The 55,900-nt window shown below is 69.2% G+C and carries 48 protein-coding genes; 27 read left to right on the plus strand and 21 right to left on the minus strand.

Annotation, left to right across the window (positions count from 1 at the left end; genetic code table 11):
* Positions 1-75 precede the first annotated feature (75 nt).
* From CBM2588_RS20020 to CBM2588_RS20030, 3 genes are all read left to right on the plus strand, one after another.
* Positions 76-1,170, plus strand: coding sequence for a putative 2-aminoethylphosphonate ABC transporter ATP-binding protein (locus CBM2588_RS20020; RefSeq protein ID WP_115683666.1), 1,095 nt, complete (start codon positions 76-78; stop codon positions 1,168-1,170).
* Positions 1,167-2,903 (plus strand): putative 2-aminoethylphosphonate ABC transporter permease subunit, encoded by a 1,737-nt coding sequence (locus CBM2588_RS20025; RefSeq protein WP_115682142.1) that lies wholly within the window; start codon positions 1,167-1,169, stop codon positions 2,901-2,903. Before CBM2588_RS20020 ends, CBM2588_RS20025 begins: the two co-directional genes overlap by 4 nt.
* 66 nt (positions 2,904-2,969) lie before the next feature.
* Positions 2,970-4,004, plus strand: a complete 1,035-nt coding sequence (locus tag CBM2588_RS20030) for a putative 2-aminoethylphosphonate ABC transporter substrate-binding protein (RefSeq protein ID WP_115682143.1) — start codon at positions 2,970-2,972, stop codon at positions 4,002-4,004.
* A 91-nt stretch (positions 4,005-4,095) separates the two neighbouring features.
* Here CBM2588_RS20030 and CBM2588_RS20035 read toward each other — a convergent pair whose 3' ends face one another.
* A complete protein-coding gene (locus CBM2588_RS20035) occupies positions 4,096-4,419 on the minus strand; it encodes a PadR family transcriptional regulator (RefSeq protein ID WP_115682144.1) in 324 nt (107 codons plus the stop codon).
* Between the two features lie 505 nt (positions 4,420-4,924).
* Here CBM2588_RS20035 and CBM2588_RS20040 point away from each other — a divergent pair.
* Together CBM2588_RS20040 and CBM2588_RS20045 are read left to right on the plus strand one after the other, a co-directional pair.
* A complete protein-coding gene (locus tag CBM2588_RS20040) occupies positions 4,925-5,854 on the plus strand; it encodes a DMT family transporter (protein WP_115682145.1) in 930 nt (309 codons plus the stop codon).
* A 91-nt stretch (positions 5,855-5,945) separates the two neighbouring features.
* On the plus strand, positions 5,946-6,275 hold the full coding sequence (locus tag CBM2588_RS20045; protein WP_115682146.1) for a helix-turn-helix domain-containing protein: 330 nt from the start codon (positions 5,946-5,948) through the stop codon (positions 6,273-6,275).
* 14 nt (positions 6,276-6,289) lie between these two features.
* Here CBM2588_RS20045 and CBM2588_RS20050 read toward each other — a convergent pair whose 3' ends face one another.
* The 4 genes from CBM2588_RS20050 to CBM2588_RS20065 all read right to left on the minus strand — a co-directional run bounded on the left by CBM2588_RS20050 (position 6,290) and on the right by CBM2588_RS20065 (position 10,216).
* Entirely contained in the window at positions 6,290-6,547 is a 258-nt protein-coding gene (locus CBM2588_RS20050) for a hypothetical protein (protein ID WP_062804044.1), read from the minus strand.
* Positions 6,548-6,584: 37 nt separating this feature from the next.
* Positions 6,585-7,073, minus strand: coding sequence for a ferric iron uptake transcriptional regulator (fur, locus tag CBM2588_RS20055; RefSeq protein ID WP_115682147.1), 489 nt, complete (start codon positions 7,071-7,073; stop codon positions 6,585-6,587).
* 508 nt (positions 7,074-7,581) lie between these two features.
* Positions 7,582-9,189, minus strand: a complete 1,608-nt coding sequence (ggt, locus tag CBM2588_RS20060; RefSeq protein ID WP_116380999.1) for a gamma-glutamyltransferase — start codon at positions 9,187-9,189, stop codon at positions 7,582-7,584.
* A 43-nt stretch (positions 9,190-9,232) separates the two neighbouring features.
* Complete coding sequence (locus tag CBM2588_RS20065; RefSeq protein WP_115682149.1) at positions 9,233-10,216, minus strand: Bug family tripartite tricarboxylate transporter substrate binding protein; 984 nt, start codon at positions 10,214-10,216, stop codon at positions 9,233-9,235.
* A 121-nt stretch (positions 10,217-10,337) separates the two neighbouring features.
* Here CBM2588_RS20065 and CBM2588_RS20070 point away from each other — a divergent pair, with 121 nt between their 5' ends.
* The 3 genes from CBM2588_RS20070 to CBM2588_RS20080 all read left to right on the plus strand — a co-directional run bounded on the left by CBM2588_RS20070 (position 10,338) and on the right by CBM2588_RS20080 (position 12,346).
* Complete coding sequence (locus CBM2588_RS20070; RefSeq protein ID WP_231942216.1) at positions 10,338-11,303, plus strand: LysR family transcriptional regulator; 966 nt, start codon at positions 10,338-10,340, stop codon at positions 11,301-11,303.
* Between the two features lie 209 nt (positions 11,304-11,512).
* Positions 11,513-11,863: a hydroxyquinol 1,2-dioxygenase gene (locus CBM2588_RS20075; protein WP_115682150.1), complete on the plus strand. Its 351-nt coding sequence runs from the start codon at positions 11,513-11,515 to the stop codon at positions 11,861-11,863.
* A gap of 63 nt (positions 11,864-11,926) precedes the next feature.
* On the plus strand, positions 11,927-12,346 hold the full coding sequence (locus tag CBM2588_RS20080) for an organic hydroperoxide resistance protein (protein WP_115683668.1): 420 nt from the start codon (positions 11,927-11,929) through the stop codon (positions 12,344-12,346).
* 89 nt (positions 12,347-12,435) lie between these two features.
* On the opposite strand, the gene CBM2588_RS20085 is transcribed toward CBM2588_RS20080, so the two are convergent.
* On the minus strand, positions 12,436-13,146 hold the full coding sequence (locus CBM2588_RS20085; protein ID WP_115682151.1) for an SDR family NAD(P)-dependent oxidoreductase: 711 nt from the start codon (positions 13,144-13,146) through the stop codon (positions 12,436-12,438).
* Between the two features lie 230 nt (positions 13,147-13,376).
* On the opposite strand from CBM2588_RS20085, the gene CBM2588_RS20090 reads away from it, so the two are divergent.
* Entirely contained in the window at positions 13,377-14,288 is a 912-nt protein-coding gene (locus tag CBM2588_RS20090; protein WP_115682152.1) for a LysR family transcriptional regulator, read from the plus strand.
* An 8-nt stretch (positions 14,289-14,296) separates the two neighbouring features.
* On the opposite strand, the gene CBM2588_RS20095 is transcribed toward CBM2588_RS20090, so the two are convergent.
* From CBM2588_RS20095 to CBM2588_RS20105, 3 genes are all read right to left on the minus strand, one after another.
* Positions 14,297-14,761 carry a RidA family protein gene (locus tag CBM2588_RS20095; protein WP_115682153.1) on the minus strand — a complete coding sequence of 155 codons (465 nt, stop codon included), beginning with the start codon at positions 14,759-14,761 and terminating at the stop codon, positions 14,297-14,299.
* 146 nt (positions 14,762-14,907) lie between these two features.
* Positions 14,908-15,657 (minus strand): creatininase family protein, encoded by a 750-nt coding sequence (locus CBM2588_RS20100; protein ID WP_115682154.1) that lies wholly within the window; start codon positions 15,655-15,657, stop codon positions 14,908-14,910.
* Positions 15,658-15,707: 50 nt separating this feature from the next.
* Positions 15,708-16,994 (minus strand): MFS transporter, encoded by a 1,287-nt coding sequence (locus tag CBM2588_RS20105; RefSeq protein WP_115682155.1) that lies wholly within the window; start codon positions 16,992-16,994, stop codon positions 15,708-15,710.
* A 235-nt stretch (positions 16,995-17,229) separates the two neighbouring features.
* Between CBM2588_RS20105 and CBM2588_RS20110 the strand changes: the two genes are divergently transcribed.
* Complete coding sequence (locus tag CBM2588_RS20110) at positions 17,230-18,147, plus strand: LysR family transcriptional regulator (protein WP_115682156.1); 918 nt, start codon at positions 17,230-17,232, stop codon at positions 18,145-18,147.
* Between the two features lie 187 nt (positions 18,148-18,334).
* On the opposite strand, the gene CBM2588_RS20115 is transcribed toward CBM2588_RS20110, so the two are convergent.
* Positions 18,335-19,033, minus strand: coding sequence for a hydrolase (locus CBM2588_RS20115; protein ID WP_115682157.1), 699 nt, complete (start codon positions 19,031-19,033; stop codon positions 18,335-18,337).
* 341 nt (positions 19,034-19,374) lie between these two features.
* Here CBM2588_RS20115 and CBM2588_RS20120 point away from each other — a divergent pair, with 341 nt between their 5' ends.
* Genes CBM2588_RS20120 through CBM2588_RS20130 form a run of 3 tightly spaced genes read left to right on the plus strand, consistent with a single transcriptional unit; the run spans position 19,375 to position 21,652 of the window.
* Positions 19,375-19,671 carry a DUF3649 domain-containing protein gene (locus tag CBM2588_RS20120; RefSeq protein WP_231942217.1) on the plus strand — a complete coding sequence of 99 codons (297 nt, stop codon included), beginning with the start codon at positions 19,375-19,377 and terminating at the stop codon, positions 19,669-19,671.
* On the plus strand, positions 19,671-21,311 hold the full coding sequence (locus tag CBM2588_RS20125; RefSeq protein WP_115682158.1) for a PepSY-associated TM helix domain-containing protein: 1,641 nt from the start codon (positions 19,671-19,673) through the stop codon (positions 21,309-21,311). The genes CBM2588_RS20120 and CBM2588_RS20125 overlap by 1 nt, the downstream gene beginning before the upstream one ends.
* Entirely contained in the window at positions 21,308-21,652 is a 345-nt protein-coding gene (locus tag CBM2588_RS20130) for a DUF3325 domain-containing protein (protein ID WP_115682159.1), read from the plus strand. The genes CBM2588_RS20125 and CBM2588_RS20130 overlap by 4 nt, the downstream gene beginning before the upstream one ends.
* A 33-nt stretch (positions 21,653-21,685) precedes the next feature.
* Here the strand turns inward: CBM2588_RS20130 and CBM2588_RS20135 are convergent, their stop codons facing one another.
* The 4 genes from CBM2588_RS20135 to fusA all read right to left on the minus strand — a co-directional run bounded on the left by CBM2588_RS20135 (position 21,686) and on the right by fusA (position 30,725).
* Positions 21,686-26,149, minus strand: a complete 4,464-nt coding sequence (locus tag CBM2588_RS20135) for a response regulator (RefSeq protein ID WP_439897454.1) — start codon at positions 26,147-26,149, stop codon at positions 21,686-21,688.
* A 199-nt stretch (positions 26,150-26,348) separates the two neighbouring features.
* Positions 26,349-26,774 (minus strand): PRC-barrel domain-containing protein, encoded by a 426-nt coding sequence (locus CBM2588_RS20140; RefSeq protein WP_062804057.1) that lies wholly within the window; start codon positions 26,772-26,774, stop codon positions 26,349-26,351.
* 191 nt (positions 26,775-26,965) lie between these two features.
* Positions 26,966-28,087, minus strand: a complete 1,122-nt coding sequence (locus CBM2588_RS20145) for a porin (protein ID WP_115682161.1) — start codon at positions 28,085-28,087, stop codon at positions 26,966-26,968.
* Between the two features lie 529 nt (positions 28,088-28,616).
* Positions 28,617-30,725 (minus strand): elongation factor G, encoded by a 2,109-nt coding sequence (fusA, locus tag CBM2588_RS20150; RefSeq protein ID WP_115682162.1) that lies wholly within the window; start codon positions 30,723-30,725, stop codon positions 28,617-28,619.
* A gap of 293 nt (positions 30,726-31,018) precedes the next feature.
* Between fusA and CBM2588_RS20155 the strand changes: the two genes are divergently transcribed.
* Complete coding sequence (locus CBM2588_RS20155) at positions 31,019-31,648, plus strand: response regulator transcription factor (RefSeq protein WP_026164172.1); 630 nt, start codon at positions 31,019-31,021, stop codon at positions 31,646-31,648.
* Positions 31,649-31,724: 76 nt separating this feature from the next.
* On the opposite strand, the gene CBM2588_RS20160 is transcribed toward CBM2588_RS20155, so the two are convergent.
* The gene (locus tag CBM2588_RS20160) at positions 31,725-32,492 is read right to left on the minus strand and encodes a FadR/GntR family transcriptional regulator (protein WP_115682163.1); all 768 of its coding nucleotides are present in this window, start codon (positions 32,490-32,492) and stop codon (positions 31,725-31,727) included.
* 167 nt (positions 32,493-32,659) lie between these two features.
* Here CBM2588_RS20160 and gudD point away from each other — a divergent pair, with 167 nt between their 5' ends.
* The 3 genes from gudD to CBM2588_RS20175 all read left to right on the plus strand — a co-directional run bounded on the left by gudD (position 32,660) and on the right by CBM2588_RS20175 (position 36,223).
* Positions 32,660-34,015: a glucarate dehydratase gene (gudD, locus tag CBM2588_RS20165; RefSeq protein ID WP_115682164.1), complete on the plus strand. Its 1,356-nt coding sequence runs from the start codon at positions 32,660-32,662 to the stop codon at positions 34,013-34,015.
* 91 nt (positions 34,016-34,106) lie between these two features.
* On the plus strand, positions 34,107-35,129 hold the full coding sequence (locus CBM2588_RS20170) for a Bug family tripartite tricarboxylate transporter substrate binding protein (protein ID WP_115682165.1): 1,023 nt from the start codon (positions 34,107-34,109) through the stop codon (positions 35,127-35,129).
* Between the two features lie 98 nt (positions 35,130-35,227).
* The gene (locus CBM2588_RS20175; protein ID WP_115682166.1) at positions 35,228-36,223 is read left to right on the plus strand and encodes a Bug family tripartite tricarboxylate transporter substrate binding protein; all 996 of its coding nucleotides are present in this window, start codon (positions 35,228-35,230) and stop codon (positions 36,221-36,223) included.
* Positions 36,224-36,350: 127 nt separating this feature from the next.
* On the opposite strand, the gene CBM2588_RS20180 is transcribed toward CBM2588_RS20175, so the two are convergent.
* Together CBM2588_RS20180 and kdgD are read right to left on the minus strand one after the other, a co-directional pair.
* Positions 36,351-37,877, minus strand: a complete 1,527-nt coding sequence (locus tag CBM2588_RS20180; protein WP_115682167.1) for an aldehyde dehydrogenase (NADP(+)) — start codon at positions 37,875-37,877, stop codon at positions 36,351-36,353.
* Positions 37,878-37,991: 114 nt separating this feature from the next.
* On the minus strand, positions 37,992-38,906 hold the full coding sequence (kdgD, locus tag CBM2588_RS20185; RefSeq protein ID WP_111520918.1) for a 5-dehydro-4-deoxyglucarate dehydratase: 915 nt from the start codon (positions 38,904-38,906) through the stop codon (positions 37,992-37,994).
* 413 nt (positions 38,907-39,319) lie between these two features.
* Between kdgD and CBM2588_RS20190 the strand changes: the two genes are divergently transcribed.
* Positions 39,320-40,300, plus strand: a complete 981-nt coding sequence (locus tag CBM2588_RS20190) for a DedA family protein/thiosulfate sulfurtransferase GlpE (RefSeq protein WP_115682168.1) — start codon at positions 39,320-39,322, stop codon at positions 40,298-40,300.
* Positions 40,301-40,377: 77 nt separating this feature from the next.
* Positions 40,378-43,161, plus strand: a complete 2,784-nt coding sequence (locus CBM2588_RS20195; RefSeq protein ID WP_115682169.1) for a hypothetical protein — start codon at positions 40,378-40,380, stop codon at positions 43,159-43,161.
* 18 nt (positions 43,162-43,179) lie between these two features.
* On the opposite strand, the gene CBM2588_RS20200 is transcribed toward CBM2588_RS20195, so the two are convergent.
* Positions 43,180-43,935 (minus strand): IclR family transcriptional regulator, encoded by a 756-nt coding sequence (locus tag CBM2588_RS20200; protein WP_115682170.1) that lies wholly within the window; start codon positions 43,933-43,935, stop codon positions 43,180-43,182.
* 212 nt (positions 43,936-44,147) lie between these two features.
* On the opposite strand from CBM2588_RS20200, the gene CBM2588_RS20205 reads away from it, so the two are divergent.
* From CBM2588_RS20205 to CBM2588_RS20240, 8 genes are all read left to right on the plus strand, one after another.
* A complete protein-coding gene (locus CBM2588_RS20205; RefSeq protein ID WP_115682171.1) occupies positions 44,148-45,188 on the plus strand; it encodes an LLM class flavin-dependent oxidoreductase in 1,041 nt (346 codons plus the stop codon).
* 223 nt (positions 45,189-45,411) lie between these two features.
* A complete protein-coding gene (locus CBM2588_RS20210) occupies positions 45,412-47,418 on the plus strand; it encodes a sigma-54-dependent Fis family transcriptional regulator (protein WP_115682172.1) in 2,007 nt (668 codons plus the stop codon).
* A 362-nt stretch (positions 47,419-47,780) separates the two neighbouring features.
* Positions 47,781-48,848, plus strand: coding sequence for an ATP-NAD kinase family protein (locus CBM2588_RS20215; RefSeq protein ID WP_115682173.1), 1,068 nt, complete (start codon positions 47,781-47,783; stop codon positions 48,846-48,848).
* 65 nt (positions 48,849-48,913) lie between these two features.
* Positions 48,914-49,927, plus strand: a complete 1,014-nt coding sequence (locus CBM2588_RS20220) for a thiamine pyrophosphate-dependent dehydrogenase E1 component subunit alpha (RefSeq protein ID WP_115682174.1) — start codon at positions 48,914-48,916, stop codon at positions 49,925-49,927.
* Positions 49,928-49,962: 35 nt separating this feature from the next.
* Positions 49,963-50,979: an alpha-ketoacid dehydrogenase subunit beta gene (locus tag CBM2588_RS20225; RefSeq protein ID WP_115682175.1), complete on the plus strand. Its 1,017-nt coding sequence runs from the start codon at positions 49,963-49,965 to the stop codon at positions 50,977-50,979.
* Positions 50,979-52,094, plus strand: coding sequence for an acetoin dehydrogenase dihydrolipoyllysine-residue acetyltransferase subunit (locus tag CBM2588_RS20230; protein ID WP_115682176.1), 1,116 nt, complete (start codon positions 50,979-50,981; stop codon positions 52,092-52,094). Before CBM2588_RS20225 ends, CBM2588_RS20230 begins: the two co-directional genes overlap by 1 nt.
* Positions 52,095-52,168: 74 nt before the next feature.
* Complete coding sequence (locus CBM2588_RS20235; RefSeq protein ID WP_115682177.1) at positions 52,169-52,510, plus strand: carboxymuconolactone decarboxylase family protein; 342 nt, start codon at positions 52,169-52,171, stop codon at positions 52,508-52,510.
* A gap of 47 nt (positions 52,511-52,557) precedes the next feature.
* The gene (locus CBM2588_RS20240) at positions 52,558-53,319 is read left to right on the plus strand and encodes a lipoyl protein ligase domain-containing protein (protein ID WP_115682178.1); all 762 of its coding nucleotides are present in this window, start codon (positions 52,558-52,560) and stop codon (positions 53,317-53,319) included.
* Here CBM2588_RS20240 and CBM2588_RS20245 read toward each other — a convergent pair.
* The 3 genes from CBM2588_RS20245 to CBM2588_RS20255 all read right to left on the minus strand — a co-directional run bounded on the left by CBM2588_RS20245 (position 53,316) and on the right by CBM2588_RS20255 (position 55,859).
* Positions 53,316-54,065, minus strand: a complete 750-nt coding sequence (locus tag CBM2588_RS20245) for a DUF3047 domain-containing protein (RefSeq protein WP_172583640.1) — start codon at positions 54,063-54,065, stop codon at positions 53,316-53,318. The two genes, CBM2588_RS20240 and CBM2588_RS20245, sit on opposite strands and share 4 nt — an antisense overlap.
* 229 nt (positions 54,066-54,294) lie before the next feature.
* Positions 54,295-55,116, minus strand: coding sequence for a hypothetical protein (locus CBM2588_RS20250; protein ID WP_115682179.1), 822 nt, complete (start codon positions 55,114-55,116; stop codon positions 54,295-54,297).
* Positions 55,117-55,469: 353 nt separating this feature from the next.
* On the minus strand, positions 55,470-55,859 hold the full coding sequence (locus CBM2588_RS20255) for an OsmC family protein (RefSeq protein WP_115682180.1): 390 nt from the start codon (positions 55,857-55,859) through the stop codon (positions 55,470-55,472).
* Positions 55,860-55,900: the final 41 nt, after the last annotated feature.

A 55,900-nucleotide genomic window follows, 5' to 3' on the forward strand; every position in this document is an offset into this window, starting at 1 on the left:
CGATCTGCCATATGGTTGGCATCTGCGCTGCCTATGCTGGCGGCCAATTCGATCGAGATGCAGGGAGATTCGGTGATGCAGGCAGGCAAGCCAACGCAGGGCAGGGCATTCCTGGCCGTGGAGCAGGTCAGCAAGCGCTTCGGCAGTTTCGTCGCTCTGGATGGCGTGTCGCTGTCGGTGGGGCAGGGCGAGCTGCTGTGCCTGCTGGGCCCGTCCGGCTGCGGCAAGACCACGCTGCTGCGCATCATCGCCGGCCTGGAGCGCGAGGACGCCGGCCGCATCCACGCCGGCGCGCGCGAACTGACCGGGCTGCCGCCGCAGGCGCGCGACTACGGCATCCTGTTCCAGTCCTACGCGCTGTTCCCCAACCTGACCGTGGCGCAGAACGTTGCCTACGGCCTGCACGGGCGCGGCATGGGACGCGCGCACCGCGACGCGCGCGTGGCCGAGATGCTCGACCTGGTCGGCCTGGCCGGCAGCGAACGCAAGTTTCCGGGGCAGCTTTCCGGCGGCCAGCAGCAGCGGGTAGCGATGGCCCGCGCGCTGGCGCCGGCGCCGTCGCTGCTGTTGCTGGATGAGCCGATGTCGGCGCTCGACGCGCGCGTGCGCGAGCACCTGCGCGTGGAGCTGCGCCAGCTGCAGCGCCGCCTGAACATCACCACCGTGATGGTCACGCACGACCAGGAAGAGGCCATGACCATGGCCGACCGCATCGCCGTGATGGATGGCGGACGCATCGTGCAGGCGGGCACGCCCGCCGAGATCTACGAGCAGCCGGCGTCGGCCTTCGTCGCCGGCTTTGTCGGTCAGGCCAACTGGCTGCCCGGGCACGGCGCGCCGGCCGGGCGCTTCACCATCGGCGAGGGCAGCCAGGCGGTCGAGTTGCAGGTCGACGCACCGCAGCCGCTGGCGGGCGCCGGCCGGCTGTGCTGCCGCCCGGAGGCGGTGCGACTGGACCCGGACCCCGCCGAGCCCAACCGGCTGCTGGCGCGCGTGGTCGACCAGACCTACCTGGGCAACCGCTATCGTCTGGCGCTGGAAGCCGACCGCCTGCCCGGCCTGACGCTGTTTGCCGACGTGGCGCGCGAGGCGCGGCACCGGCTGCCGGAGGCGGGCGGCCACAAGTTCTGGATTGCCTTGCCGGCGCCGGCGCTGCGGGTGTTCGCATGACGCGCGCCGTCACCGCCGCCACGGTCGCACCTCCGGCGCAAGCACCGGCGTCCCATCGGCGCGGCACCGGCCTGGCCGCGCGGCTGGCGCACGGCGCGCCTGCCGCAATGAAGTGGCTGTGGCTGGCCGGGCTTGCCGTGGGCCTGCTGCTGCCGTTGCTGGCGCTGTTCCGCCAGGCCTGGTTCGATGGCGCGGGCCAGTGGGTGCTGGGCGCGCGCATGGCCGCGCTGGTATCCGGCCCCAACTTCCTGCCGATGCTGGGGCGCAGCGTGGCGGTGTCGCTGACGGTGGTGGCGCTGGTGGTGCCGCTGGCGTTCGGCTTTGCCTACGCGCTGCAGCGTTCCTGCATCGCGCTGCGGCCGCTGTGGCGCGGCATTGCGCTGCTGCCGCTGTTCGCCCCGTCGCTGCTGCCGGCGATCGCGCTGGTCTATCTGTTCGGCAACCAGGGCATCTTCCGCGACGTGTTCGGCCCGGGCGGCATCTACGGCTTCTGGGGCATCGTGCTGGGCGAGGCCTTCTACACCTTCCCGCATGCGCTGATGGTGCTGGTGGCGACGCTGTCGCTGGCCGATGCGCGCCTCTATGAAGCGGCACGCGCCATGGGCGCCGGCCCGTGGCGCACCTTCCGCACCGTGACGCTGCCGGGCGCGCGCCAGGGCCTGTTCGCCGCGGCGTGCCTGGTGCTGACGCTGGTGATCACGGACTTCGGCGTGCCCAAGGTGGTGGGCGGCGGCTACCCGGTGCTGGCGCTCGAGGCGTACAAGGCCGTGGTGGGGCAGCAGCAGTTCGACCGCGGCGCGCTGATCGGCATGCTGCTGCTGGCGCCCGCGCTGCTGACCTTTGCCGTCGACATGGCGCTGCAGCGGCGCCAGCGCACGCAGCTGGGCAGCCGCGCGCAGGTGTATGTGCCGGCGCCCGAGCGCGGCCGCGACAGCGCCTGCCTGCTGCTGGTGCTGGCCATCAGCGCCGCGCTGCTGGCGGTGGTCGCCACCGCGGTGGGAGCGTCGCTGGTCAAGCTGTGGCCGTACAACCTGAGCCTGACGCTGGCGCACTACGACTTCGACAACATGGATGGCGGCGGCTGGCTGGCCTACCGCAACAGCCTGAAGCTGTCGGTACTGACCGCGCTGGCCGGCACCGTGGCGATCTTCCTCGGTGCCTGGCTGACGCTGCGCACACGCGGACCCGCATGGCTGCATGGCGTGCTGCGCGCCGGCTTCCTGCTGCCGATGGCGGTGCCGGGCCTGGTGCTGGGGCTGGGCTATGTGTTTTTCTTCAATGCGCCCGGCAATCCGCTGCATGCGCTGTACGGGACCATGGCGCTGCTGGTGCTGTGCAATGTCGCGCACTGCTACACCACCGGCCACCTGACCGCGGCCGCGGCACTGCGCCAGCTCGACCACGAGTTCGAGGCCGCCGCGCTGTCGCTGGGCGTGGCGCCGCTGCTGACGTGCTGGCGCGTGACCGTGCCGGTGTGCCTGCCGGCGCTGCTCGACATCTTCCGCTACCTGTTCGTGTCGTCGATGACGACGGTGTCGGCGGTGATCTTCCTGTACAGCCCCGACACCGTGCTGGCCGCGATCTCGGTGCTGAACATGGACGATGCCGGCGATACCGCGCCCGCCGCGGCGATGTCGACGCTGATCCTGCTCACCGCCGTGCTGGCCGCGCTGTTGCTGCACGCGCTGTCGGCCGGCTGGCTGCGCCGCGCGCAACGCTGGCGCGCCGGCTGAAACTTCCGGCTTTGTCATCCCGCTGCGCTGCGCATTACACACTGACCGATTCCAAAGGAGGAAACCATGTCCCGCATCACCCGCCTTTCCGCGGCCATTGCAACCGTGGCCGCCGCCACGCTGCCGCTGCTGGCCGGCCACGCCGCCGCTGCCACCGTGCTGACCGTCTACACCGCGCTCGAAGCCGACCAGATCGCCGCCTACAAGGCCGCGTTCGAGAAGATGCATCCCGATATCGAGATCAAGTGGGTGCGCGACTCCACTGGCATCGTCACGGCCAAGCTGCTGGCGGAAAAGGCCGCACCGCGCGCCGACGCGGTGTGGGGCCTGGCCGGCTCCAGCCTGGCGATCCTGGACAAGGAAGGCATGCTCGAGCCGTACGCGCCGAAAAACCTGGCCGCGATCGATGCCAGGTACCGCAGCCCGGCCAACCCGCCGGCATGGGTCGGCATGGACGTGTGGGGCGCGGCGATCTGCTTCAACACGGTCGAGGCGCAGAAGCAGGGCCTGCCCAGGCCCACCTCGTGGGCCGACCTGACCAAGCCGGTCTATGCCGGCAAGGTGGTGATGCCGCATCCGGCCTCGTCGGGCACGGGCTTCCTCGACGTCAGCGCATGGCTGCAGATGATGGGCGAGCAGAAGGGCTGGCAGTACATGGACGCCCTGCACAAGAACATCGGCCTGTACACGCACTCGGGTTCCAAGCCGTGCAAGATGGCCGCGCAGGGCGAGTTCCCGATCGGCATCGCGTTCGAGTACCGCGCCATGAAGTCGAAGAAGGAAGGCGCGCCGATCGATATCGTGCTGCCCAGCGAAGGCCTGGGCTGGGACATCGAGGCCACCGCCATCGTCAAGGGCACCAGGCAGCTCGATGCGGCACGCAAGCTGGCCGACTTCTCGGCGTCGCGCGAGGCCATGGCGCTGTATGAAAAGAACTTCGCGGTGCTGGCCGTGCCTGGCATCGCCAAGCCCGACGCGCTGCTGCCGGCGGACTACGAGAAGCGCCTGATCAGGAACGACTTCCGCTGGGCCAGCGATAACCGCGACCGCATCCTGGCCGAATGGAGCAAGCGCTACGAAGGGAAGGCGGAGAAGAAGTAAGACGGTTGGGCCGGGTGCCGCTGCAGCGCCAAAGCTGCCCGCAGAAACGGGTACGCTGTCGGCGCCGCGGCCGCCCGTCCCGGCCCCCGTTTCAGGCCCGGCGTTGCGCGTCGTCGGTCGCGGGCAGGCCGGCGTGCAGGCGGCGGTAGAGTTCGTCGATGCGCTGGCGGCTGGCCTGCAGTTCTTCGCGGCCGCGTTCGGTCAGCAGGTAGACCCGGCCGATGCCGTCGCGCAGCACGCTTTCCAGGTAGCCTTCCATTTGCAGCGCCCGCAGCAGCGGACGCACCGAGCCGATATCGACCTGGAAGCCGTATTCCAGCAGCATGTCGGCCAGCATGGCCACGGTTGCGGGGACTTCCAGCGCGAATTGCAGGACGTAGACGCGGGCCAGCAGGCCCAGGAACTGTCGTTTCATGTGGATTGGCAACGCGGCTGACGCCGCGCCGGTTGACGCAGGATGCGGGCATTGGGATGCCGGCAGCGCCGCGGGACGGGGCCAATGGGGATGTCGCCGGCCGGTGCGCCGGGCAACGCGCATCTTACCGGAACAAAAAAAGAAGCCGCCAGGAGGCCTGGCGGCTTGTCGGGAATGCGTCGGAGGGGTCAATTAACTCTGGCGCAGACCAGATTTTAATTTAATCGAATGCGGATTGTCACGCGTCGGCGACGCGTCCCCTCCTGCGGGGGGAGCGGATGAAAGCTCCCGGTAAGGAAGTGACGTATTTGCGTGACATTGTGGCGTAAAAGGCTCTCAATTGTCGCGTAAATCCGCGAACGTGCCGCGCATCCCATGGCCCGGTAGGTGCTCCGCTCGGCGCCTGCCGGATCACAGGTCCGAATCCGGCTTGTGGGCGGCCCCGCACCGGCGTCCAATGCGGCATCCCTGATGCTGCCGGCGGGGGGCGCCCCTCGCCCGACCGATGAAACCCCTCGACCTGCTTCGCTTGCTGGCCCTGGCCGCCCTCTGGGGCGGCAGCTTCCTCTTCATCCGCATTGGCGCGCCGGTGCTGGGGCCGCTGCCGACGGCCTTCGTGCGCGTGCTGATCGGCGCGCTGACGCTGGCGGCGTGCCTGCCGCTACTGGGCCTGCGCTGGGACATGCAGGGCAAATGGCCGGCAGTGCTGGCGCTGGGCGTGGTCAACTCGGGCATTCCGTTCGCGATGTACGCCGTGGCGGCACTGTGGCTGCCGGCCGGTTACTCGGCGGTGTTCAACGCCATGACCCCGCTGATGGGCGTGGCGATCGGCGCGCTGGCCTTTGCGGAACCGCTGACGCGGGCGAAGGCCTTGGGGGTGGTGCTGGGCGTCGCGGGGGTGGGAGTGCTGACGCGTACCGGGCCGGTGGCCTTTTCCACGGAGGTCCTGCTGGGCGCGCTGGCTTGCCTGTTCGCCACGGCGTGCTACGGCCTGGCCGGCTTTCTCGCGCGGCGCTGGATCACGCAACGCGGCGGGCTGGACAGCCGGCTGGTCGCGGCCGGCAGCCTGGTCGGCGCGGGCGCCTTTCTGCTTCCCTTCTGCGTCGTGGCACTGTGGCGCCACAACACGCTGCCCGATGCCGGCGCCGGCGTGTGGGCGGCGATGGTCGGCCTCGGCACGCTGTGCACGGCACTGGCCTACATCCTGTATTACCGGCTGATCGCCGACCTGGGCCCGGTGCGCTCGCTGACCGTCACCTTCCTGATCCCGCCGTTCGGCATGGTCTGGGGCGCGCTGTTCCTGGGCGAGACGCTGTCGTGGGCGCATGCCGCCGGCGGCGCGCTGATCGGCATGGCGGTGTGGCTCGTGTTGCGGCCCGGGACGGCAGTACGGACCGGAACCCGACAGGCCCCCGGCGCTGCCGCCGAACGGTGAGCTGGGCCGCGTGAGGAGAAACTCATAATTTGGCCGGAAGGTGCTGACGGTACGATACGAATCGTGGAAATTCAGGAAGTGAAGAAACGGGATGAAGGTACCTACTAACATCCAGACGATCGTTGGGACGGACGGCAAGCCGGCCTTTGTCGTGATCCCGTACGAGGATTACCTCACGCAATTTGCCCAAGCCGCGGACCTGATCCCGCATGCCGTGGTCCGGCGCGTGCTAATCGATGACGTACCTTCGCTGCGCGCCTGGCGCGAACATCTTGGCCTGACGCAGGCGGAAGTCGCCGCCCGGCTCGGCATTTCGCAGCCTGCCTACGCGCAGCAGGAAAACAGCGAGCGGCTGCGCAAGACCTCGCGTGAGCGGATTGCCGCAGCGCTCGGCATCACGGCAGCACAGCTCGATATCTGACCGCGGCCGCCGGTTCAGGCCTGCGCCGCGGTGCCCACGTTGTACTGCTCGCGCACCATCATCACCACGCGGCGGGCCTGGCGCCAGTGGCGCACGGCGTCGGCTTCGCTGCGTTCGGGGAAATCGACCTCGGCGCTCCAGTTGCAGCCGGTGTGGTCAGGGCGGTGCACGCACACCGCGCGCAGCTGGCAGTCCTGGCAGCCAGGTTCCTGGCGCAGGCACAGGTTGATCAGGTGCTTCAGTTCGGACAGGGGTTTGGTCAGGCGCTCCATGGATGGCTCCGTCAGGCGCGCAACATGCGGCGGGGGATCAGGCGCTGGCCGGCAGTTCCGGCACGCGCGCTTCGTCGGCGGCGCCGGCGCGGCATTGCGGGCACACGCCATACAGCACCAGCATATGCTCGCGCAGCTCAAAGGCATTGTCGGCGGCGACCTGGCGCTGGCGCTGCTCGATGCGCTCGTCGCGGAACTCCTCCACGCGGCCGCACGCCACGCAGATCAGGTGGTCGTGGTGACCGCCTTCGTTCAGTTCAAATACGGCGTGATCCGACTCGAAGCTGTGGCGCAGCAGGATATCTGCCTGCACCAGCTGGTTGAGCACGCGATAGACCGTCGACAGCCCGGCATCCTCGTCCTGCGTCAGCAGGATGCGGTAGACATCTTCCGCGCTCAGGTGGCGCCTGGCGCTGGTGCGGAACACTTCGAGGATGCGCATCCGCGGCGACGTCGCCTTCAGGCCGGCGCGCTTGAGATGGATCGGGCTGGTGCTCTCGGATGACATGGCGGATGGCATAGGCATGCTGCGGCTGGCGCCCCGCAGTCAGGGCGGCGCCCGGCCTGGCGCCGCACGGGGCACGGCGTCGGTGGCTTGGCGGAATTTCAGGCGGGAAGCGCCAGGGCCGGCCGGGCGCTGGCGCCCTCGTCCCTGGCGGCGCGACGTGCCTGCACGGCGCGCGGAATAAAAAGGTGGCCTGGCTTGCCGCCGGAAGACGCGATCGGGAAAGCGGGGTCTGGTTGCTTTCCCGATCTTCCGGAGACTGGCTACTACCAAACGCTCCGCGTGACGGAGCGGTCCCCACAAAAGTCGGTATCGAAGGCCGCAGGGGCGGCATCCGGAAATCTGTCGTGCCTGCCAGCGCTGGGTGCCGACGCGTGCCGCGCGGTGCCAGCCTGGCCGGTCTGCCCGCGCCGTCCGGTGCTTGCTTCGGTGCACCGTGCGTCAGGCAGTGATCGAATAGTAAATGGGAATCGATCTCATTACAAGGAAAATTTTTCGGCAGGCGTGATTACCGTTCTGCGACACCCGCTCAGGCGATCGCCGTCTCCAGCGCCACCCCGTCGCGCCCCGGGTCCGCGCCGCCATCGAGCTCGCCGTTCACCAGCCGGATCGCGTGCACCCAGGCAATGGTGTAGTTGTACGGATTGCGAATCACCTCATAGCCTTGCGCTTCCAGTTCCGCGGTGAGATAGCGCGGAATCCGGTTGCAGACGTCGATGGCATTGCTGGTCGACGAGAAGCGTGGCGCCGACACGGCGGACTGCATCGCCATGCCGAAGTCCACCACGTTCAGGATGGCCTGCAGCACGCCCATCGCGATCTGGGTGCCGCCCGGTGCGCCAAGCACGATCTCCGGTTTGCCGTCGCGGAACACGATCGAAGGGCACGACGAGGTGAAGCGCCGCTTGCCCGGCGCGATGCTGCCCGCGCGGCCCGGGCGCGGATCGAACACGCCCATGCAGCCGTTGTGCAGGAAGCCGAGGCCCGGCGTCATGACCCCCGACGGCATCGCCAGCGAATGCGTCAGCGCAATGCAGTTGCCCTCGCCATCGACCACCGACAGATGCGTGGTATCGCGCGGCACCACATGGCCGGGATTGACGCGGGCAATGTCGATCCTGTCGCCGGCAACGATGCCCGCGGCGAGCTCGCGGGCATAGCCCTTGTCGAGCAGGCGCGCCAGCGGCACCTCGACAAAGGCCGGATCGCCGACGTGCAGATCCTTGTCGCGCGTGGCCGCCTTCATCGCCTCGCAGACAATGCGCAGGTATTCCGCGGTGTTGTGGCCGATCCGGGCCAGGTCGAAGCGCTCGAGGATGTTCAGCATCTCGATCAGCATCACGCCGCCGCCCGGCGGCTGGTTGGTGGTGATGGTGCGATCGCGATAGGTGCCGGCCAGCGGCGCGGTGCGCTCGACCCGGTAGCCCGCCAGGTCCGCGCGCGACAGCAGCCCGCCGTTGGCCTCCATGTCGGCGACGATGCGCCCGGCGATATCGTGCAGATAGAACGCGTCCGCGCCCTCGCGCGCGATCTGCTCGAGCGTGTCGCCGAAATCTGGATTGTGCAGCGGCGTGCCGATGGTCTTGGGCGAGCCGTCTTCACGGCAATAGAGGCGCCGGCCATCGGCGCTGTACGCCAGGCGTTCGCGGTTGCTGGCGCGGCCGAGCGTGCCCTCGTCGATCCAGAACGCATACATCCCCGGCCGCACGAAATAGCCCTGGCGCGCCCAGCGGATCGCCGGCGCGATGACTTCCCGCCACGGCAGCCTGCCGTAGCCGCGGTGAATCGCCTCCAGGCCGCGCAGCGTGCCCGGCGTGGCGACCGACTGGTAGCCGATGTCGTTGAGCCGGTCCTTGACGAAGAAGCCGAAGCCGTCGCGAGCCTCGCCTTCCAGCTTGTCGGCCCACATGTCCGGGGTGGCGCGCGCCGGCGCGGTGGCGTGGAAGTCGATGTACTCGTGCGCCTGGTGCGACGGCATATACACCGCGGCCGTGCCGAACCCGGCGATGCCGCACATCAGCGGATCGACCACGGCCTGGGCAAACGCGCAGGCGACCGCGGCGTCCGCCGCATTGCCGCCGGCCCGCAGGATTTCGATGCCTGCTTCCGCCGCCTCGGGCTGCGGGCAGACGACCATGCCTTTTTTCATTGTTACCTCGGGATCTGGTGTCGGGTGCGCTTCAGTTGGCGCGCAGGTTCAGGTCGCCGATGGCGTCCTTCCACTTGACCGTGTCGCGCGCGGTCAGCTCGGCCAGCTTGCCGACCGGGCCTGGCATCGGCGTGACCTGCATCGCGCGGAGCTTGTCGACCACCGTGGGATCCGAGAGGAATTTCTGCGTGGCCGCATGCATGCGCCGGATCGGTTCCGCGGGCGTGCCGGCCTTGGCGGCGATGCCCGACCAGCCGATGTCCTCGAAGCCCTTCAGCCCGATTTCCGGCGCTGCCGGCACGTCGGGCAGGTCCGGCACGCGTTTGGCGGCGAACACCACCAGCGGCACCAGCTTGCCGGCGCGAATCTGCGGCAAGGCGGTGCTGAGCACCGGCGCCATCACCTGCGTTTCACCCGAGACCGTGGCGATCACACCGTCGGGCTCGCCCTTGTAGGGGACGTGGGTCATGCGCAGGCCGCGCTGCTTGAGCAGCATCTCGACCACGAGGTGGGTCGAATTGCCAAGTCCCGACGAGGCGAAATTGATCGCACCGGGTTTGGCGCGCGCCGCTTCGCTGAGGTTGTCCAGCGTGCGCAGCCCGCTCTGCGGATTGGCCACCAGCACGAACGGCACGTTGGTCAGCGTCGCCACCGGTGTGAAATCCTTCTCGGGCGAGTAGGCCAGCGGCGCGTAGGCGAACTTGTTCAGCACCATCTGCGACACGCCCGCCAGGAACAGCGTGCAGCCGTCCGCCGGTTGCGCCAGCACCGACTTGGCGGCAATGACGCCGCCGGCGCCGGGCTTGTTCTCCACCACCACCGTGGTGCCGAGTTCCTTGCCCGCATGCTCGGCCCACATGCGCGCGATGGTGTCGGTGCTGCCGCCGGCTTGCTGGGATACCACCAGGCGGATGGGCCGGTTCGAGCCCGCCTCGCCGCAGCTCCAGGCGGGCAGAGCCAGGCCCAGGGCGATCGCCGCCACGGCCAGGTGCGAAACAACTGAGAGTTTCTTCATAGGTATAAAGCCTGAGAACAATGTGAGGAAGCTGAGAAGGCCCGGGAACTCCTGCGCATTATTGAATTGGCTTACCATGAGCGCCAGTGAATTGTTCCGATAGATATATGAGTAAAAACTCATGACTGATCCTGCGGATAGCGTGGCCTGGGCGCGCCGGCTGCGCATGCGGCATCTCGAATCCTTCCTGATCCTGCTGGACGCCGGGACGCTGTCCGCGGCGGCGCAGCGGCTGCACATGACGCAATCGGCGATGTCGCACTGGCTGGGCGAGATGGAAGCGCTAGCCGGCGCGCGGCTGCTGGTGCGCGGGCGGCGCCTGCAGCTCACGCCCGCCGGCGAGGCGGTGCGCAAGCTGGCGGTCCGCGTGCTGGGCGAGGTGTCGCGCGCACATGAAGAACTGGGCTCGATTGCCAAGGGCGCGGTGGCGCGGCTGCATGTGGGCAGCGTTTTTGCCGGCGTGGCGCACCTGGTGCCGCGCGCCATCGTCAGCTTCCAGCAGGCGCAGCCCAACGTGCAGATCGCGGTCACGGAAGGCGTCTTCAATACCTTGCTGGAGCGGCTCGAGCGGCGCGACTACGACGTCATCGTCGGCTCCATCGACGCGCGTGCCTATGGCTCCCACCTGGCGCACGAGGTGCTGTTCGAGGATGGCATCGGCGTGGTGGTGGCACGGCATCATCCGCTGGCCGGACGCCAGCGCATCGCCTGGCGCGATCTGTTCGATTTTCCGTGGGCGATGCCGCCGCGCGAAACGCTGATGCGGACCCGGCTCGACACCGTGCTGCTGGAACGCGGCGCTGCCGGGCTGCAGCCGCGCGTGGAAACCGGTTCCGTGCTGACGCTGGAGTCGGTGCTGCGCGGCACCGATTACATCGGGGTCTGTTCCGGCGCGATGGCGCGCCACCTCGAAGCGCTGGGTCTGCTGTGCGTGCTGCCGGTGGCCGACGCCGAATCGTTCGGGCCGGTGGGCGCGGTATGGCGCCAGGGCGGGGCGGGCGAGGTCGTGCACGCGTTTGTGCGCGCGCTGCGCGAGGAGGCAGGGCGCCTCGGCCTGGGTGCCGGGCAAGGCGCGGCAGCCAGTTAGCCGCGGCGACGGTCGCGCACCAAGCCGTCACTTTGTACCGCTTTGTATCCCGCCTCCGCTGCGACACGGCGGCTGACAAAGGCAGCCCGCATTGGCTACATGGCCGATACACCGGTCACCTTAAATACGTTCCGTGGCCGCGGCGTCGGATACCCCGAAAGCGAAAGCCGGCCCGCTCAACCCTCAACGTGTACTTAAGGAAGCCGATCATGACTACCCAAATCGCCCGCCGCTTTGTCCTCGCCCTCGCCCTCGCTGCCGCCGCTGCCGGCGCCCAGGCCGCCAGCTTCTCTGCCGCCGGCGCACGCGACCCGTTCACCGACGGTGCCCGCAGCGCGGTGGATGCCCGCGACCCGTACAGCGAGGGCGCGCGCTCGGTGCAGGAGCCGCGCAGCCCGTACAGCGATGGCGCCCGCAGCGTCGATCCGTTCAGCGACGGTGCGCGCAACGTCGATCCCTACACCGACGGCGCCCGCTCCGTGGCCGGGCTCGACCGCAGCGGCGTGTCGGCGGACCCGGCGCGCAGCGTCGATCCGTATCTCGACGGCGCCTACGCCTGAGCCGTGCGGGCCGGCGCGCCGGCCTGCTTCATCACCACCAACACCATCCAACAGGAACCAGACATGACCCGTATCGAGAAAGTGCTGTACACCGGCAAGGTCCATATCACCGCGGGCGGCCGCGACGGCGAGGCGCGCAGCGACGACGGCCGCCTGAACCTGCAGCTGTCCTCGCCAGGCTCGCGCGGCGCGGGCACCAACCCGGAGCAATTGCTGGCAGCGGGCTGGTCGGCGTGCTTTATCGGCGCGATCGGGCTGGCCGCCGGCAAGCGGCAGGTCAAGCTGCCGTCGGACCTGTCGGTCGACGCCGAGGTCGACCTGGGCACGGCGGGCGACGCCTACCTGCTGCAGGCCCGACTCCATGTCAGCATTCCCGGCATCGAGCGCGAGCTGGCGCAGGCACTGGTCGATACCGCGCACCAGACCTGCCCGTACTCCAAGGCGCTGGGCGGCAACATCCACGTCGAGACCCGGCTGGTCTGAAGCAAGGGGCTGCCTCATCGCGAGGCAGCCCCCATCCTGCATGTCATGACCGCGGCAGCCCTGGGCTGCCGCGGTCGCATGCCGCGTGGTCAATGGCCGGCGCTCTGCCCGCCGTCGACGTGCAGGATCTCGCCGGTCACGAACGGCGCAGAATCCAGGTACAGCACGGCGTCGACGATATCGCGCATCTCGCCCATATGGCCCATCGGGTGCAGCGCGCCCAGGGCCGCGTGGGTCTCGGCCGGGTGCATCGGCGACTTGATGATGCCGGGCGAGACGGCGTTGGCGCGGATGCCGGTGCGGGCGTATTCGATCGCCAGCGACCGGGTGGCCGCGTTCAGGCCGCCCTTGGTCAGTGACGCCAGTACCGATGGCACCCCGCTGAGGGCATGGTCGACCAGGCTGGTGGTGATGCTGACCACGTGGCCGCTGCGCTGTTTCTCCATCTCGGCGACGGCCAGCTGCGTGATATGGAAAAAGCCGGCCAGGTTGATGCCGGTGACCGCGGCGTAGTCCGCGCCGGTATAGCTGGTGAACGGCCTGGCGACGAAGATGCCGGCGTTGTTGACGAGCGTATCGATCCGGCCGAATCTGGCCACGCCCTCGGCGATGACGCGGCGCGCGGTGGCCGGGTCGGCCAGGTCTCCGGCGACGGCCAGCAGGTCTTGGTCTTCGGACGGCCGGATGCTGCGCGCCGTGGCGACGACGCGATCGCCGCGTTCGCGGAAGGCCTTGACCAGTTCCGCGCCGATGCCCTGCGATGCGCCTGTGATGACGACGACTTTCTGTGCTGCACTCATGTTTTCACCTCGATGTAGGTTGGTCCGGCTAGCGTGCCGATCGGGCCCGCGGCGCCGATGGGTTCCAATCTAGAGGCTCGGGTCGGGCTTTCGAAGGCACCGGCCGGACAAACAGTTATGCGCGGCGCGTACTAATGCACGGGCGCGTCAGTCGACTTCGTCGGGGCGCGAACCTATGATGGCGACTGCCCCGGATACCGGGCGAGGTCCGTCACCAGCAGGGGGAAGCCATGAAACGCCAATTCGATGACCTCCAGCTCGGCAGCATCGAACTGTTTTGCCTGGCCGCGGAACTGGGCAGCTTTACCGCGGCCGCGGTCGCCGCCGGCGTGACGCCGCCCGCAGTCAGCCGTACCGTGCAGCGATTGGAGGAGAGGCTGGGCGTGCGGCTGTTCGTGCGCACCACGCGGCAGATCCGCCTGACCGACGAAGGCCGCCTGTACTTCGAGCAGAGCCACGCCGCGCTGGCGCAGCTGGTCGATGCCGAGCGGCAGATCGGCGGCCAGCATGCGACGCCGGCCGGGCGGCTGCGCATCAGCCTGCCGACGCCGTATGCCCACTATCGCGTGTTGCCGGTGCTGCCGGCATTCCGGGCCCGGTACCCGGAGGTCCAGATCGACGTGCACATCAGCAACCGCAATGTGGATTTCGCCGATGACACCTATGACCTATGCGTCCGCGGACGCGCGCCGGACGACTCGAACCTGATCGCGCGCAAGCTCGAGGACGCCGAGCTAGTGGTGGTGGCGGCGCCCGCGTACCTGCGGCAGGCCGGCACGCCGCAAACGCCGGAAGATCTGCTGCGGCATGAGTGCATCCAGTTCGAGCGCCCCAGCAGCGGACGCAGGATTCCCTGGACCCTCCAGGTCGACGGCGCGGAAACCGATATCGTCACGACCGGCTCGTACACGGCGTCGGAGGATATCCTTGGCGGCGCCACGCTGGTGCGCGCCGGCGCCGGCCTGTTCCAGACCTATCGCTTCGTGGTGGAACAGGACCTGCGCGACGGCACGCTGGTGGAAGTGCTGCGCGACTACGGCGGCAGCGCGCGCCCGTTCGTGCTGCTATACCCGTCCGCGCGCCATGTCACGCGCCGGGTCCGGGTCTTCGTTGACTTCCTGCTCGAAAAATTCTCGGCGTAGCAGTCGGCTCATGCCGGCCGGACCTGGGCGATGACCACCAGGATCACGGCCGCGTTGCCCGGCTGCTGGAGGTGCGAAGAGATCGTGCGCGCGTGCCCGGCCTTGTCGCCCAGCACGTCGCGGAACAGGTCCGACGCCGCGTCGAGCACGGCCGGCTGCGCGAACCATCCGGGCGCGCTGGCAATGTGGCCGTCGACCCGCACGAGGTGATCGAGCCGCGCAAAGCCGCCCAGGTGCGCGTCGATCTGCGCCAGCACGTTGAGCGCGGCCAGTTCGGCGGCACGCCTGCCTTCGTCGACGCTCAGGTCCTTGCCGACCTGGCCCTGCCAGATCACCTTGCCGTCCTGCAGCGGCAGCTGCCCGGAAATGAACAGCAGGTCGCCGGCCTGGCTGACCGCGGTATAGCTGCCCAAAGGTTGAGGTGGTTGCGGCAGTGCCAGGCCGCGCGCAGCGAGTCGTTGCTGGACAGACATGGTGGCTCCCAATCCAAAGGTGTCATGGCTCACACGGCAGACTCTAGGGGCTCGCCGGCACGCGATAAAGCCATCGGCGGGAACAGGACTTGATACATGACGTAACCAGTCCCGGCCCGCAGCCCCCCATACGCCTGCCCGCGACCTCAGTCCGGCATCGGTTCGCGGCCGAACGCGTCCAGTTCCCGGACCAGGCTCTGCGCCGCCAGCCGGACCAGAGCAGCGCCTTTCTCGGCCGTTGCCAGTCCGGGGTCCGAGCCGATGCGGCCGTCCGGATAGCGCGCGCGGAAGTCCAGCGCCTCGCGTATCGGGCCGCTGGGCGCGATCCGTGGTGCATAGTCGGCATGCTTGCGCGCATCCGGAAAGGCCCACTGGGTGATCGCGATTTCGGAAGGCGTGGCGTGCGAGCCGTGGCCGGTCGGGAACTGGTCGCGCGCCAGCTCGCCCACGCCAGGCAGGTCCCACCAGTTGCACAGCTTCAGCGCAAAGCCGGCGCGGCGCCTGGCGAAGCTGGCTTCGGCGTAGAGCTCGGAGAAGGCCGCATCGATCGAGGCAACGTTGCCGCCATGGCCATTCAGGAACAGCAGCTTCTCGAAGCCATGTCCTGCCAGCGAGCGTACCCAGTCGCCGATCGCGGCGATGAAGGTCGACGGACGCAGCGAAATCGTCCCGGCGAACGCCAGGTGATGCTGCGCCATGCCGATATTGAAGGTCGGCGCCACCAGGATATCGGCCTGCTGCTCCGCCTCGCCGGCAATGATCTGCGGGCACAGCCAGTCGGTGCCGAGCAGACCGGTCGGCCCATGTTGTTCGTTCGAGCCGATGGGGATCACGATGGTACGGCTGCGGGCCAGGTATTGCTCGATCTCCGCCCAGGTTGAAAGATGAAGTTGCACGGGAACTCCTTGGTGAGTGATGGTCGGGATCACGGCGTCGCGATGCCGCATCAGCGGCGTGCGGGCAGCTTGTTGCACAGGATGATGACGGCCGCCAGCAGCGGCAACGCGGCCATCATCAGCATGCCGAGATGGAGGTTGCCGGTCGCGGTCTTGGTCCAGCCGATGGTGGCCGGTCCCCAGAAGCCGCCCGACAGGCCGATGGTGTTGATCAGCGCAATGCCGCCCGCCGCCGCCGGGCCCTGGATGTATTCGGCCGGCATGGCCCAGAACACGGTGTACGCCATCCACAGTCCCATGGTGGCGAGCGTCAGCAGCACCAGCGTCGCCACCAGGTTGCCGTCCGCCAGCACCGAGGCCGCCAGCAGCATGGCTGCCGCCAGTGCCGGCAGCGCGCAGTGCAGGCGCCGCTCGCCCGAGCGGTCGGACTTGCGGCCCATGTAGTACATGCCGAACGCCGCCGCCACGTAGGGGATGGCCGCATACCAGCCGAGCCGCACGGTATCGTCCACGCCCTGCGCCTTGATCATGGTCGGCAGCCAGAAGCTGATGGCGTAGATCGCCGCGATGATGCAGAAGTAGGCCAGCGCCAGCACATAGACGCGCGGGTCGCGGGCCACGGCGCCGAAGCCATGCTTGTGCGCGGCGACCGGCCCCAGTTCGGCTTCCAGCAGGCGCCGTTCGGCGTCGCTGAGCCAGTTCGCCTGCGCCGGGCGGTCCGGCACCAGCGACAGCGCCAGCATGCCGAGCAGCACGCAAGGCAGGCCCTCGACCAGGAACATCCATTGCCAGCCCGCCAGTCCGCCATAGCCCGCCAGCGCGGTCATCAGCCATGCCGACGCCGGCGCGCCGACGATCCCGCCGATCGGTCCCGCCAGGAACACGATGGCGATGGCGCGCGCCATGCGTTGCGGACCGTACCAGCACGACAGGTAATAGATCATGCCGGGCGCGAAGCCGGCCTCGAACACGCCGAGCAGGAAGCGCAACGCGTAGAACGTCGGCACGTCCCGCACGAACACCATGCAGGCCGAGGTAAGCCCCCACAGCACCAGGATCCGGCTGAAGGTCTTGCGGGCGCCGACCCGCGGCAGCATCAGGTTGCTCGGCAGTTCGAACAGCACATAGCCCACGAAGAAGATGCCGGCGCCCACGCCGTAGGCCGCGTCGGAAAAGCCCAGGTCGCTTTGCATCTGCAGCTTGGCAAAGCCGACGTTAACCCGGTCCAGGTAGGCGAACAGGTAGCACACCAGCAGGAAGGGCAACAGGCGCCAGTTGATCCGGCTGTAAAGGCTGGAAGCGCCGTCCATGGCGCCCGCGGTAGGGATGGCTAGCATGCTCGCTGTCTCCGGTGTGGTTGCGGCCCGGTGGGCTCGGTGGGGCTTGGTCGTGTCCCTCGTGTGCTGAATCGTGGCAGCCGCGGGCGGGCTGGCAAACAGCAACTCGGGCCACACTTCGTTCTGTTCCGGGCAACGCACCGGTCGAGGTGGCTCACGCTGCCCATGGCAAGCAAGGCGAGGCGCGTTCGGGTATCGTTACCGCTGCGGAAAAACGGCGGAACAGGCGTTCGACATGCGAGAGATCAATCAGCAGCGGCTGCGATACTTCCGTGAAGTGCTGGCGCACGGCACCATCCGCGGCGCGGCGGACAGCCTGAACACATCGCCCTCGGTGATCACGCGGCAGATCCGGCTGCTGGAGGAAGAGCTGGGCGCGCTGCTGTTCGAGCGCGAGCCACGCGGGCTTCGGCCCACCGCCGCGGCGGCGCACCTGGTGGAATTCTGGCGCGGCTACCGTTCGCACCAGGAGAAGCTGGAAGACCAGCTGCACGCGCTGCAGGGGTTGCAGCAAGGCGAGGTCAGGCTGGTCCTGAGCGAGGGCTACGTCGACCTGCTCGTCAACGAAGTGCTGGCGCGGTTCTGTGCGCGCTATCCGCGCCTGGATATCCGCATGGACATCCTTGCGGTCGATGGCGTGCTGGAGGAAGTGGCGGAAAGCCGCGCGCATATCGGCCTGGCCTACAATCCGCCGCCGCACCCGCGCATCGAGTATCGCGCGAGCGCGTCGCAGCCGGTGGTGCTGCTGGTCAGGCCCGACCACCCGCTGGCGCTGCGCGGCGGCGCGGCCAGTGTCGCCGACCTGCAGGCCTATCCGCTGGCCATGATGCCGGCATCGTTCGGCGTTGGCCATGCCTTGCGTATGGTCGAGTTCGCCGAGAACGTCTCGATCCGCGCGACGCTGGTCAGCAACTCACTGACCGCGCTGAAGCAGTTCGTCGCCTACGACCAGTACATGACGCTGATCGGCGAGTTCGCCGCGTATCGCGAGATCGCGGCGGGCACGCTGGCGGTGGTGCCTTTGGACCATCCCTTGTTTTCAGGCACCCAGGCCCGGCTGCTGGTGAAGGCCGGGCGGCCCCTGCCCGCGGCAGCGCTGGAACTGCTCGACCATATCGGCCGGCATATGTCGATGTTCGCGCACCGGCGCTAGCCGGGCCGCGGCTGCGGCGTCTTGCCGGCAGCGTACCGCCGCTCAGGCCAGCGTCTGCGCGACGATGGCCGCGGCGGCCAGGCTCGAGGTGCCGATGGCCAGCCAGCATCCGAGCAGCAGCGCGCCATGGGCGAGGCTTCGGCTTGGCTTCATGGTGTGGTCTCCTGTCAGAGGCTGGCTGAGTGGATCAGCGCTCGATCACCGGTGCGTGGACCGGGGCGATCGATGCGTGCGGCGTGGCGGTGCGTTGCGCGACCTTGTGCACCATGGTGTAGGCGTAGTCGATGCCCATGCCGTAGGCGCCCGAGTGTTCCTTGGCGATGCCGGTGACGGCGTCATAGGTGTCGCGGTTCTTCCAGTCGCGCTGCCACTCCAGCAGGACCTGCTGCCACGTCACCGGCACCACGCCGGCCTGGATCATGCGCTGCATGGCGTAGTCGTGCGCTTCCTTGCTGGTGCCGCCCGAGGCGTCGGCAACCATGTAGATCTCGTAGTCGCCTTCCAGCATCGCGCTCAGCGCGAAGGTGGTGTTGCAGACTTCGGTCCAGAGTCCGGCCACCACCACCTTCTTGCGCCCGGCGGCCTGCAGTGCGTCGCGCACCTTCTGGTCGTCCCACGAATTCATCGAGGTGCGCTCGAGGGTCTGCTTGCCGGGAAACACATCCAGCAACTCGGGGTAGGTGTAGCCCGAGAACGAATCGCTCTCGACCGTGGTGATGGTGGTCGGCACGTCGAACACCCGGGCCGCCTTGGCCAGCCCGATCACGTTGTTCTTCATGGCCTGGCGGTCCATCGACTGAACCCCGAAGGCCATCTGCGGCTGGTGGTCGATGATGATCAGCTGGCTGTTGCGCGGGGTCAGGACTTCGAGCTTGGCGTTCGACATGATGTTCTCCTAAGACGGATTCAAAATTGTTGATTGTTTGTAGCGGCGCTTGTTTGTGTCGCGCTGCCATGTGCAGAACTATAGCGAACGCCGTGATGCTTTCTGCCGACATTCATTGTCATTGTTGTTCAAAAAAATTGAAAAAACGAATCGCGGCGCTGTCCAGGCGGCGGGCAGGGATTGCCTTGAGGTTGGAAATGCGAATTGTTATCATTTGTGGTCGTTTCCTGCCCGCATCGCTCCATGCCCGCCGCTTCCTTTGCCGCTTGCCATCTTTGTCCTCTCAGCCACGCCGCTGGCGCTGAAAATGCCGCCGCATATGGGGCGCTGCGGGTGCCGGCGTGAGCAAGGCGCTGCAGGCTAGCGGGTGGCGCTATCGCGCGGGCGTAGGCGTGCGCGCCGTTGCCGCCATTGCCGGCGGCTATGCGCTGGCCGCGCTGGCCACCGCGGTGCTGGCGCGCTATCTGCCGATGGCGCGGCACGATGCCGTGACCACGGCGACGCTGCTGTCGTTCGCCATCTATGCCGGCGCGGCGGTCTGGGTGTTTGCGGTGCGTAGCGCCTGGCGTGCATGGGCGGGCCTGGCGCTGCCGGCCGCGCTGCTGTCGGCCACGCTGGCGCTCGGACGGGGGGCGTGATGCGCGCGGGATTCAGGCAGTCGATGGCATGGCTCCACACCTGGAGCGGCCTGCTGGTGTGCTGGGTGTTGTTCCTGATGTTCTGCGGCGGCACCGCCAGTTACTACAAGGAAGAGATTTCGCTGTGGATGCGGCCGGAGCTGCATCGCACCGCACCCGCCGATGCCGCGCAGGTTCCGGCCGCGCAGATGGCACAAAACGCGTTGCGCTATCTGGAGCATCAGGCGCCCGATGCCGCGCGCTGGATCGTCACGCTGCCCGATGCGCGGCGCGACGCGGTCAATGTGCTGTGGACCTACAAGCCGGGGCAGGCGCCGCGCGATGCCGACGGCAAGCCGCGCCGCTTCGACACGCGCCTGCTCGATCCGGCCACCGGTGCGCCGCTGCAGGCCGCGCGCGAAACCCGCGGCGGCGAGTTCCTCTACCGCTTGCACTTCGACCTGCATTACATGCCGGCCAAGTGGGCGCGCTGGATCGCCGGCTTCTGCGCCATGTTCATGCTGGTGGCGATCGTCAGCGGCGTAATCACCCATCGCCGCATCTTTGCCGACTTCTTTACGTTCCGGCGCGGCAAGGGCCAGCGCTCCTGGCTCGATGCGCACAACGCGCTGGCGGTGCTGCCGCTGCCGTTCCACCTGATGATCACCTACACCGGGCTGGTCACGCTGCTGTTCATGTACATGCCGTGGGGCGTCGAGGCGGCATACGGCGGCGACCTGCGCGCGTTCCAGGCGCAGACCAGGCTGCGCCCGCTGCCGCCCAAGGCCGCCGGCACGGCCGCGCCGCTGGCGAGCGTGCCGGACATGATGGCGCAGGCCGGGCGCGCGTGGCAGGGCGGGCAGGTGCGCCGCATCGTGGTCAACCTGCCGGGCGATGCCAACGCGACCGTGACGCTCTCGCGCGCCGAGCCCGCGACGCTGTCGCACGATCCGCTCGCGCTCGAATTCGCGGGTGCCAGCGGCGCCCTGCTGGGCGCGTATGCCGAAGACAAGTCCGCCGCCGAAATGACGCGCAGCGTCATGACCGGCCTGCATATCGCCAGCTTTGCACCCCCCGGCCTGCGCGCGCTGTTCTTCCTGTGCGGGCTGGCGGGCTGCGCCATGGTCGCCACCGGCGCCATTTTGTGGGCGGTGCGCACGCGCCAGCAGCAGGCCAAGGCCATCGCGGCGCGGGGCCGGCCCGGATTCGGGCTGCGCCTGGTCGAGGCGCTCAATATCGGCGCCATTGCCGGCCTGCCGGTGGCCTTTGCCAGCTATTTCTGGGCCAACCGGCTGTTGCCGGTGGCAATGGCGCAGCGGCCCGAGGCCGAGATCCGCTGGTTCTTCATGGCCTGGGCCGCGTGCGCGCTGCTGGCGCTGTGCCGGCCCACGCGCGCCATGTGGCGTGCGCAGCTGTGGGCTGGCGCGGCATTGTTCGGCACCCTCCCGCTGCTCAATGCGCTGACCACCGGCTCGCACCTGGGCGTGACGCTGCTGCAGGGGCGTGGTCCGGCGGCCGTGGCCGGCTTCGACCTGGTGTCGCTGGCGCTGGGGCTGGCGCTTGGCGCCGCGGCCTGGATCACGGGCCGCCGGCAAGCCATGGGCGCACGCGTGGCATCGCGGCCGCGCAACGTCGCCGCCACCACGCAGGAGGCCGCATGACCGCGCTGGCTGGGTTCGCGCTGTCGCTGGCCGGGTTTGCCGCGCTGGCGCTGTCGCTCGAGCGCCATCATGCCGATATCCATGGCCGCGGCAGCATGCCGTCGCGCGGCGCGGTGGCGCGCTTGCGCCTGCAGGGCGCGGTGGCGCTGGCACTGGCGTGGGGACTGCATATCGCCGCGCAGGGCGGGCCGATGGGCACGGTGTCGTGGGTCGGCACGCTGACGGCCAGTGCCATCGCCGTGGCGCTGGGCCTGTCCTACGCGCCGCGCGCGGTGCCGCGCCTGCTGCCCGGCGTGGCGCTCGTCGGGCTGGCCGGCGCCGCCTGGCGGCTTGCCGGCTGAGCCGCGGCGCCTGGCGCTCGCGCCGCGGCGTGCTCAGCTTGCCGGTTGTGGCCGGCCGGGCGCTTCGGCCTGCGCGGCATCGCCCCGGATCTCGGCGGCGACATCGCGCAGGACTTCGAGCAGCGTCTGCGGCGGATAGGGCTTGCGCAGCACCGCCACCGCGCCCAGCGCGGCGCGCTGTGCCGGCGTCAGCTCCAGCGCATAGCCGGTGGCGAACACCACGCCCAGCCCCGGATGGCGCGAGCGTGCCGCCAGCGCCAGGTCCACGCCGGAATCCCCGGCCAGCGCGACGTCGGTCAGCAGCACGTCGACCGCGTTGCCGGCCAGCACGGCGAGCGCCGCGCTCTCACTGTCCGCTTCCAGCGCGTGCACGCCATAGGCACGCAGCACTTCCGCGGTGCCGGCGCGTACCAGCGCGTCGTCGTCGACGCACAGCACGCGCAGCGGCGCGGCGTCCGGCGCGTGGCCGACTGGCGCCAGGTGCTGGCCCGCCGCGGCCGTCGCCGCGCGCTGGCTGCGATTGGCCAGCACGTGGCGCACCTTGCGCGCCAGCGCCTCATGCGTGTAGGGCTTGCTGAGCAGTTCGATGCCGGCATCGAGGCGTCCGTCATGCACGATGACGCTGTCGGCATAGCCCGAGGTGAACAGCACGCCCACGTCCGGCATCCGTTCGCGCAGCTTGCGCGCCAGTTCCGTGCTGCGCAGCGGGCCGGGCATCACCACGTCGCTGAACAGCAGGTCCACCGGCATGCCGCGCTCGACGATGGCCAGCGCGCTGTGCGCGTCGCGCGCGCGCAGCACGTGGTAGCCCAGGCTGGCCAGCATCTCGACCACGGTGGCGCGCACGTCCTCGTCGTCTTCCACCACCAGCACGGTCTCGCTGCCGCCGCGCGCCGGGCCGGCGTCCAGTTCGATATCCGGGTCTTCGTCCCGAAGCACGCGCGGCAGGAACAGCGTGACCGTGGTGCCGCGCCCGGGCTCGCTGGTGATCTTCACGTGTCCGTCGGACTGGCGGATAAAGCCATACACCATGCTCAGGCCCAGGCCGGTGCCCTGGCCCTCGGGCTTGGTGGTGAAGAAGGGCTCGAACACGCGTTCCTGCACCTCGGGCGGCATGCCCACGCCGGTGTCGGTGACCGACAGCAGCACATACTGCATCGGCGCGGCTGGCGCGGCTTCGTTGGCGGTTTCGTTGGTGGCTTCGCCCGGCCGCGCATTGCGCGCCGCGATGGTCAGGCGCCCGTGCCCTTGCATGGCGTCGCGCGCGTTGATCGCCAGGTTCAGCAGCGCATTCTCGACCTGGAAGGGGTCGACCAGCGTGTTCCACAGGTCGGGCGCGACCACGGTTTCGACCTCGATGCCGTCGCCCAGCGCCCGGCGCAGCATGTCGTCCAGCGTGCGCACCAGCCGGCCCAGGTTGACCACCCGCGGCGCCAGCGGCTGGCGCCGCCCGAACGCCAGCAGCTGCGATGCCAGCTTGGCGCCGCGCGCGACCCCGGCCAGCGCGTTGCGCAGGCGCGGCCCGGCGCGGTCATCGCCGGCGAGGTCGCGCGTCAGCAACTGCAGGTTGCCGCCGATCACCTGCAGCAGGTTGTTGAAATCATGCGCGACGCCGCCGGTCAGGTTGCCGATCGCCTCCATCTTCTGCGCCGTGCGCAGGGCCTCGTCGGCGTGGCGCAGCGCGGCCTGCGCTTCGCGGTCGCCGGTGACATCGCGGCCGACGCCATGGACATGGCCGTTGGCCGGATCGACCGACAGCGTCCAGGCCAGCCAGCGCAGTGCGCCGTCGGCGCGCTGCTGCCGGCATTCGAAGCGCACCGGCACGCCATCGTGGCGCAGCGCGTCGAGCTGCGCGCTGGCGCCGGCGAGGTCGTCGGGATAGATGAACGATAAGTAAGCGCGTCCCAGCACCTGCTGCGGCGCGTGGCCGAGCGTGCGCGTCCACGCCGGACTGACCCGCTGCAGGCAGCCATCGAAGCGCGCCACGATCAGCAGGTCTTCGCTCAGCTCCCACAGCCGGTCATGGTCGGCCACGGCCTGCGCGACGCGGCGTTCCAGCGAGGCGTTGAGGTCCTGCAGGCGGCGCTCGGTGGCCCGGCGCAGCTCGGAGAGGCGCAGATTGCTGGCCACGCGCGCCAGCAATTCCCGCGCGGAGAAGGGCTTGACCAGGTAGTCGTCGGCGCCGCTGCCCAGGCCGCTGACGCGCGCCTCCTCGCCGGCGCGGGCGGACAGCAGCAGCACCGGCGTGTCGCTCAGCGCGGCATCGGCGCGCAGCGCGCGCACCAGGCCAAAGCCGTCCAGGCGCGGCATCATCACGTCCGACACCACCAGTGCCGGCGCGTGCGCGCGCGCCAGCGCCAGCGCCGCCTCGCCGTCGGCGGCCACGGCGACGCGATGGCCGGCGGCGCCCAGCAGGCGGCGCATGTAGTCGCGCAGGTCGTCGTTGTCGTCCACCACCAGCACCAGCGCGCTGCCATGCGCCGCCTCGCCGGCCGCGGCGTCGGCCGCGCCTTGCGGGGCGGACAAGGCAAGCTCATCCGCTGTCACGGTCGTTGCCGGCGGCATCCGTACCTGCGGCCAGCGCAGCGCGGTCTCGACATAGGCGCGCGCCTGCACGCTGCTGGCCGGCGGCGCGGCGTCGGCCTCCGCAGCCACCTCAGTGGCCGCATCCATGGCTACGTCGGCGCCGGCCGGCAGGCGCACGGTAAAACAGGTGCCCTCGCCGGGGGTGCTCTGCACGTCGATGGTGCCGCCATGCAGCCGCACCAGTTCCTGCACCAGCGCCAGCCCGATGCCGCTGCCTTCGATGCTGCGGCCCTGGGCGCCTTCGACGCGATGAAAGCGCTCGAAGATGCGCGGCAGTTCCGCCGCCGGGATGCCGATGCCGGTGTCGCGCACGGTCAGCGCCACGGCGTCGTCGCCCTGCGGCGCGACCGCCACGGTGATGGTGCCGGCGAAGGTGAACTTGAAGGCGTTGGAGACCAGGTTCAGCACGATGGTCTCCCACATGTCGCGGTCCACCGCCACGGCGTGCGCCAGCGGCGGGCACAGCGGCGGGCAGTCGACCCGCAGCGTGATGCCGGCCGCTTCGACGCTGGCGCGGAACAGCGAGGCCAGGTCCGCCGTCAGCGCGGCCACGTCGGTGGGCTGGCGCCGCATCGTCACGCGGCCGGACTCGATGCGCGAGAAGTCCAGCAGCGCATTGACCAGCTTGAGCAGGCGCAGCCCGTTGCGATGCGTCATCTCCAGCATGGCGCGGTCCTCGCCGGAACCGGCGCGGCGCACCAGTTCTTCCAGCGGGCCCAGCATCAGCGTCAGCGGCGTGCGGAACTCGTGGCTGATATTGGAGAAGAACGCGGTCTTGGCGCGGTCGATTTCGGCCAGCGCCTCGGCGCGCTTGCGCTCCGCCTCATAGGCCAGAGCCGAATGCATGGCGGCGCCGATCTGCCCCGCCGCCAGCGTCAGGAAGCTGCGGTAGCGCTCGTCGAACAGGCGGAACGGATTCAGGCCGACCACCAGCACGCCGCGATGCGACGCGCTGCCCGACGGCGCCACCTCGATCACGGCCGCGCGCGACGGCGGCACGCCCCAGGCACCGCCCGGCAGCGGTACGGCGAAGCGCTCCGCCAGGCCGTCGAGCAGCACCGGCTGCTGCTGCGCCAGGACTTCGGCCACCGGCCACGGCCAGTGCGCGTCCAGCGCGATCTGCGCCGGCGCGCCCGGGTGGCCGCTATCGACGCCGATGCCGACGCCGATGCCGACGCCGATGCCGATGGCGCCGGCGCGCTGCAGCTCGCGCGCGCCGGGCTCGGCAATGTACAGCAGCGCGAACACGATGTCGCGCGGGTCCGACGACAACGCCGCCATGGCGCGCCCGCACGCGTCGCGCCAGGCGCGCGCCTCGCTGGCCGTTGCCGCCACGTCGCGCAGCACGTTCAGCTGGCGCTCGGCCAGCACGCGCTCGGTGTCGTCGCTGTTGGCGCAGATGATGCCGCCGGTGCCGCCGTGGTCGTCCGGCACCGGGCTGTAAGAGAAGGTGTAGTAGGTTTCCTCCGGGTAGCCGTTGCGCTCCATGATCAGCAGCTTCTGCTCGACGAAGGTGCCTTCGCTGCCGGTCATGGCAGTGGCCAGCAGGGGGCCGATCTCGGGCCAGATCTCGCGCCACACCACGGAGGTGGGCTGGCCGAGCGCGCCGGGGTGCTTGCCGCCGATGATCGATTTGTAGGCGTCGTTGTAGAAGAAGTGCAGGGCGTCGCCCCAGCCGATCCAGATCGGCTGGCGCGAGGTCAGCATGATGCGGATCGCGGTCTTGAGGCTGTTCGGCCAGCCTTGCGGGGGCCCCAGCGGGGTCGAGTCCCAGTCGAAGCCGCGCATCAGCGCGCCCATCTCGCCACCGCCGGAGAGAAAGCCGGGCATGTCGCCGGGCGGGACGGGCGCTGCGCTGGCGCCGGCAGTTGCGGTTTCGGCCGGGGTCGGCGGAGATGGCAGGGGCGTCATGCTGGCGGCGGGTGTCCTAATGGTCGTCTCTCGGGCACGCCGGCCCCGGCGTCCGGCCCGCGCGTCTTGGCAGACTGTGCCTAGCCTTGCCGTGCAATGCAAGCGGGCCGCGAGGCGCCTGTCGCGGCGCACTCGCGGCCCTGGTTCGCAGCGTGCTGCGATCAGCTTGCCGCGGGCTTAGTGTGGGCTTAGTGTGGGCTTACAGCGGCGGAGAGACCCAGTACGGGTCGCGCCCGTAGTATTCGTGCAGCGACTTGCCCCACTGCGGGTCGGCCATGCTCGGCCAGCTGTCCTTGTTGAAGCCCGGCGCGGACTTGATCCGGTCCGCCGTCACGGCGATCCGGAAGCACTTTTCGTCCGTATCCATGACCAGCGCGTTCCACGGAATGGCGTGCAGCGTGTCACCCATGCCTAGGAAGCCGCCGGTGGTCAGCACCGCATAGGCGATGCGCCCGTGCGGCACGTCCAGCATGATTTCGGAGATCTTGCCGACATGTTCGCCATCGGATGAATAGGCCTTGGTGCCATCCAGGCTGGAAGCCGCCATCACTTCCGGGCCCGGGCCTTCGCCCACGCCGGAACCGACGATGGCTGCGCCTTGACTGCTGGGAGGTTGCGTTTGCATGCTGTGCTCCTTGTCGCGAGACGGTGGAATGCTTGGCGTGCGCAATGACCATGCCTGCGCCGCTTTGCCGTGGTTTCCACGTGGATCGCCCCGCTGCGCGCCCGTTGGCACCCCCCGCGGAGGTAATTCTTTCGCGTGGCTTGCAAAAACAACGCATCCGCACGGACGCCGCGCGGCATTCGGCAGCCGCTTCAGAAGTGGTGCCGCATGCCAAGCATCACGCCCACGCGCGTGCTGCGCGCCACGTCGGTGGCGGGCGTGCCAGCCCAGTACTCGGTCTCGCGGCCGACCGCGCCGCCGCGCGCGCGCACCACGTCGGCTTCCAGGTACAGGCTGGTGCGCCGGGACAGGGCGTAGTCGGCCACCACCGCGACGCTGTCGGCGTTGCCGCTGCCCAGCAGCACCGGCACCTGCAGGAACTGCGTGGTCACGTGGCCGCGCTGCCAGTAGCGGTAATAGGCGCCGGACAGATGCAGCGCGGGCGTGAGCTGGTAGCCCAGCCCGGCGAAGGCGATGTTGAAGCGCGCGCCGCCCGCGGCTGGATTTCGCGCCGATTCGCGCCGGCCCATGTGGCCCACGTAGAAGGTGGCCTTGCCGGCTGCGTAGGAGCCGCCCACGGCGTAGTTGCGGACGGTGTGGCCGCCGTCGGCGCTGCGGCGCTGGTCATAGGCCGCGCCCAGCGCCAGCGCGCCCTGCTGCAGCATCAGCCCGCCGCCCAGCGTGGCGCCGCGCGCCAGGCTGCCGGCTTGCCCGCCGGCGCCGTAGTCCAGTTGCAGCGTCAGCGGGCCGGCGCTTTTCTTGTAGACCAAGCTGTGGTCGATGCGATAGTCCTGGAAGAAGATGTCGCCGCCCAGGTAGATCGGATCGGACCAGAAGTTGCCCCAGCCCTGGTCCAGCGGATTGAAGGCCCAGCCGATATTGTTCAGGGCGTTGTACTGGCGGCCGAAGGTCAGGCTGCCCCAGTCGCCGGCCATGCCGGCATAGGCCTGGCGGCCAAACAGCGCCTGGTAGCTGGCGCGGCCGTCGTCGCTGCCGATGCCGGCCTCGAGCTGGAAGATGGCGTGCCGGCCGCCGCCCAGGTCTTCGTCGCCCTTCAGGCCGAAGCGGCTGCCGACCATGCCGCCGGAGACCAGCGCCGCCTGGTCGTGGTGATGGCCGTCGAGGTTCGAGGTGTAGCGCACGGCCGTGCTGACGATGCCATAGACGGTGACGCCCGGCTGCGCATGGGCGCGCCCCGCGGTGAGGGCAGTGATAAGGGCAGCGACGGGCAACAGCCCGGCCGCCGGCAGCCAGTGGCTGGCTGTCTTCTTCATGGAGGGTCCTCCGGAGGGCCGGATCCGGACGGCGCGGTAGCGTGCCGGAGCGGATCCGTCAGGCCGATGGCCTGCGGGTTCCAGTCCCGCGCGGGGGCACGCGGGTCGTCATCGGGCCTGGCGCAACGGATGCGTGGCCCGGGCGAGGGTCGAAGCGGGCGACGATGCCTGGAGGGTCGGCGAATGCCGGCAGTATTGCCGGGCAAGCCTTGGGCAGCGCCGCTTGCCGGCGCCACGGGAGCGGCCCGAAGGCCATGAAGCGGGTTCGCCGGCGCCCGCTTCGGCAAGCGTTTTTCGGCAATGGCCGATCGGGCTTGGAAGGCGCATGCCGGGTCGTCCCCGGCGCGGCGAACCGGGCGTAGTTTACCCGCACTGGGTCAGCGCCCTTGAAAAGTGCTTCGTCCGGCGCTGGTTGCTGGCCTGATCAGGCCGCTGGTGTGCCCCCTCTACCGCATGCGGGAGAGGGGTGGAGGAGAGGGCCGGCGCGTCAACGAACTCGGTCGCGACACACCGGCCGGGGGCGGACGCCTCAGCCCACCCGCTTCGCCGAGATCACCGCTTCCGCCACATTGGCCGGGGCCTCGGCGTAGTGCTTGAACTCCATGGTGAAGGTCGCGCGTCCCTGCGTCAGCGAGCGCAGCGTGGTGGAGTAGCCGAACATGGTCGCCAGCGGCACTTCGGCGCGCACGATCTTGCCACCGCCGCCGGCGATGTCTTCCATGCCGTGCACCATGCCGCGGCGCGACGACAGATCGCCCATCACGTTGCCGGTGAATTCCTCGGGCGTCTCCACCTCGACCGCCATCATCGGCTCCAGCAGCGTCGGCCGGGCGCGGCGCATGCCTTCCTTGAACGCCATCGAGCCGGCCATGCGGAACGCGTTTTCGTTCGAGTCGACGTCGTGGTAAGAGCCGAATACCAGCGTGGCCTTGATGTCGACCACCGGGTACCCCGCCAGCACGCCCGACTGCATGGTCTCGCGGATGCCCTTGTCCACCGCGGGGATGAACTCGCGCGGCACCACGCCGCCCTTGATCGCATCGACGAACTCGTAGCCGCCGCCATGCGGCATCGGCTCCAGGTTCAGCACCACGTGGCCGTACTGGCCGCGCCCGCCCGACTGCTTGATGAACTTGCCCTCGACGTCGCGCGCGGCGTGGCGGATGGTCTCGCGGTACGCCACCTGCGGCTTGCCGACCGAGGCTTCGACGCCGAATTCGCGCCGCATGCGGTCGACCAGGATTTCCAGGTGCAGCTCGCCCATGCCGGAGATGATGGTCTGCCCGGACTCTTCGTCCGTGGTCACGCGGAACGACGGGTCTTCCTGCGCCAGCCGGTTCAGCGCGATGCCCATCTTCTCCTGGTCGGCCTTGGTCTTCGGCTCCACCGCCTGCGAGATCACCGGCTCGGGAAAGCTCATGCGCTCCAGGATGATGACCTTGTCGGGGTCGCACAGCGTGTCGCCGGTGGTGGCCTCCTTCAGGCCCACCGCCGCGGCGATGTCGCCGGCGCGCACTTCCTTGATCTCCTGGCGCACGTTGGCGTGCATCTGCAGGATGCGCCCCAGGCGCTCGCGCTTGCCCTTGAGCGGGTTGTAGACGCTGTCGCCCGAGCTGACCACGCCGGAATACACGCGGAAGAAGATCAGCTGGCCGACAAAGGGGTCGGTCATGATCTTGAACGCCAGCGCGGCGAACGGCTCGTCGTCGCTGGGGTGGCGCTCGGCCTCGCGGTCGTCCTCGGTGTGGCCCAGGATGGCGGGCACGTCGGCGGGCGACGGCAGGTAGTCGATCACCGCGTCGAGCATGCTCTGCACGCCCTTGTTCTTGAAGGCGCTGCCGCACAGCATCGGCACGATCTCGTTGGCGATGGTGCGCTTGCGCAGGCCCTGCTTGATCTGGTCCTCGGTCAGCGGCTCGCCCGACAGGTACTGGTTCAGCAGCGCCTCGTCGGCCTCGGCGGCGGCCTCGACCATCTTGTCGCGCCATTCCTGCGCGGTGGCAAGCAGGTCTGCGGGGATGTCCTGGTACTCGAAGCGCACGCCCTGGCTGGCCTCGTCCCAGACGATGGCCTTCATCTTGACCAGGTCGACCACGCCCTGGAAGTGGTCCTCGGCGCCCAGCGGAATCTGGATCGGCACGGCGCGGCCGCGCAGGCGCTCGGCAATCTGCGCCTGCACGCGGAAGAAGTCGGCGCCGATGCGGTCCATCTTGTTGACGAACGCGATGCGCGGCACCGCGTACTTGTTGGCCTGGCGCCAGACGGTTTCGGATTGCGGCTGCACCCCGCCGACGGCGTCGTAGACCATGCAGGCACCGTCCAGCACGCGCATGGAGCGCTCGACTTCGATGGTGAAGTCGACGTGCCCCGGCGTATCGATGATGTTGATGCGGTGCTCGGGATAATTGCCGGCCATGCCTTTCCAGAAGGCGGTGGTGGCGGCCGAGGTGATGGTGATGCCGCGCTCCTGCTCCTGCTCCATCCAGTCCATGGTGGCCGCGCCATCGTGCACTTCGCCAAGCTTGTGGTTGACGCCCGTGTAGAACAGGATGCGCTCGGTCGTCGTGGTCTTGCCGGCGTCGATATGCGCGCTGATGCCGATATTGCGGTAGCGCTCGATGGGGGTCTTGCGGGGCACAGTGTTCTCCATGGATGAAACACGCCCGAATAGAGTAGCACCACTGGCCGCTCCCCGTTGCCCCTGCCGCGGGCAGGGACACGCGCTTCGGGGCGGCCCGCGGACGGTCCCGCGCGTCTGAGGCGGGCCTAGGATTTTCGCTGCAACCGAAGCGGATTCCTCCCATCCTGTGCGCGCCTGCGGCTCCCTATACTGGCGTGGCATCGCGCACCGGCATGCGCCGTTCCTGCCAGCCCGTTCCAGCATCGGGATGTTGCCTCCGCCGATGCCTGCCTAGAACCTGGACCCCGCGCATGACAACCATCCTGATCGTTGACGACCATCCGGCGATGCGGTTGGTGCTTCGGCACCATCTGTCGCAACTGCTTGGCGTCGACGAGGTGATCGAGGCGGACAACGGGCAATGCGCCATCGAAATGGTGCGCGCACGCATGCCGGACCTGGTGCTGCTCGACCTCGACATCCCGCGCTCGAGCGGGCTCGACGTGGCGCCGCGCCTGCGCGCGATCCATCCGCAGGTGCGCATCCTGGTGGTGACGGCGCTGGACCCGGCCGTGTTCGTCAGCCGTTCGTGGCAGGCGGGCGCGCAGGGCTTCGTCAGCAAGACCCAGGACATCAAGGAAATCCTGCGCGCGGTCGAGGCCGTGCTGGCGGGCTATACCGTGTTCCCGGTGCTGGGCCGCGGCGGCGCGCCGCGCCAGTCGATGTCGGCCGACGACGAGATGCTGCGGCGGCTGTCCGACAAGGAACTGGTGGTGCTGCAGATGCTGGCGCGCGGCATGTCGTACAAGGCCATCAGCGAAAGCCTCTTTATCAGCAACAAGACCGTCAGCAGCTACAAGGCCCGCATCATGAACAAGCTGCAGGTGTCGTCGCTGGTCGAACTGGTCGACTTCGCGCGCCGCTGCCGGCTGACGCCTTAGCGGCGGGCGCCGGCGCCGTTATTCATTAGACATCGTATGACTTGCCGGCGCATGCCCGCCGCATGCGCGTCCCGCTTCAGCCTTGCGGGCCGGCCGACCCGGACGCCTTGCGCAGCCGCTCGCGGCTGTTGGTCAGGTGCATGCGCATGGCGGCCTTGGCGGCGTCGGGGTCGCGGCGCTCGATCGCGTCGTAGATGTTCTCGTGCTCGATGCTGACCCGCTCCAGGTACTGCACGCGCTCGGGGGTGCTGACCTGCAGCCGGCTGCGCGGGATCACCATGGTGCCCAGGTGACCCATGATGTCGGTGAAATAGCGGTTGCCGGTGGCACGCGCGATGGCCAGGTGGAAGGCGAAGTCGCTCTCTACCGCGTCATTGCCCTCGCCGGCGCCGTGCTTGAGCTCGTCCAGCGCCTGGCGCATCGCCGCAAGTTGCGCCTCGGTGCGGCGCGCGGCCGCCAGGCCGGCCGCCTCGGCTTCCACGCTGACGCGGAATTCCAGCATCGCCATCACATCCATGGCCGTGCCCAGCGTGTCCGGCCCGATCCGGAATGGCGACGGCGCTTCGGCCGGGCGTTCCAGCACGAAGGTGCCGATGCCGTGGCGCGTCTCCACCAGGCCGCTGGCCTGTAGCCGCGACAGCGCTTCGCGCACCACGGTGCGGCTCACGCCCATGGTGGCCATGATCTCGGATTCGGTGGGTAGCTTGTCGCCGGGCTTGAGCTGGCCCTGGCGGATCTCCTCGCCAAGGGCTTGTACGACTTCTTCGGCAAGCGTGCGGCCGCGGCGGCGCAACGGGGTCGGGGCGGAACTCGGGGTCGGCGCGAGAGGCTGGGCGTTCGGCATGGCAGCTACGTACGAATTCAGGGATACGGGCGGGCTTTCCCGGACTTGACCGGCCCGAGAATGCCTCATTATACTGGGTTATCAGTCATACGATGACAGATAACATACGCAACACAAGGCCCGGGTGAAGGATCGTACGCCCGCGGCCAGCCGGAGACATTGCCGAGATGACCCCTACCGCCACGCCCATGGCGCCCGCCCATACCCCGGTCGTGACCGAACTGACCGTGGTGCCCGTTGCCGGGCATGACAGCATGCTGATGAACCTGTCCGGCGCCCATGGCCCGTACTTCACGCGCAATATCGTGATCGTGCGCGACAGCTCCGGCCATACCGGCGTCGGCGAAGTGCCGGGCGGCGAAGGCATCCGCCAGACACTGGAAGACGCGCGCCCGCTGCTGGTGGGCCAGCCCATCGGCCACTACCAGGCCGTGCTGAACCGCGTGCGCGCGGCCTTTGCCGGCCGCGATGCCGGCGGCCGCGGCCTGCAGACTTTCGACCTGCGCATCACCATCCACGCCGTCACGGCGCTGGAGGCGGCGCTGCTCGACCTGCTCGGCCAGCACCTGGAGGTGCCGGTGGCCGCGCTGCTGGGCGAGGGCCAGCAGCGCGACGCGGTGGAGATGCTGGGGTACCTGTTCTATATCGGCGAGCGCCAGCGCACCACGCTGGACTACCGCACCGAGCCGGACGCGGACAACGCGTGGTTCCGCCTGCGCAATGAAGCGGCGATGACGCCCGAGGCCGTGGTGCGCCTGGCCGAAGCGGCGTATGAGCGCTACGGCTTCAATGACTTCAAGCTCAAGGGCGGCGTGCTGCGCGGCGACGAAGAGATGGAAGCGATCCTGGCGCTGGCCGAGCGCTTCCCCAGGGCGCGCATCACGCTCGATCCCAACGGCGCCTGGTCGCTGGCGGACGCCGTGCGCCTGTGCCGCGACAAGCGCGGCGTGCTGGCCTATGCCGAAGATCCGTGCGGCGCCGAAGACGGCTACTCGGGCCGCGAGATCATGGCCGAGTTCCGCACCGCCACCGGCCTGCCCACCGCCACCAACATGATCGCCACCGACTGGCGCCAGATGGGGCATGCGGTGCGGCTGCAGTCGGTCGACATCCCGCTGGCCGACCCGCATTTCTGGACCATGCAGGGCTCGGTGCGGGTCGCCCAGATGTGTGCCGAATGGGGCCTGACCTGGGGCTCGCATTCGAACAACCACTTCGATATCTCGCTGGCGATGTTCACGCACGTGGCGGCGGCCGCGCCGGGACGCGTCACCGCGATCGACACCCACTGGATCTGGCAGGACGGCGAACACCTGACCCGCAACCCGCTGCAGATCGAAGGCGGGCTGGTGCAGGTGCCCAGGACCCCGGGGCTGGGCGTCGAGCTCGACCCGGATGCGCTGGCGCGCGCGCACGAGCTGTACCAGCGCAAGGGCCTGGGCGCGCGCGACGATGCCGCGGCGATGCAGTTCCTGATCCCGGGCTGGCAGTTCAACAACAAGGCGCCGTGCATGGTGCGCTGACGCGCCACCGGCGACGACGCCAACGGCCATTGCCCGTCATCCATCCCGCGGCGGCAGGCCTCTCTCATCAAAAACAGTGCAGGAGACAACCATGACCGCATTCCAACGCCAGGGCGCGCCGCGCCTGCCTCACTGGCTACGCGCCGTTGCGCTCGGCTCGGTCGCCGCGGTCGCGGCGCTGACCTTCATCGGCCCGGCCGGCGCCGCGGCGCAGGACTGGCCGCAACGTCCGGTATCGGTGGTGGTGCCGTTCCCGCCGGGCGGCTCCAGCGATGCCATCGCGCGCATGCTGACGGTGCCGCTCAACGAGAAGCTGGGCCAGCCGTTCGTGATCGACAACCGCCCCGGCGCGACCGGCGCCATCGGCGCCACCTACGTCAAGCGCGCGCCGGCCGACGGCTACACCATGATGGTGGCGTCGATCGGCGTCTATGCGGTCAACCCGTTCCTGCAGAAGAACCTGGCCTATGACCCGGCCAAGGACTTCGACCTGCTGACCGTGGCGGTGCGCGCGCCCAACGTGCTGGTGGCCAACCCGCAGTTCCCGGCCAACACGCTGGCGGAACTGGTGGCGTACATGAAGAAGAACCCGGGCAAGGTCAGCTTTGCCTCGTCCGGCGCCGGCTCGTCCGACCACCTGACCGCGGCGCTGTTCTGGCAGAAGAGCGCCACCGACGGCCTGCACGTGCCCTACAAGGGCGGTGGCCCGGCCATCTCGGACCTGCTGGCCGGACAGGTAGACGTGTCGTTCCAGAACGTCAACGCGGTGCTGCAGCACATCCGTGCCGGCAAGCTCAAGGCGATGGCGGTGACTTCCGACAAGCGCTCGCCGGTGCTGCCCAATGTGCCCACCATGGCCGAGGCCGGCATCAAGGATGTCGAGGTCTACTCGTGGCAGGGCGTGGCGGCGCCGCGCGGCCTGCCGCCGGAGATCAAGAGCCGCCTGCACGGCGCGCTGGTGTCGTCGCTGAACGACCCCAAGATGCGCCAGAAGCTGTCCGAGAGCGGCTTCGAGGTGGTGGCCAACACCCCCGAGCAGTTCAACCAGTTCGAGGCGCAGGAGCTGCAGCGCTGGAAGACCGTGATCGAGAAGGGCAAGATCGCGCTGGACTGAAAACCGCCGCATAAAACCCAATACCAAAGCACCGACCGCGCCGGCCCTGCACGTGCATCGTGCCGCGCCGGCGCGCGCCCTCGACTGGAGACCACAGCATGACTTACGGACGCCGCAACTTCCTCAAGCAATCCTCCGCCCTGGCCGCCGGCCTTGCCGCGGGGCCGCTCGCCGGCCTGTCGTCGGCCGCGCACGCCGCGGACTGGCCCACCCGCCCGATCCGCCTGGTGGTGCCGTACACCGCCGGCGGCTCGTCGGACATCATCGCGCGCCTGATCAGCAAGCAGCTGGGCGAGGCGCTGGGCCAGTCGGTGGTGGTCGACAACCGCCCCGGCGCCAACGGCAACGTCGGCGCGGCACTGGTCGCTCAGGCGACCGACAACCACACGCTGCTGCTGTGCGATATCGGCGCGCTGGCGATCAGCCCGTCGGTCTACACCAAGCTGACCTTCAATATCGCCAAGGACCTGAAGCCGGTGTCGATGCTGGCGTATTCGCCGCACCTGCTGGTGGTGCATCCGTCGGTGCAGGTGACCAGCGTGAAGGAACTGGTGGCGCTGTCGCAGCGCAGCCAGCTCAATTTCGCCGTGACCGCCATCGGCAGCGCGCCGCACCTGGCCGGCGTGGCGGTGGAGCAGGCCACCGGCGCCAAGTGGCAGTACGTGCCCTACAAGGGCGGCTCGCAAGCCATTGCGGACACCGTCGGCGGCAGCGCCCAGGTGCTGATGAACGGTATGCTCGCCACGCTGCCGCATGTGCAGTCGGGCAAGCTCAAGCTGATCGCACAGTCCAAGCGCACGCGCATGCCGCTGCTGCAGAACGTGCCGACCATCGCCGAGCAGGGCGTGCCGAACTTCGAGTCGGGCACCTGGCAGGGCGTGATGGCCCCGGCCAGCATGCCCGATGCGATGGTGGCGCGCATCAGCGCCGAACTGATCCGCATCATCCGCGCCCCTGACTTGCGCGCCCAGCTGGTGGCGCAGGGCGCCGAAGTGGTGACGATGACGCCGGGGGAAACCGGCAAGTTCTTTGTTGCCGAGCAAACACGCTGGGCGGGGGTGGTGAAGCAGGCGGGGATCAAGCTGGAGGCTTGAGGGGCAGGTGTTGGCAAGGGATGGCTCGCATGGGGAATGCGGGCCTTTTTTTTTGCGGGGGCCTAGAGGAGGCGTGGCCAAAAGCAAAAAGCCCCGCACCAGGCGGGGCACGTCTCAATGGCTCTTGTTATTTCCGCAGCGCCGCCGGCATCAGCCCCTGCGGCAGGTTCTGGTAGCAAACCGGCCGCAGGAACCGGTCGATCGCCGTAGCGCCCACCGAAGTCGTACGCACATCGGACGTCGCCGGGAACGGCCCGCCGTGCACCATCGCGTACGCCACCTCGACGCCGGTGGGATAGCCGTTGCACAGCACGCGCCCGGCCTTGCGTTCCAGCACCGGCAGCAGGCGCTGCGCCGCCGGGTGGTCGGCGTCGTCGAGCTGCATCGTGGCGGTCAGCTGGCCTTCGAGCTGGCGCGCCACGGTCAGCATCTCCTCCATATCGCGGCACACCACCAGCACCGTCGATGGGCCGAACACCTCGGCCTGCATGCGGTGGTCAGCCAGGAACTGCGCGGCGGTGGTTTCGAACATCTCCGGCCGGGCCTGGTTGGTGCCGCTGGCGTCCACGCCATTGCCGATGCGCTGCAAGCCGTCGAGCGATGCCAGCTGGGCCACGCCCTGCTGATACGCGGCATGGATGCCGGGCGTCAGCATGGTGGCGGCAGGCTTGCCTTGCAGCGCGCCCAGCGCCGCCGCGCGGAACTTGTCCAGCGCCGGGCCTTCGATGCCGATCACCAGTCCGGGGTTGGTGCAGAACTGGCCGACGCCGAGCACCAGTGACTCGACCAACTGGCGGCCGATCTCCTCGCCGCGCGCGGCTAGCGCGGCGGGCAGCAGGAACACGGGGTTGATGCTGCTCATCTCGGCATACACCGGGATCGGCTGCGGGCGCGCGTTGGCGGCGCGCATCAGCGCCATGCCGCCGGCGCGCGAGCCGGTGAAGCCGACCGCCTGGATCGCCGGATGCGACACCAGCGCGGTGCCGATGGCATTGCCCGCGCCCACCAGCAGCGAGAACACGCCCTCGGGCAGGCCAGCGTCGCGCACCGCCTGCTGGATTACGCGCCCGACCAGCTCGGAGGTGCCCAGGTGTGCCGGGTGCGCCTTGACCACCACCGGGCAGCCCGCCGCCAGCGCCGCGGCGGTGTCGCCGCCAGCCACGGAGAAGGCCAGCGGGAAGTTGCTGGCGCCAAACACCGCAACCGGGCCGATGGCGATGCGCTGCATGCGCAGGTCCGGCCGCGGCGGGGTGCGCTCGGGCAGGGCGGGGTCAAAGGTGGCTTGCTGCCAGCGGCCCTCGCGCAGCACGGTGGCGAACAGCCGCAGCTGGCCGGCGGTGCGGCCGCGCTCGCCCTGCAGCCGCGCGATCGGCAGCGCGCTTTCGAGGTGGGCGCGTTCGATCAGCGTGTCGCCCAGCGCCTCGATGCCCGCCGCGATGGCCTCGAGGAAGGCCGCGCGCTGTTCGGGCGTGGTGTTGCGGTACGTGTCGAAGGCCGCCTCGGCCAGCGCGCAGGCGCGCTCGACCTCGGCCTCGCCGCCGCAGTGGAAGTCAGGGCCGATCGCCGCGCCGGTGGCGGGGTTGATCGCCTGCAGCGTCGCTTCGGTGCCGCGCACGGCTTGCGCGCCGATCAGCATGTCGCCGGTGATTTGCATGGAAGGAATCCTTGTCAGCGTTTGGAACGGGAAGCCGGCCGGAGGGCATGCGCCCCACGGCCGGCTGGTCGGAATGCGAGGCGGGGACGGCGCGCTGGCCATCCACGTGCCGGGTTACTGCGGTCCGAGCTTGTTGATCAGCGCGCCCAGCATCTCCATTTCCTCGCCGGTCAGGTCCGTCAGCGGCGCGCGCACGGGACCGCCGTCGCGGCCCACCAGGCGCGCGCCCGCCTTGACGATGCTGACCGCATAGCCGGCCTTGCGGTTGCGGATGGCGAGGTAGGGCAGGAAGAAGTCGTCGATCAGGCGGCCCACGGTGTCGTGGTCGTCCGCGGCGATGGCACGGTAGAAGTCCATCGCCGTCTTCGGGATGAAGTTGAACACCGCCGACGAATACACCGGCACGCCCAGCGCCTTGTACGCCGCGGCATAGACCTCGGCGGTGGGCAGGCCGCCCAGGTAGGAGAAGCGGTCGCCCAGCTTGCGGCGGATGCTGACCATGGCTTCGATGTCGCCCACGCCGTCCTTGAAGCCGATCAGGTTGGGGCAGCGCGCGGCCAGGCGGGCCAACTGGTCGGCGTTGAGCTTCGAATTGGCGCGGTTGTAGACGATCACGCCGATATCGACCGCCTTGCAGACTTCTTCCACGTGGGCGGCAATGCCGTCCTGGCTGGCTTCGGTCAGGTAGTGCGGCAGCAGCAGCACGCCCGCGGCGCCCAGGCGCTGGGCTTCCTGCGCGTAGGCGATGGCGGTGCGGGTCGGGCCGCCGGCGCCGGCCAGGATCGGCACCTTGCCGGCGCAGGTGCGCACGGCGGTGTCGACCACGGCGGAGTAGTCCTGCGGCGTCAGCGAGAAGAACTCGCCCGTGCCGCCGGCCGCGAACAGCGCGGTGGCGCCGTAGGGAGCCAGCCATTCCAGGCGCGCGGCGTAGGACTTCGGCGCGAAGTCGCCCTGGGCGTCGAAGTCGGTGATGGGGAAGGACAGCAGGCCTTCGGAGACGATTTGCTTGAGTTCGTTGGGTGCGAGCATTGCGGCAATCCAGGGCGGGCCGATGGCCCGGGGTGGCAGAGGCGGCTGCCTGCGGCGTGGCAGGTCAGTCGAGTTATCAGTCATCGTACGACAATGGGGTGGCGAAGGCAATAGGCCGGCGACGTACGTCGGGTTAACCGGGAGCGGTACAAGGGCCTCCATGGGCGGTAACGCCGTTCACTTAGGGCATCAAACACTACCGTCATTCCCCGCGGGGAATCCAGCGTCTTTAAAGTCACTGGGTTCCCGCCTGCGCGGGAATGACAGTTGTCAAACAGGCCTTGTTGTCCGACAACGTGAGTAAAAGGCCGCTTGATGCACTCAGTCAATTTGAATCGACCATGCAAAGCTTCCGCGCCACGGCGAACCGGCGGCTGGCACACTGGCGTCCTGAGCCAAACGGGGAGAGCGCGGTGGGAGAGTTACAGGCCTTGCTGGAAAACCACGGGCTGATGCTGGTGTTCCTGAACGTACTGGTCGAGCAGGCCGGCCTACCGGTGCCGGCCTATCCGATGCTGTTCGTCGCCGGCGCGCTGGGCGTGCAGGAGACCGGGCCGTCGATCGGCGCGGTGCTGGCCGCGGTCATCGTCGCCTGCCTGATTGCCGACACCGGCTGGTACTTCGCCGGGCGCCGGCTGGGGCAGCCGATGCTGCGCACGATCTGCAAGGTATCGATTTCGCCCGACTCCTGCATCCGCCAGACCCAGTCGCTGTACCTGCGCGTCGGGCCGCGCTCACTTGTCGTTGCCAAGCTGCTGCCTGGCGCCGGCGCGCTGTCGACCGCGATGGCCGGCATGACTGGCACGCCGCTGCCGGTATTCCTGTTCTACGACGCGATCGGCGCGCTGGTGTGGGCCGGCAGCGGCCTGCTGATCGGCGTGGTGTTCAGCGACTTCATCGATGCCATTCTTGAGGGCTTCAGCACCTACGGCCATATGGCGCTGGTGGCGGTGGTGGGGGCCTTCCTGGTATTCCTGGCCTGGCGCTCGTGGCGCCGCCTGCGGCTGCTGCGCATCACGAAGCGAGTGCCGCGCATGAGCGTGGATGAGCTGGAATCGCGCCGGCTGGCCGGCGCGCTGCCGGTCGTGATCGACGTGCGCGCACATGGCGACGTGCCGATGGAGCGCATCCCCGGCTCGATGGTGCTCGACATGCAGGGCGCGCTCGACAGCCTCGACGCGCTCGGCGTGGCGCCCGCCGAAGCCGACATCGTGGTCTATTGCGCCTGCCCGAACGAGATGTCCGCGGCGCTGCTGGCCGAACGCCTGCGCGTCGCCGGCTATCCCAGGACCTGGGCGCTGGCCGGCGGCTTCGATGAATGGAAGCGGCGGCACGGCGCCACCGTGCCGCCCGCCGTCACCCATCCCGGCACGGGCCAGGCGACGGGACGCTGAGCCGCAGGCCTCTGCGGAGTATCGACCATGCGCCCTTGCCTATACTTGGCGCAGGCCGACTGCTACGGGAGGCACCCATGGCTGCGGAAGACCACGGTTACGGCGACGAAGCGGCCCGCATCGCGCACCGCCGCCGCCAACTCGGCATCGCGCCGCGCACGCAAGAGGGCCAGCGCAACTGGGCGCTGGCGCTGTCCGGCGGCGGTATTCGCAGCGCCACCTTTTGCCTTGGCGTGATGCAGGCGCTGGCCGGCACCGACATGCCGGCGGACACGACCACGGTGACCCCGCGCGGCGACGCGCCCCAGACACCCGCGGCGAGCGCGGCCGCCGCGGCGCAGACCGTTCCCGGGCTGGCTTCGCTGCTGGCGCAGTTCGATTACCTGTCGACCGTCAGCGGCGGTGGCTACCTCGGCGCCTTCTTCGTCAGCCTGTTCGTGCCCGGGCGCCTGCGCCGCGGCAGCGGCCCGGTCCAGGCCGCTGCCGACGCCTACCACACGCTGCAATGCGAGCCGCCGGGCCGCATCCACACCTCGGTCTCCTATGCCGCCGATCCCGGCCGCGGCGCGGTCGCCTGGCTGCGCGAGAACGGCCGCTACCTGTCGCCCACGGGCGCGGGCGACAACCTCTATGCCGCCGCGCTGGTGGCGCGCAATTGGCTGGCGATGCACTACGTGATCGGCAGCGCGTTGCTGGTGCTGCTGTCGCTGCTGGCGCTGCTGCTGCACGGCGCGGCGGGCGCGTGGTACGGCTTCGGACGCTACGAGATGGACCTGCTGCACGATGCGCGCCAGGCCTTCAACCAGGGCGAATGCGCGATCTGGTGGAGCCCGCTGCTGTGGCTGCCGCTGGTGACGGTGGTGCTCGGCGCGGTGCCGCCCGGCCTGGCGTACTGGCTGGTCTATCCGCGCGCCAGCGAGCCGCAGGCGCCGGGGCGCTTCTTCAGCCCCGCGCCGATGCTGGCCACGCTGCTGGGATTGCTGTTGCTCGCCGCCGCGTACTGGTCGGAACGGATCGGCGCGCGGCCGCTGCCTGCGCAATTCTTTGCCGCGCTGGGCGTGCTGACCTGGCTTGGCGTGCTGGCCTGCCTGGTAATGCTGCAGGGCGAGCCGCGCACGGTGTCCGGCTATCGCGTGCGGGCCACGCGTGCGCTGCGCACGGCGGTCACGCTGACGCTGTGGCTGGCGGCACTGGGCGTGGCCGATACCGTCGCGCGCACCACTTACCTGTATGCCCAGGCGGCCGGCCATCCGTGGGGCGTGGCGCTGCCCGCGAGCGCTCTGGGCGTGCTGGTCTGGCTGGTGCGCTACGGCGCGAGCCGGCTCGACGAAGGCCGCAAGGGCAGCGCCGGTACTGCCTGGCGGGCACTGTGGGCACGCCTGCCGGTCTCGCTGCTGGCCGGCGCGGCCGCGGCGGTGCTGGCCTTGCTGCTGTACGTGCTGTGGTCGTGGCTGGTGCTGTGGGTGCGCTGGAATGGCCGCGAGCCGGTCGACTGGCTGGTGTATGGCACCGCCTACACCGGGCCGGCGCTGGCTACGCTGACGGCCGTGGCACTGGTGCTGGCGCTGGTCGCCGGCCGCTTTACCGGCTTCCTGAACCTGTCCACGCTGCAACCTTTCTACGCGGCGCGCCTCACGCGCGCTTACCTTGGCGCATCCAATGGCGAGCGCTTTGCCGCGCCCGATCCCGATCCGGTGGCGGACCGGCGCCGGCGCGCGCGCTTCAGCGTGGCCGAGCCCGTGCCGGGCGACCAGCTCAGCCTCAATGCCTACTACGATCCGCACGTGCTGGCGCCGCTGCACCTGATCAACGTGACGCTGAACCTGACCGTCGATCCGGCCGAGCAGCTGGTCCAGCGCGACCGCAAGGGCAAGCCGCTGTGCCTGGCACCGGGCGCCGGCCTGCCGCAGCCGGGTGCGGCAAGCGCGGTCGCGCCGGACGCCTATGCGCGCTTCACCGTCGATGGCTGGCAGTGCTGCCCGGATCTGTCATGGCCCTCGTCGGGCAAGCTGGCGCAAGCGCTGACGGTGGGTGACTGGATCGCGATCTCGGGCGCGGCCGTGTCCACGGGGCTGGGCCGTGCCACCACCCTCGGTACATCGCTGCTGCTGGGGCTGGCCAACCTGCGGCTGGGCACGTGGTGGCCGTCGTTCCCGGCCCGCTATGCGCGCCGCGGCGGGCGCGAGGGCGAGCGCTGGCGCCATCCCGAACGCGCCACGCATCCGTGGCTGGCCGCCGGCATCTTCCGCACGCAGTATTACCTGGGGTGCGAGCTGAGCGCGCGCTTCCACGGCACGCGGCGCGGCTGGCAGTACCTGTCGGACGGCGGCCATTTCGACAACACTGGCGTCTACGAGCTGCTGCGTCCGGGCCGGAACGTCGCGCTGATCGTGCTGTGCGACTGCGGGGCCGATCCCGACTATCGCTTCGGCGACCTTGCCAACCTGATCCGCCTGGCGCGCATCGACCATGGCCTCGAGATCGTCGTCGATACCGAGGCCGCCACCACGCATCCGGTGCTGAGCCGAGTCTTCGGCGTGCCGGACGATTTCGTGCCGGGCCAGCCGTCCAGCACCGGCACCGGCGACAAATGCGCGGTGCTGCTCGACGTGTTCCGCACCGACCCGGCCTGCGCGGCGCCGCGCGCGCGCGTCTGCCGCATCGTGCTGATCAAGCCCCGGCTGGTGTCATGGGCGCCGGCCGACGTGCGGCACTATGGCGCCACGCACCCGGCCTTTCCGCAGGAGGGCACCGGCGACCAGTTCTTCGACGAGGCGCAATGGGAAAGCTACCGGGCCCTGGGGCACGCGCTTGGCAAGCGCGTGCTGGGCGGTGAAGTGGGCAAGGCGCTGCTGGCGTGATCGCGCGCTGCGCTGGCCTCAGCGCACGAAGCCGATCACGTCTTCCAGCCGGCCGCTGGCGTCGCGCAACGCCTCGAGCAGCCGTGGCACGGCGGCATCGTCGAGCCGTTGCTGCGGCCCGGCGATGGCGACCGAGCCCACCACCGCGCTGCGGTCGCGCGACCACAGCGGCAGGGCCAGGCCCGCGACGCTGGCCGCGGCTTCCTCGCGCGTATGCGCCCAGCCGCGTTCGCGCACCTCGGCCAGTTGCTGCTCGATGCGCTCGCGTTCCAGCGTGGTATGCGGACCCATGCGCGCCACGGCCTGGCGGTACACCTCGTCGCGAAAGGCCTCGTCCTGGAACGCCAGCATGGCCTTGGCGTGCGCGCCGGCATAGAGCGGAAAGCGCTCGCCCAGCTCGATCGAAAAGCGCAGCTGGTGCTGGCTCTGTACCAGCCCCACGCACAGGCCTTCATGGCCATCGAGCCACGACAGGAACACGGTCTCGCCGCTCTGCGCGGCCAGCTTCTCCAGCACCGGGCGCACGATCTCGTCGGGCGAGAAGCTCTTGCGCACCACCTGCCCCAGTTCGAACAGCCGCAGCCCCAGCGAATACTTGCCGGTGGCCGCATCCTGCACCAGGAAGCCGTTGGCGGCGAACGTGGCCAGCACGCGGTGCACTACGGCGTAATGCACGCCGCTGTGCTTGGCCAGCTCGCGCACGCCCCAGGTGGGCTGGCGCACGGTGAAGTGGGTCAGCAGGGCCAGCGCGCCGTCCAGTGTCTTGAGAGTCATCGATCGTTCCTTCGCATCGGGCTGAATGGTAAGGGCAAGCGGCGCGCGGCTCAATCCTTGCACCCCCGCTGTGGCCCCACCGCGCCCGGCGATACCCACGCCGCCCGCAGGGCCGCAAAGCCGCCGCCAGCACGATCCGCGCAGGCTCACTAACATAGCGAACCATCCGCATTGCAGCGGCGGCGCACGTGTGGCGCCCGCCAGACCACGACATGACCCGCGACTCTCTCCCCGCCGGCAACGGCGTTGCCTATTCGGTGCTCGACCTCGCCCCCATCCCGCAAGGCAGCGATGCCGGCCAGGCCATGCGCAACTCGCTCGACCTGGCACGCCATGCCGAGCAGCTGGGCTACCACCGCTACTGGCTGGCCGAGCATCACAACATGCCCGGCATCGCCAGCGCCGCCACCGCGGTGCTGATCGGCTATGTCGCCAACGGCACCCACAGTATCCGCGTGGGCTCGGGCGGCGTAATGCTGCCCAACCATTCGCCGCTGGTGATCGCCGAGCAGTTCGGCACGCTGGCCTCGCTCTATCCGGGCCGCATCGACCTGGGCCTGGGCCGCGCGCCCGGCACCGACCAGGCCACCGCGCGCGCGCTGCGCCGTCATCTGGCCAGCGACAGCGCCGATACCTTTCCGCAGGACGTGGAAGAGCTGCAGGCGTATTTCGACGACGTGCGTCCCGGCCAGCGCCTGCGCGCGGTCCCGGGCGCGGGCCTGAAGGTGCCCATCTGGCTGCTGGGTTCGAGCCTGTTCAGCGCGCAGCTGGCCGCGGCGATGGGGCTGCCGTTCGCCTTCGCCTCGCACTTTGCGCCGGGCTTCATGCGCCAGGCGGTGGACCTGTACCGGCGCACATTCCGCCCGTCCGAGACGCTCGACCGGCCCTACGTGATGCTCGGCCTCAATGTGTTCGCGGCCGATACCGGAGACGAGGCGCGGCGGCTGTTCAGCTCGCTGCAGCAGCAGTTCCTGGCGCTGGTGCGCGGCACGCCAGGGCAGCTGCGCCCGCCGGTCGACGCTATCGAAGCGCTCTGGAACGAAAGCGAGGCTGACCATATCCGGCGCTCGCTGGCGTGCTCCGTGGTGGGCGACCCGGATGCGGTCGGCGCCGGCATGCAGCGCTTTGTCGATGACCTGCGCCCGGACGAGCTGATGATCACCGGCCAGATTTTCGACCACCAGGCGCGGCTGCGATCGTTCGAGATTGCCGCCGCTGCCGCGCGCAGCCTCAGGGCCAACGCCGCGCTCTGAGCCGTTGCCGGTATGACGCACGCCGCACTTGCGGCGTGCGCCGGCCGCTGTCTTTCATTTCCTGCCGGTTCTGGTTTGCATGGCGCCGAGGCGCTCGGATACATTAGAAGGCCGACACCACACAGAGGCGTGGCCACCAAGGCACGCGCCCACATAGTCCGCCCGATCCGCCGCCTCCAAAGCAATCTCCGGGGGCCGAGGGCAGCGACGACAGGAGACAGCGATGGACCTGCGGCAACGCGAGCACATCGAGACGGTGGTCCAGGCCACCGCCTACCTATCCCCGCCAGCCCTGCTCGCGGAGCGCATCGCGCATGACGCGATCATCCAGAATTCATGGCGGCGCTGCGTGCACCAGTACGGGCTCGATCCCTCGCGCATGCAGGAGGCGCGCATCCTGCCGCAGACGCGCCTGCGCGAACACCAGGAACGCATCGACGACTTCGCCCGCATCGCCCGCCACGGCCTGCAAAGCCTGCACGCGCAGGTGGCGGCGCTGGGCTACGTGGTGCTGCTGACCGATGCACAGGGCGTCACGGTCGACTATATCGGCGACACCCACACCGATGCCGCGCTGCGCCACGCCGGCCTCTACCTTGGCGCGGAATGGAGCGAGAGTGGCGCCGGCACCTGCGCGGTCGGCACCGCGCTGGTCACCGGGCAGGCGCTGACCGTGCACCAGGCCGACCATTTCGATGCCACCCATATCCCGCTGACCTGCACCGCCGCGCCGCTGTTCGACACGCATGGCAAGCTGCACGCCATCCTCGACATCTCGGCGCTGGTCTCGCCGCAGGCCAAGGACAGCCAGGGCCTGGCGCTGCAGATGGTGCGCATCTACGCCGCCCATATCGAGAACGCCAACTTCCTGCGGGCGCACCGGCGCGACTGGATCCTGAAGCTGAACGTCGCGCCCGAGTTTGTCGACGTCAACCCGGAATACCTGCTGGCGCTGGACGATGCCGGCCGCATCGTCGGCCACAACCATCGTGCCCGCCTGATGCTGGAGACCGAACTGAGCGGCATGCCCGGCGCCACCGTGCTCGGGCAGCCGTTCGAGACCTTGTTCGACGCCCGGCTGGAAGACCTGGGCCGCTATGTCTACTCGCGTCCCAGCGAGCAGCGCCTGGTCGCGCTCAACCGCAGCGGCGGCCTGCTCTACCTGAGCGTGATGCCGCCAGCGCTGGGCTGGCAGGCGCCCGCGGCACCGGCGCAGGTAGCGATGCCGGCGCCCCTGGCGGCGCTCAGCGGCGGCGATGCCGCGCTGGCGCAGCAGCTCGAGCGTGCCGCGCGCCTGGTCGATTCGCCGATCCACCTGCTGATCCAGGGCGAAACCGGCAGCGGCAAGGAGTTCTTCGCCAAGGCGCTGCACCAGGCCAGCGCGCGCCGCGCCGGGCCCTTTGTCGCGGTGAACTGCGCGGCGATTCCGGAGACCCTGATCGAGAGCGAGCTGTTCGGCCACCTGCCCAACAGCTTTTCGGGCGCCGGCTCGCGCGGCAAGCGCGGGCTGATCCAGGAGGCCGATGGCGGCACGCTGTTCCTGGACGAGATCGGCGACATGCCGCGCGAACTGCAGTCGCGGCTGCTGCGCGTGCTGGCCGAGGGCGAGGTGCTGCCGGTGGGCGCCGCGCGCCCGGTGCCGGTACGCCTGCGCGTGATTTCGGCCACGCACCATCGCCTGGAGCAGCTGGTTGCCGAAGGCCGTTTCCGCGAGGACCTTTACTACCGCCTCAACGGCGCTCGCTTCGAACTGCCGCCGCTGCGCGCCCGCACCGACCTGGAGTGGCTGGTGCGCAAGCTGCTGCAGGAAGGCGCGGGCGAACCGGTGACGCTGTCGCCGGCCGCGAGCGAGCGGCTGCGCCGCCACCGCTGGCCGGGCAACCTGCGCGAACTGCGCAACGTGCTGGAGTACGCGCGCGCGGTCTGCAGCGGCGGCTATATCGACGTGCACGACCTGCCCGATGCCGTCGCCGGCACCGCCGAACCGGCTGCCGTAGCGGCCCAGCCGGCATCAGCCGATCGCGCCCCGGACCACGGCACCGCCGCCCCGTTCGACCCGCACCAGCTGCCCCCCGAGGGCATGCTGCTGATGCAGTACCTGCGCGCCTCGGGCTGGAACCTGAGCGCGGTCGCGCGCCAGATCGGCATCAGCCGCATGACGCTGTACCGGCGCATGGAGCGCTACGGCATCCAGTCGCCTAACCGGCGCGACGGCGGGGAGCAGGCGTAGCACTGCGCCGTACGCAAGGCCGGCAGCGCTGGCGCGGCTGCCGGGCGTACCCGTTTCTGCGAAGCCGTTCGCCGCCTTTCGTCTTCGGGATTTCTCTTGACGCCGGCTTTCGCCAGGCGTGCGGCCACGCCGGTGATAAGACGTTACGCGTGTCCACTCCGTACACCTGCACTGTGACACCTGTCTCGCCCTGACGGCCACCCAGGCCGCTCGCCCGGCGCAAGCGGCAGCGATTTTTGCGGGTTATCCCTGAAGCCAGCGCCCCGCAAGCGCCCGCCTTATGCCATCGCGATGCCATCCGGCCACTGGCACAGCCATTGCAAAGTCGCCTGTCACCACAACGACAACACAGGAGACAGGCAATGGGGCAGCCAAGGTTCGCCGATGCGCCGCTGGTCGGCATCATCGCCAATCCGGTTTCGGCGCGCGACATCCGCCGCGTGATCGCCAACGCCAACAGCCTGCAGCTGGCTGACCGCGTCAATATCGTGTTGCGCCTGCTGGCCGCGCTGTCATCGTGCGGCGTGCGGCGCGTGCTGATGATGCCCGACCGCGAGGGCCTGCGCGTCATGCTGGCGCGGCACCTGGCGCACCGCCAGGGACCGGATTCGAGCCTGCCCGAGGTCGCGTATCTGGACATGCCGGTGGCCTCGCGCGTCGACGACACGCTGCATGCCGCGCGCTGCATGGCCGATGCCGGCGTGGCCGCGATCATCGTGCTGGGCGGCGACGGCACTCACCGCGCCGTGGTGCGGGAATGCGGCGCGGTGCCGATCGCGGGACTGTCGACCGGCACCAACAATGCCTACCCCGAGATGCGCGAGCCCACCATCACCGGGCTCGCCACCGGCCTCTATGCCACCGCCCGCATTCCAGCCAGCCAGGCGCTGGCGTCGAACAAGCGCCTGGACATCGTCATCCGCGACGGCAATGGCACCTTCCGCCGCGACATCGCGCTGGTCGACGCGGTGATCTCGCACGAACACTTCATCGGCGCGCGCGCGCTGTGGAAGACCGACACGCTGGCCGCGGTCTACGTGTCCTTTGCCGACCCCGAGGCGATCGGGCTGTCCGCCATCGCCGGCTTGCTCGAGCCGGTGGGTCGGCGCGAAGCGGGCGGCCTTGCGATCGAACTCGCGGCGCCGGGCGCGGGCGAATTCGAACTGAGCGCGCCGATCGCGCCCGGACTGATGTGCACCGTGCCCATCGCCGGCTGGCAGCGGCTCGCGCACGGCCGCCCCCATCGCGTGCGCCAGCGCAGCGGCGTCGTCGCGCTGGACGGCGAGCGCGAGCTGACCTTCGGCCCGGACGACGAAGTGACCGTCACGCTGCACGACCACGCATTCCGCAGCATCGACGTCGCCGCGTGCATGCGCCACGCGGCGCGCCACCAGCTGATGCGCAGCGTGCCGCAGCACGCCCTGGCCTGAGCACGCCGGGCCACGCATCCACCGATTTTCTTGAAGTGCAACACCTGAAAACGAAGGAGACAGAGATGACAGCCAGAGCTTCGCAAAATCCGGCGCAATCCCGCGGCGCGCTGCCGCTCGACAAGGAGACGCTGCTGACGGTGTACCGCAAGATGCGCACCATCCGCGATTTCGAGGAGCGCCTGCACGTGGACTTCGCGCGCGGCGACATCCCGGGCTTCGTCCACCTGTACGCGGGCGAGGAAGCCGCGGGCGTCGGCATCCTGCACCACCTGCACGACGGCGACCGCATTGCCAGCACGCACCGCGGCCATGGGCACTGCATTGCCAAGGGTGTCGATCCGGTGGCGATGATGAAGGAGATCTACGGCAAGAAGGGCGGCTCGTGCAATGGCAAGGGCGGCTCGATGCATATCGCCGACCTGTCCAAGGGCATGATGGGTGCCAACGGCATCCTGGGAGCGGGCGCGCCGCTGATTTGCGGCGCCGCGCTGGCGGCGAAGTTCCGCGGCAAGGGCGAGGTCGGCATTACCTTCTGCGGCGACGGCGCTTCCAACCAGGGCACCTTCCTCGAAAGCCTGAACCTGGCCGCGGTGTGGAACCTGCCGGTGATCTTCGTGATCGAGAACAACGGCTACGCCGAATCGACCTCGCGCGACTACGGCACCGCGGTCGACAGCTACGTCGACCGCGCCGCGGGCTTCGGCATCCCGGGCGTGACCGTCGACGGCACCGATTTCTTCGCGGTCCACGAAGCCGCCGGCGAAGTCATCCGCCGCGCGCGCGAGGGCGGCGGGCCGTCGCTGCTCGAATGCAAGATGGTCCGCTTCTACGGCCACTTCGAAGGCGATGCGCAGACCTACCGCGCCGCCGGCGAACTCGACGATATCCGCGCCAACAAGGATTGCCTGAAGCTGTTCGGCCGCACAGTGACGCAAGCCGGCGTGATCGCGCGCGAAGAGCTCGACACGATCGACCGCGAAGTCGCCGCGCTGATCGAGCACGCCGTGCAGGAAGCCAAGGCGGCGCCCCAGCCGGGCCCCGAAGACCTGCTGACCGACGTCTACGTCAGCTACTGATCCGCCACGCGCAAACCAATTATCAGGAGACAGACATGGCTCGCAAACTGAGCATCAAGCTGGCGATCAACGAGGCGATCGACCAGGAAATGACCCGCGACCCCAGCGTCATCATGCTGGGCGAGGACATCGTCGGCGGCGCCGGCGCGGACGGCGAGAAGGACGCCTGGGGCGGCGTGCTGGGCGTGACCAAGGGCCTGTATGCCAAGCACGGCGACCGGCTGCTGGATACGCCGCTGTCCGAATCCGCCTACGTGGGCGCCGCCATCGGCGCCGCGGCGTGCGGCATGCGCCCGATCGCGGAACTGATGTTCATCGACTTCATGGGCGTTTGCTTCGACCAGATCTTCAACCAGGCCGCCAAGTTCCGCTACATGTTCGGCGGCAAGGCCGAGACCCCGGTGGTGATCCGCGCCATGGTCGGCGCGGGCTTCCGCGCCGCCGCGCAGCACAGCCAGATGCTGACGCCGCTATTCACGCATATTCCCGGCCTGAAGGTGGTGTGCCCGTCCACGCCGTACGACACCAAGGGCCTGCTGATCCAGGCGATCCGCGACAACGACCCGGTGATCTTCTGCGAGCACAAGAACCTCTATGGCCTCGAAGGTGATGTCCCGGAAGGCGCCTATGCCATCCCGTTCGGCGAGGCCAATATCGTGCGCGACGGCAAGGACGTGTCGATCGTCACCTACGGGCTGATGGTGCATCGGGCGCTGGAAGCGGCGGCGACGCTGGCGAAGGAGGGGATCGAGGCCGAGATCGTCGACCTGCGCACGCTCTCGCCGCTGGACATGGATACGGTGCTGGAGTCGGTAGAGAACACCGGGCGCCTGGTCGTCGTGGATGAAGCCAGCCCGCGCTGCAATATCGCCACCGATATCTCCGCGCAGGTTGCGCAGCAGGCCTTCGGCGCGCTCAAGGCCGGCATCGAGATGGTGTGCCCGCCGCATACGCCGGTGCCGTTCTCGCCCACGCTGGAAGACCTGTATATCCCCAGCGCGGCACAGATCGTCAATGCCGCGCGCAAGACCGTGAAGGGAGGCAAGCACTGATGGCAACGGATGCAATCACCCCGATCGTGATGCCCAAATGGGGCCTGTCGATGAAAGAGGGCACCGTCAATGCCTGGCTGGTCGACGAAGGCACCGAGATCACCGTGGGCATGCCGATCCTCGATGTGGAAACCGACAAGATCGCCAATGCGGTGGAGGCGCCCGACGCGGGCACGCTGCGCCGCAAGGTGGCGCAGGCCGGCGACGTGTTGCCGGTGAAGGCGCTGCTTGGCGTGCTGGCCCCTGCGGAGGTGAGCGATGCGCAGATCGATGAATACGTCGCGGCTTATGAAACGCCGGCGGACGATGGCGGCGACGAGGATGCCGCCAGCGCGTACCAGTTTGCCGAGGTCGACGGCATCCGGGTCCGCTATGCCCGCAAGGGCGACGGCGCCCAGGCCGTGCTCTTCATCCACGGATTTGGCGGAGACCTGGACAACTGGCTGTTCAACCTCGATCCCCTGGCCGACGCGTACACCGTGGTGGCGCTCGACTTGCCCGGCCACGGACAGTCGTCGCCGCGGCTCGCGGGCACGACGCTGGCGCAGATGGCCGGCTTTGTAGCGCGTTTCATGGACGAGGCCGGGATCGAGGCGGCCCATCTGGTCGGCCATTCGATGGGCGGCGGCGTGGCCGCGCAGCTGGCCGTGGATGCGCCGCAGCGGGTGCTGTCGGTGGCGCTGGTGTCGCCGGTCGGCTTCGGCGAAGCCGTCAACAGCGACTATACCGATGGCTTCGTCAAGGCGCAGTCGCGGCGCGAGCTCAAGCCCGTGGTCGAGCTGCTGTTTGCCGACCCGGGGCTGGTGAGCCGGCAGATGCTGGATGACCTGTTGCGCTACAAGCGGCTCGATGGCGTCGACGAGGCGCTGACCGCGCTCGGCCAGGGCCTGTTCGGCGGCGGCCGGCAGAGCGAGCAGCCGGGCCAGCTCCTGGCCGACAGCGGCAAGCGGGTGCTGGTGGTGTGGGGCGGCCAGGACCGCATCATCCCGGCCGCGCATGCCGAGGCGGCGCCGCCCGACGCTACCGTCAAGGTCTTTGCCGATGCCGGCCATATGAGCCAGATGGAGAAGGCCAACGACTTCAACGCGCTGCTGAAGACTCACCTGGCCGGCTGATGCCGCGCCCGGACGGCGCCGCGTCGCGCCGTCCACGCAACGCCCGGGGCCAATCTACCAAAGGACACCTCCACATGACCACAGACCTGAAGACCCGCCTGGCGGACATCAACAAGCAATTCGGCGCGCTCGGCCAGGCCCAGCCCGCCGCGATGAGCGCCTTCCAGGGCGTGATGAAAGCCGCCATGCAGCAGGGCAGCCTGCCTGCCGAAATCAAGGAACTGGTAGCGGTCGCACTCGCCGTGCAGAAGGGTTGCGACGATTGCGTGCTGTTCCACACCAGCCAGGCACTGCGCCATCGAGCCAGCCGCGAGCAACTGGCCGAAGTGCTGGCCGTCAATATCGAGATGGGTGGCGGCCCCGGCGCGATGTACGCGGCCAAGGCGCTGGCGTATTTCGATGCGCTCAACGCCTAGGGTTGCTAGACTCGGCGCATCGCCATTCCCGGGCAGCTTCCCAACCGATGCCGTTTGAACTTGTCGATACCGTCGCCCTGGACCACGCGGGCAGCGACCCGCTGCAGGAAGAACTGGCGCTGCTCGAACTCGCGGCGCAGGGCCGGCAGGTGGCACGGTTGTGGGAGGCACCGCTGTCGCTGGTGGTGCCGCGCACCTATCTGCGCCACGCGGCGCTGGAGACTGCGCGCGCCGATTTCGCGCAGCAGGGTTGCCCCGTGTTCCTGCGCATGTCCGGCGGCGGCCTGGTTCCGCAGGGGCCCGGCATCCTCAACCTGAGCCTCGCTTACGCCGTCGGCCAGCCGCCAGGCGCGCTCAGCGACGCGGTCTACCTGCACTTGTGCGCAGTGATCGGCGGCGCGCTGCGAACGCTCGGCATCGAGACCCACTGGCAGGCGGTGGCCGGCTCATTTTGCGACGGCCGCTACAACCTCGCCTGGGGGTCACCAGAAGCCGCCCGCAAGATCGCCGGCACGGCCCAGTACTGGCGGCGCGCGCCAGCGGCCATGCAGGCGGCCGACGGCCAGCGCCACCTGGTGCTGGCCCACGCGGTGCTGCTGGTCAGCGCCGACCCGGAGCAGATCAATGCGCGCGCCAATGCCTTCGAGGCGGCCATCGGCAGCGAGCGGCGGTATGGCGCGGACAAGGTGGTCAGCGTGCGCGAGGCGCTGCTGTCCGCCGGACACGCCGTGAAGGACGATGTCGCGCTGATGGCCGAGATCGCGGCTGCGCTGCGATGGAGCCTCGGACAGCATCCCGCCCCGGTCTAGTTCTTCGCCGCGGTGTCCGGCAGGAAGCGGATATCGCCATACCAGGCGCGGCTGGCGGCGTGGGTATTGTCGGTGTCGGTCATGAGGCCGTAGGCCTTGAGCGGTCCGGGCGGCTCGTGGAACACGCGTTCATAGTCGCGCGCCAGATTGCGCCGCAGGTTCTGCCATTTGCCGGCATCGTCGGCGCCGGATACCACGATCATCTGCACACGGCCGGTATGCGGGTTGGGGATGACGCTGCCGGGCGCGGCGCTGGTCGACCAGACATACATCAGCGTGGCATAGGGCAGTTCCTCCCCTGCCACGGTTTTCGCCAGTTGCATCGCGGCGCGGTCGCCCAGCGGGAGCTTGCTGGCGTCGCCGTCGAAGAAGAACACCAGCCGCGCCGGCGCGTCCTCGCGCGCGCCATCGCGGTTGTCGGCGCCGGGAATCGCGCCTTCTGCCTTCCAGCGCCAGGCCACCACGGGCGTGCGCGACAGGTCCACGTTGCCCGCATGCATCAGCGCCGACGCCGAGTCCTTGGCTTGCGCCCGCAGCACCGTGGTGCCGCCCTCGGTCACCAGCTGGTACTCGGTCCTGGCCTTGCCTTCGGCGACCGGTAAATTTTTCCAGTCATTCGGCAACGCGCCGCCCGGCTTGCGGTCGGAAAGGACAAGTCCAGGCTTGCCGCTCTGCGCCGGCGCTGAAAGCGGGGCCAGCAACAGCGTGGCACACAGGGCAATGGGCAACGCATGGGTGGTCGTCATGGCGGATCAGCGGAATACGAGACGTGGGATCGAACGCAAACCGTGTGCCCGAGCGCCGTGGACCCTGTCCGATCTGACCACCAAAAAAAAATCGCGGCCCACGAGGGGCCGCAAATCGGGAATGCGAGGAGTGTCAAATTCCTCAGGAGACGTTATCGACGCAAACCGGCGTCCCAAGACCCCTCTTCCGTGGGGTCTATGGATCACAACTATGAGTGCGAGCGACCGCTTACGCGATCAGGTAGGCGGGAGGCGGCTCTGGTCGGACCGAGGCGCGCAGTTTGCGGACATTCGCTTCCAGTTCGGCGTGGGCTGCGTCGAGCCAGTCCACGCGATGCCGAACCGGATCCTTGGCCGACAGGGCGCTGGCGGCGATCTCTCGCAGGAAGTAACGCACCATGCTGCCCGCGCGCGCCGGCACCGGCATCATTCCCAGCAACTGGCGGCGCGCCAGCAACCGGCGTGTGACCGCGTGCTGCAGCGCGGCCCAGGCGGTGCGGCCCAATGCGATATACAGCGCGTCGGTGCGCATCTGCCGCACGGCGCCCAGGAACTGCGTCTCGAAGACGTCGCGCAGCATCGGCGCGTCCAGCAGTTCTTCCAGCGGGCCATCGAATGCCAGGCCACGCCGCGTGGTGGCATGCGGCAACAGGGCGAGCGGCTGCAGGCGCTCGAAGCCATCGTTCCACAAGGCGGCGGCGTGCGGCAGCCCCACCAGCTCCGGCACGCGGAAGTGGTCAAGCATGCGGATCAGGTTGGGCCGTACCAGCTTGCCGCCCAGTTCAACGCGCCGCTTGTTCTCGCGCTGGATTACACGGCCCGGCGCATGGGAGCGCAGCAGTTCCTCGGTCACCGCGGCGGCCAGCCGCACGTGCGCATGGCCCGGCGTGGTGCTGACCAGCACCAGCGCTGCCTGCGGATTCAGGTATTCGCACGGTACGTAGTGCATGGCGTAGCTGCTGTCCCGCGCCACCACGACGGGTTTCGCGATCACGCCGCCGGCGCCCGCAAGCCGTATCTGCGCGCAATAGGCTTCAATGAAATTGGTCAAGGCATCCCCCCCCGCTCGCTTCGTTATTTAAGCGTTTTTATTGTTTTTGCTTTTCGCCATGGTAAGCCGGCGGTGCGGTGCAAAGTGTGTCAGCCCCGCCGTTTTGACCACTTCCCGGACGGAACTTGGTGGGCCAGCCAACACAGCACATGGGCGTTGCGTCAGCGGGGTGGGATCGCGGCGTAGCGTATTGCAGCTGGCGGTCATGACCATGACACGGCATCCCGCAAAAGAAAAAAGCCGGACACGATGCCGTGTCCGGCCAACCCATTTGCTGACTCAGGTGGTGTCAGAACCCGAGAACTCAAATGCTAACGATTCTCATTTGCCGTGGCAACCCCGGGGTGCGCCCGTCATACCATCGAGGTCTGGATCGAAACCTGGCCGGACAGGGTCTTGTGCACCGGGCAACGATTGGCGACGCGCAGCAGGTCTTCGAGGATCTGGGGCGACAGGTCGCCGCTGACCCTGACCTCGCGCTGCATCGTATAGGTGCCGTTGGCTTCTTCATGACCGACCGAAACATGGACGTCAGTGACCGCGTAGCCCTTGCGTTTCGCATACAACTGCAAGGTCAGGGTGGTGCAGGCAGCCAGGGCCGAGTCCAGCAGGTCATGCGGGTTCGGGTAGCGGGTGTCGCCGCCGGCGGAAGCGTCCAGATCGGCTTGCCACTCGGCAGTGCCGTTGGTCAGCTGGCAGATGCTGTTGCCCTGGCTTGGCTTCCATGTCGCTTGGATAGTCATTGAACGTCCCCATCTCGTCAAAGAGCGGCCCCGCGGGCCGG

Source organism: Cupriavidus taiwanensis, assembly GCF_900250075.1.
GTDB lineage: Bacteria > Pseudomonadota > Gammaproteobacteria > Burkholderiales > Burkholderiaceae > Cupriavidus > Cupriavidus taiwanensis_C.

What these genes read in the sequence shown, in the direction of transcription:
- CBM2588_RS20130 (WP_115682159.1), top strand. Translation starts at nt 21,308, where the DNA reads ATGACCGCGCTGGCTGGGTTCGCGCTGTCGCTGGCCGGGTTTGCCGCG.
- CBM2588_RS20245 (WP_172583640.1), bottom strand. Translation starts at nt 54,065, where the DNA reads ATGACGACCACCCATGCGTTGCCCATTGCCCTGTGTGCCACGCTGTTG.
- CBM2588_RS20105 (WP_115682155.1), bottom strand. Translation starts at nt 16,994, where the DNA reads ATGCTAGCCATCCCTACCGCGGGCGCCATGGACGGCGCTTCCAGCCTT.
- kdgD (WP_111520918.1), bottom strand. Translation starts at nt 38,906, where the DNA reads ATGCTCGCACCCAACGAACTCAAGCAAATCGTCTCCGAAGGCCTGCTG.
- CBM2588_RS20135 (WP_439897454.1), bottom strand. Translation starts at nt 26,149, where the DNA reads ATGACGCCCCTGCCATCTCCGCCGACCCCGGCCGAAACCGCAACTGCC.
- CBM2588_RS20170 (WP_115682165.1), top strand. Translation starts at nt 34,107, where the DNA reads ATGACCGCATTCCAACGCCAGGGCGCGCCGCGCCTGCCTCACTGGCTA.
- CBM2588_RS20095 (WP_115682153.1), bottom strand. Translation starts at nt 14,761, where the DNA reads ATGTCTGTCCAGCAACGACTCGCTGCGCGCGGCCTGGCACTGCCGCAA.
- CBM2588_RS20160 (WP_115682163.1), bottom strand. Translation starts at nt 32,492, where the DNA reads ATGCCGAACGCCCAGCCTCTCGCGCCGACCCCGAGTTCCGCCCCGACC.
- CBM2588_RS20215 (WP_115682173.1), top strand. Translation starts at nt 47,781, where the DNA reads ATGGGGCAGCCAAGGTTCGCCGATGCGCCGCTGGTCGGCATCATCGCC.
- CBM2588_RS20230 (WP_115682176.1), top strand. Translation starts at nt 50,979, where the DNA reads ATGGCAACGGATGCAATCACCCCGATCGTGATGCCCAAATGGGGCCTG.
- CBM2588_RS20200 (WP_115682170.1), bottom strand. Translation starts at nt 43,935, where the DNA reads ATGACTCTCAAGACACTGGACGGCGCGCTGGCCCTGCTGACCCACTTC.
- CBM2588_RS20155 (WP_026164172.1), top strand. Translation starts at nt 31,019, where the DNA reads ATGACAACCATCCTGATCGTTGACGACCATCCGGCGATGCGGTTGGTG.
- CBM2588_RS20220 (WP_115682174.1), top strand. Translation starts at nt 48,914, where the DNA reads ATGACAGCCAGAGCTTCGCAAAATCCGGCGCAATCCCGCGGCGCGCTG.
- CBM2588_RS20085 (WP_115682151.1), bottom strand. Translation starts at nt 13,146, where the DNA reads ATGAGTGCAGCACAGAAAGTCGTCGTCATCACAGGCGCATCGCAGGGC.
- CBM2588_RS20240 (WP_115682178.1), top strand. Translation starts at nt 52,558, where the DNA reads ATGCCGTTTGAACTTGTCGATACCGTCGCCCTGGACCACGCGGGCAGC.
- CBM2588_RS20050 (WP_062804044.1), bottom strand. Translation starts at nt 6,547, where the DNA reads ATGGAGCGCCTGACCAAACCCCTGTCCGAACTGAAGCACCTGATCAAC.
- CBM2588_RS20040 (WP_115682145.1), top strand. Translation starts at nt 4,925, where the DNA reads ATGAAACCCCTCGACCTGCTTCGCTTGCTGGCCCTGGCCGCCCTCTGG.
- CBM2588_RS20075 (WP_115682150.1), top strand. Translation starts at nt 11,513, where the DNA reads ATGACTACCCAAATCGCCCGCCGCTTTGTCCTCGCCCTCGCCCTCGCT.
- CBM2588_RS20045 (WP_115682146.1), top strand. Translation starts at nt 5,946, where the DNA reads ATGAAGGTACCTACTAACATCCAGACGATCGTTGGGACGGACGGCAAG.
- CBM2588_RS20030 (WP_115682143.1), top strand. Translation starts at nt 2,970, where the DNA reads ATGTCCCGCATCACCCGCCTTTCCGCGGCCATTGCAACCGTGGCCGCC.
- CBM2588_RS20090 (WP_115682152.1), top strand. Translation starts at nt 13,377, where the DNA reads ATGAAACGCCAATTCGATGACCTCCAGCTCGGCAGCATCGAACTGTTT.
- ggt (WP_116380999.1), bottom strand. Translation starts at nt 9,189, where the DNA reads ATGGTCGTCTGCCCGCAGCCCGAGGCGGCGGAAGCAGGCATCGAAATC.
- CBM2588_RS20080 (WP_115683668.1), top strand. Translation starts at nt 11,927, where the DNA reads ATGACCCGTATCGAGAAAGTGCTGTACACCGGCAAGGTCCATATCACC.
- CBM2588_RS20110 (WP_115682156.1), top strand. Translation starts at nt 17,230, where the DNA reads ATGCGAGAGATCAATCAGCAGCGGCTGCGATACTTCCGTGAAGTGCTG.
- CBM2588_RS20065 (WP_115682149.1), bottom strand. Translation starts at nt 10,216, where the DNA reads ATGAAGAAACTCTCAGTTGTTTCGCACCTGGCCGTGGCGGCGATCGCC.
- CBM2588_RS20035 (WP_115682144.1), bottom strand. Translation starts at nt 4,419, where the DNA reads ATGAAACGACAGTTCCTGGGCCTGCTGGCCCGCGTCTACGTCCTGCAA.
- CBM2588_RS20235 (WP_115682177.1), top strand. Translation starts at nt 52,169, where the DNA reads ATGACCACAGACCTGAAGACCCGCCTGGCGGACATCAACAAGCAATTC.
- CBM2588_RS20070 (WP_231942216.1), top strand. Translation starts at nt 10,338, where the DNA reads ATGACTGATCCTGCGGATAGCGTGGCCTGGGCGCGCCGGCTGCGCATG.
- CBM2588_RS20140 (WP_062804057.1), bottom strand. Translation starts at nt 26,774, where the DNA reads ATGCAAACGCAACCTCCCAGCAGTCAAGGCGCAGCCATCGTCGGTTCC.
- gudD (WP_115682164.1), top strand. Translation starts at nt 32,660, where the DNA reads ATGACCCCTACCGCCACGCCCATGGCGCCCGCCCATACCCCGGTCGTG.
- CBM2588_RS20210 (WP_115682172.1), top strand. Translation starts at nt 45,412, where the DNA reads ATGGACCTGCGGCAACGCGAGCACATCGAGACGGTGGTCCAGGCCACC.
- CBM2588_RS20175 (WP_115682166.1), top strand. Translation starts at nt 35,228, where the DNA reads ATGACTTACGGACGCCGCAACTTCCTCAAGCAATCCTCCGCCCTGGCC.
- CBM2588_RS20025 (WP_115682142.1), top strand. Translation starts at nt 1,167, where the DNA reads ATGACGCGCGCCGTCACCGCCGCCACGGTCGCACCTCCGGCGCAAGCA.
- CBM2588_RS20225 (WP_115682175.1), top strand. Translation starts at nt 49,963, where the DNA reads ATGGCTCGCAAACTGAGCATCAAGCTGGCGATCAACGAGGCGATCGAC.
- CBM2588_RS20145 (WP_115682161.1), bottom strand. Translation starts at nt 28,087, where the DNA reads ATGAAGAAGACAGCCAGCCACTGGCTGCCGGCGGCCGGGCTGTTGCCC.
- CBM2588_RS20115 (WP_115682157.1), bottom strand. Translation starts at nt 19,033, where the DNA reads ATGTCGAACGCCAAGCTCGAAGTCCTGACCCCGCGCAACAGCCAGCTG.
- CBM2588_RS20205 (WP_115682171.1), top strand. Translation starts at nt 44,148, where the DNA reads ATGACCCGCGACTCTCTCCCCGCCGGCAACGGCGTTGCCTATTCGGTG.
- CBM2588_RS20195 (WP_115682169.1), top strand. Translation starts at nt 40,378, where the DNA reads ATGGCTGCGGAAGACCACGGTTACGGCGACGAAGCGGCCCGCATCGCG.
- CBM2588_RS20180 (WP_115682167.1), bottom strand. Translation starts at nt 37,877, where the DNA reads ATGCAAATCACCGGCGACATGCTGATCGGCGCGCAAGCCGTGCGCGGC.
- CBM2588_RS20020 (WP_115683666.1), top strand. Translation starts at nt 76, where the DNA reads ATGCAGGCAGGCAAGCCAACGCAGGGCAGGGCATTCCTGGCCGTGGAG.
- fur (WP_115682147.1), bottom strand. Translation starts at nt 7,073, where the DNA reads ATGCCTATGCCATCCGCCATGTCATCCGAGAGCACCAGCCCGATCCAT.
- CBM2588_RS20255 (WP_115682180.1), bottom strand. Translation starts at nt 55,859, where the DNA reads ATGACTATCCAAGCGACATGGAAGCCAAGCCAGGGCAACAGCATCTGC.
- CBM2588_RS20125 (WP_115682158.1), top strand. Translation starts at nt 19,671, where the DNA reads ATGCGCGCGGGATTCAGGCAGTCGATGGCATGGCTCCACACCTGGAGC.